The following is a 53,643-nucleotide window of genomic DNA, read 5'->3' as shown; positions in this document are numbered from 1 at the left end:
ACAATCCCTTGTCTGGTGGCGATAGCGAAGCGGCCACACCCGTTCCCATGCCGAACACGGAAGTTAAGCGCTTCAGCGCCGAAAGTAGTTGGGGGTCTCCCCCTGTGAGGATAGGACGTTGCCAGGCCATATGAAGGACGACCAAGCACATGCTTGGTCGTCTTTTCTTTTTAGCGACGACGCATTTGCGTCGTCGCTTTTCGTTTGCCTTTTTTTAAATCAGTGATAGAATAAAAACAAAAGTCAAAGATGGTCAGAGGGTGGTGGAGATGAGAAACATATCTGATGTAATCGAACAGTATTTGAAGCAAGTGCTGAAGGAAAGTCAGGCAGAAGCGATTGAAATCAAACGACAAGATATCGCGAAACGTTTTGAATGTGTTCCGTCTCAAATCAACTATGTCATCAATACACGTTTTACGGTCGAAAAAGGCTACCTTGTAGAAAGTAAGCGAGGCGGGGGCGGTTATATTCGAATTCGTCGCGTCATTCTTCATGAGAAACAAGACTTGCTGACGAGTTTAATGGATATTTTACAAGACCATCCTCGCCTGACGGAACAACTTGTTGAAAACATTTTGATCCGTTTATTTGAAGAAGGTATGTTGAGCGAGCGGGATGTCCGTTTACTGTACCACTTGTTGTCCGACGAAACGCTCGGCTTGAACGCCGACGACCGCTATCTGATTCGAAGACAGCAGCTACTCGCCCTGATGAAGTTACTTAGTTATCACTGACGGAGGCTTAAGACATGTTATGCGAACGGTGTAAACGGCGTCCTGCCGTCAATGAAGTCGTTATGTTGGAAAACGGGGTCCCAGTCGAACGAAAACTATGTCGGAACTGTACAGTCGAAGTGATGGCTGGTTACGTTCCTGTCGTGAAGCGGTGTCCAACTTGCCAGATGACACAGAACGAGGTGACGCACCTAAGAAAAGCGGGCTGCGCCTCATGCTACACAGTTTTCCGTGAAGAGTTGATTAAAATGACACGTCAGTACCAGCAAGGGCATGACCATCATGTCGGTTCGGTACCTGACGCGTTACGCACACCGGATGAGCGAATCGGCGAACGTCTTGTAAAGTTAGCAGGGGAGTTAGAACGGGCCGTCGAACAAGAAGATTATGAACGAGCGGCACGAATCAAAAAAGAAATGACGCAACTGAAAGGGCAAGGTGAGGCGTGATGGAGACATTCCTCAAACATCCACTCGGTCCAAAAATGAAAGAACGGGCCAAGCTTGATGATCTTGTCATCTCGACACGAATTCGTTTGGCACGCAATTTAAAAGACACCGTCTTTTCTCCTACATTGTCTCAAGAAGGACAGCGACAGCTATGCGAACGCATCGAGACGGCCTTGGGCGGCTTACAAGGCTTTGAATATCTGCATATGCGCGCCTATGATCAAGTGACGCGGCAAGCTCTCGTCGAAAAGCATTTGATCAGCCCGACGATTGCGGAAAAAGATGAGAGTGCTGTTTTCCTGAGTGAAGACGAGACGATTAGCGTGTTGATTAACGAAGAAGATCATTTGCGCATCCAAACGTTGCTTCCCGGCTATCAAGTCCAAGAAGCGTTCGAACTTGCGAAACGAGTCGACGCGCTCTGTGGTGAGTCGCTCCCATACGCTTTCGATGAAGAGCTTGGTTATTTGACGACGTGTCCGAGCAATATCGGTACCGGACTTCGCGCATCGGTCATGCTTCACCTGCCGGGTCTGACGTTAACGGGACGAATAACTCCTATATTAGTAGAACTTCGCAAACTCGGATACACGATTCGAGGACGTTACGGAGAAGGCAGTGACGCAGCCGGGCGTTTGTTCCAGTTATCGAATCAACGGACGCTTGGCAGCGATGAATCGCAGCTGTTATCTGATTTTATGGAAATTACAGAACAAATCGTCCACGCAGAACGTCAAGCCCGAGAACAGCTCCTAGCCAGTAACCAAGATGAATTGGAAGATCAGTTTTATCGTTCTTACGGGATTTTACGGTATTCCAAATTATTGTCGTCGACAGAGGCGATTGAACGGTTATCCGATTTACATTTAGCGAGTGACCTCGGTATTTTGTCCGACTGGAGTCCACCGCAGTTTCATGATTTGATCGTCCGCCTACAATCAGGTTTCCTACAAAAACATTTCGGGAAAACATTATCTACGAAAGAACGAGATCGCGAACGAGCGACTCTCGTACGTCGAACGTTAGATCATGGTTTAGTTTGATCCAACTTTAAGGAGGTTTTGTCAATGATGTTTGGTCGATTTACAGAACGAGCTCAGCGCGTATTAGCTTTAGCACAAGAGGAAGCGGTACGACTTGGCCATCATAATATTGGTACGGAACATATCTTGCTCGGACTTGTCCGTGAAGGTGAAGGGATTGCTGCCAAAGCGTTGTTCGCCCTCGGTCTAACTTCTGAGAAAATTCAACAAGAAGTCGAGGCGCTGATTGGCCGTGGTTCTGAGAACGGTTCGACAATCCACTACACGCCGCGTGCGAAAAAAGTAATCGAGCTCTCGATGGATGAAGCCCGTAAACTCGGTCATTCTTACGTCGGGACAGAGCATATTTTACTCGGATTGATTCGTGAAGGCGAAGGCGTCGCTGCCCGCGTCTTGAACAACCTCGGTATCAGCTTGACGAAAGCACGGCAACAAGTGCTTCAACTTCTCGGGAACACGGAATCGTCGTCAAACGCATCACAACCAGGCACGAGCGCAGCGACACCGACACTTGATGGCTTGGCCCGTGACTTGACGCAACAAGCGCGTGAGTCACGTCTCGACCCTGTTATCGGCCGTGCCGGTGAAATCCAACGGGTCATCGAAGTGTTGTCTCGCCGGACGAAGAACAACCCGGTATTGATTGGAGAGCCAGGTGTCGGTAAGACGGCAGTTGTCGAAGGACTCGCGCAACAGATCATCAACAATGAAGTGCCGGAGACGCTTCGCAACAAACGCGTCATGGTGCTTGACATGGGTACGCTCGTCGCGGGAACGAAATACCGCGGTGAGTTTGAAGACCGATTGAAAAAAGTCATGGACGAGATTCGCCAGGCCGGCAACGTCATTCTCTTCATCGACGAGTTACACACGTTGATTGGGGCGGGTGGAGCCGAAGGAGCGATCGATGCCTCGAACATCTTGAAACCGTCGCTCGCGCGAGGAGAGCTCCAGTGTATCGGTGCAACAACGCTTGACGAGTACCGGAAATACATTGAGAAGGATGCCGCACTCGAACGCCGCTTCCAACCGATTCAAGTGAATGAGCCGACGACGGACCAGGCTGAACAGATCTTGTTCGGTTTGCGTGACCGCTATGAGGCTCACCACCGTGTCACAATTACGGATGAGGCGATTCATGAAGCGGTTGTCTTATCTGACCGCTATATTTCGGACCGGTTCCTTCCAGATAAAGCGATCGACCTCGTCGACGAAGCGGCTTCGAAAGTTCGCCTCCGTTCATTCACGGCGCCGCCGAACTTAAAAGAGCTTGAAGCACGTCTCGAATCGATCCGTAAAGAAAAAGATGCGGCCGTCCAGAGCCAAGAGTTTGAAAAAGCGGCTTCGCTTCGTGATACAGAACAGAAGCTTCGCGATGAACTCGAGCATCTCAAATCAGAATGGCAGAACAAGCAAGGCAATGAAAAGCTTGAAGTGACGAAAGAAGACATCGCTCAAGTCGTCGCAAGCTGGACGGGTGTGCCGGTGACAAAAATTGCCGAAGAGGAGACAGACCGTCTCCTCAAGCTCGAGTCGATCTTACACGGTCGGGTCATCGGTCAAGATGAAGCCGTCAAATCAATCTCACGGGCAATCCGTCGGGCCCGGGCCGGACTGAAAGATCCGAAACGTCCGATCGGTTCATTCGTTTTCCTCGGACCGACCGGTGTCGGGAAAACGGAACTAGCGCGTGCTGTCGCTGAGGCGCTCTTCGGTGACGAGGATGCGATCATCCGAATCGACATGTCGGAGTATATGGAAAAACACGCGACGAGCCGTCTCGTCGGATCACCTCCAGGGTATGTCGGATACGAAGAAGGCGGTCAGTTGACGGAGAAAGTCCGTCGTAAGCCATACTCGGTTATCTTGCTTGATGAGATTGAGAAAGCTCACCCTGAAGTGTTCAACATCTTGCTCCAAGTGCTCGATGACGGGCGTCTGACCGACTCGAAAGGTCGTACGGTCGACTTCCGCAACACGGTCATCATCATGACGTCAAACGTCGGTGCGGCTGCACTTAAACGAAACAAATATGTCGGCTTCACCGTCGAAGATGACGTGAAACGTGAATATACGGAAATGAAAGATAAAGTCATGGAAGAATTGAAGAAAGCGTTCCGGCCTGAGTTCTTGAACCGGATCGACGAGATCACCGTCTTCCATTCGCTTCAAAAAGAGCATATCCAAGAAATCGTCAAACTTATGGCGAAGACGCTCACAGACCGACTTGGCGAGCAAGGCATCGATTTCACTTTGACAGAATCGGCGCTTGAGAAGATTGCCGTCGTCGGCTATGACCCTGAGTACGGGGCTCGTCCGCTCCGCCGTGCGCTCCAACGCGAGGTGGAAGACCGACTCTCAGAATCGATGCTCAGCGGGGAAATCACGAAAGGCAGTAAAGTGGCTCTCGATGTTCAAGACGGTGAATTCATCGTCCGCAACGAAGGTGTCGTCCAGTAAATACGGAGCTCCCTCTCTCTTGTGAGGGGGCTTTTTTAGACAGAAGGGAATAACATGGCAAAAATTAAAACGAAGTACGTATGTCAGTCTTGTGGATATGAATCCCCAAAATGGATGGGTCGTTGTCCGGGATGTAACGAGTGGAACACGCTCGTCGAAGAATTTGTTGAAGAAAAGAAAGCGAAACGGGGAGCTGCGTTCGTCCATAGCTCGTCGCGACAACTGAAGCCAGAGCGTCTCTCAGACGTCGTTTCCCAAGAAGAAACACGTGTGCATACGAACAGTCAAGAGTTCGACCGGGTGCTCGGGGGCGGAATTGTCCCGGGCTCGCTTGTCCTCGTCGGTGGGGACCCGGGGATCGGGAAGTCGACAATTCTCCTGCAAGTGAGTGCACATCTCGCCCATAGCGGTCGGAAAGTGCTATATATTTCTGGGGAAGAATCGTTGAAGCAGACAAAGCTGCGCGCAGAACGACTAGGGTTACCGACGCAGGATTTATACGTTCTCGCCGAGACGGACATGCTCATGATCGAACGGGTCATCGATGAAGAGGAACCTGGGTTCGTCATTATCGACTCGATTCAGACGGTATACATGGATGAAATCCAATCGGCGCCAGGCAGCGTCGCCCAAGTGCGTGAATGTACGGCTGCGCTCATGAAAATTGCCAAGACACGAGGGGTCGCCGTCTTTATCGTCGGCCACGTGACGAAGCAAGGATCGATTGCCGGACCGCGTCTGCTCGAGCATATGGTGGATGCTGTTCTGTATTTTGAAGGAGAACGTCACCACACGTTCCGGATTTTACGGGCCGTCAAAAACCGGTTCGGTTCGACGAACGAGATTGGAATATTCGAGATGAAAGAAGGCGGTCTTGAGGAAGTGCTCAACCCGTCAGAGATTTTCCTCGAAGAAAGGACGGCGGGCGTCTCAGGCTCGACGGTCGTCGCGTCGATGGAAGGGACACGGACGGTACTCGTTGAGCTGCAAGCACTCATTTCCCCAACGTCGTTCGGGAACCCGCGCCGGATGGCAACGGGAATCGACCAAAACCGGGTCGCCCTTCTCATGGCCGTGCTGGAGAAACGTTCGGGTCTCTTGCTTCAAACGCAAGATGCTTATTTGAAGGCGGCGGGCGGGGTCAAGCTCGATGAACCGGCAATCGATTTGGCGATTTGTATTTCCATCGCCTCGAGTTTCCGGGACCGTCCGACTCGTCCGACCGATGTCTGCATCGGCGAGGTCGGATTGACCGGGGAAGTGCGCCGTGTGTCACGGATTGAGCAACGTGTCGCGGAAGCGGCCAAGCTCGGTTTCACGCGTGCGATTATTCCGAAGAATAACCTAGGGGGCTGGACCGCCCCGCCTGGTATCGACGTGGTCGGTGTCAGTACTGTCGATGAAGCGCTCCAACTTGCCATCCCGTTCTGACGGGGCGCTTCCGGCAGTTTTTAACGCTTTGTAACGAACGGATTTAAAAGAACCGTGTTACAATATAAGTGTTATTTTTTTGAAATTTTAATTCAATAGAAGGAGGTGGAATGAGTGAAGATTGCAGTGCGACTCGGATTTATTTTGATTGGACTCGTCGTCGGATGGTTTGGCATGATCGAAGCGATGGTGCTTCTTGATGACCTCGGTGTCAGCGTGCCGGCATGGTTGACGATTCCTTACGTTGCTAGTTTGATTGGTGGACTTATCTTCTTCATTCTCAGTTTATTTTTGACCGATGTGATCGTCAAATTTATCCGTTTTGTCGAAGAACGGCTCGTCCGTTTACCGGTCGGCGATATTTTATTCGGCTCGATCGGATTGATCATCGGTTTATTGATTGCCTTTTTGATCAGTGTATCGCTTGAGGTCACAGGCATCTTCTTACTCAGTAAGATTGTACCGATTTTTGTGACTGCCCTGTTCGGTTACTTTGGATTTGCCGTTGGTTACCGGAAGCGGAACGAATGGATCAAGTTGTTCGTGAAAAGTGAACGGGACAAGCCGGAAGCGGAACCATTACGCCGCTCTAACGATAAAATATTAGATACAAGCGTAATCATCGATGGTCGGATCGCCGATATTTCGAAGACCGGATTCATCGAAGGGACACTCATCGTTCCTCAGTTCGTCATCGGAGAGTTGCAGTACATCGCCGACTCGTCGGATACGCTTAAACGGAATCGAGGCCGACGCGGTCTGGATATTTTAAAAGAGCTCCAAAACAACGATCGAATCGAGGTCGAGATTTACGATGGTGACTTTGAAGACGTGGCCGAAGTCGATATTAAATTGATCAAGCTCGCCGAGTTAAAAAAAGGCATCGTCGTGACGAACGATTACAACTTGAATAAAGTGTGTGAAGTCCGAAACGTACCGGTGCTCAACATTAATGATTTGGCCAACTCGGTCAAACAGATCGTCATTCCCGGAGAAGAGATGGTCGTGACGGTCATCAAAGAAGGGAAAGAACAGAACCAAGGGGTCGCTTACCTCGAAGACGGGACGATGGTCGTCGTCGAAGGCGGACGCAAGCTCATCTCGAAGACGCTCCCTGTCGTCGTGACGAGCGTACTCCAAACATCCGCGGGCCGAATGATTTTTGCTCGCCCTGAATAAGTATGGAAAAAGAGACGCATCAGCGCTCTCTTTTTTCACGAAGAGAGGTGAACGTGATGGTACGTTACACGGTAGTCATCCCGGCTGCCGGGAAAGGCAAACGTATGGGAGCCGATGAGAATAAGTTGATGTTGTCGCTCCAAGGAAAACCGATCATCGTCTGGACCGTCGAGGCGTTTGCGAGAGACACATGGTGTGAACAGATTGTTCTGGCGATTCGTCCGGAAGAAGAAGCCTGGTTCGCGCATGAGTTACGTCACGTCCCGACGCCGATTACGTACGTGGCAGGCGGGGAAGAACGGCAACAGAGCGTTCGAGCCGGTTTACAGACAATCGACACGGACGGAGTTGTGTTGATCCATGACGGGGCCCGGCCGTTCGTTCGAATCAGTCAGTTGCATCAAGTAGCGGAAGCGGCTCAGACGAAAGGGGCCATTTTAGCCGTTCCTGTGAAAGATACGGTGAAACAAGTGACCGCGGGGACGATTACGCAAACTGTTCCCCGTGAGACGCTTTGGCTCGCTCAGACACCGCAAGCGTTTCCTGTGGCTGACATCCGGGCGATTCATGACCAGGCAGAATCATCCCAATTCATCGGGACTGATGATGCGAGCTTGTTCGAGTGGTCAGGTAAAGAAGTCACCGTCATTCCAGGTGACTATCACAACATAAAAATGACGACCCCCGAGGATTTGTTGTTCGGGGAAGCGATCTTGACGAAGGAGGACTATCGATGAGAATCGGACAAGGTTTTGATGTACATGCGTTCGCAGAAGGGCGCCCGCTTATATTAGGAGGGATCGAGATTCCCCACGACCGCGGTTTGCTTGGACACTCGGATGCCGACGTGTTACTTCACACCATCGCAGATGCGGCGCTCGGTGCCATCGCGGCAGGGGATATCGGCAAACACTTCCCGGATACGGATCCCGAGTTTAAAGATGCAGACTCGAAAGTGTTGCTCCAACACGTATGGCAACTCGTCAAGGCAGAAGGGTATGTGCTCGGCAACGTAGACGCGACTGTTATGGCGGAACGGCCGAAGCTCCGGACGTATATCGATGACATGCGCGCGGTCATCGCCGAACTGCTTGAAGCTGATATTAGCCAAGTGAACGTGAAAGCGACGACGACGGAACGGTTAGGTTTCACGGGACGTGAAGAAGGAATCGCCGCCCAGGCGGTCATCTTGCTCAACCGTGCTTGAAAAAAGTGGTATACTATTTGGGCAGAAGAGAAGAAAGGTGGAAATATTATGAGTGAAGTGCGTGTACGCTATGCGCCAAGTCCGACGGGTCACCTTCATATCGGGAACGCCCGGACCGCGCTATTTAACTATTTATATGCTCGCCACGCAGGCGGGAAAATGATTCTTCGGATCGAGGACACGGATCAAAAACGAAACGTCGAGAACGGTGTCGAAAGTCAGATGAAGTACTTGGAATGGCTCGGTATCGAGTGGGATGAAGGTCCGGGTCGCGATGGCGATTACGGTCCATATTTCCAAATGGAACGACTCGACATCTACAACAAATACGTGAACGAGTTGATGGACAAAGGGCTCGCTTATAAATGCTACATGACGTCAGAAGAACTCGAAGCGGAGCGCGAGGCACAGATCGCACGCGGTGAAGCACCACGCTACTCGGGAGCACATCGCGACTTGAGCGACGCTGAGCGCTCGGCGTTCGAAGCCGAAGGACGAAAGCCGTCGATTCGGATTCGAGTGCCAGAACAGGTTACGTACAAATGGATAGACGTTGTCAAAGGCGACGTTTCGTTCGAGTCGAAAGACTTCGGAGACTGGGTCATCGTCAAGCAAGACGGGATCCCGACGTACAACTTTGCCGTCGTCGTCGATGACTACTTGATGAAAATCAGCCACGTGTTGCGCGGGGATGACCATATCGCGAACACACCGAAACAGATGATGGTATACGATGCACTCGGATGGGAGTGTCCGACGTTCGGTCACATGACATTGATCTATAACGAGAACCATAAGAAGCTCTCGAAACGTGATGAGTCGATCATCCAGTTCATCGAACAATATGCAGACCTCGGATATCTCCCTGGTGCGCTCTTCAACTTCATCTCGCTTCTCGGTTGGTCTCCAGTCGGTGAAGAGGAAATCTTCACGAAAGAAGCGTTCATCGACATGTTCGACGCGGGCCGTCTATCGAAGAGTCCGGCCGTATTCGACCAGCATAAGCTCGCTTGGATCAACAGTGTCTACATGAAGCAGGCTTCGCTTGACGAAGTGGTGGCACTCAGTTTACCATTCTTACAAGAAGCAGGACGATTGCCTGAAGCCTTGTCAATGGAAGAGGCGGACTGGGCCACAGCGCTCATCGCTCTTTATAAAGAACAAATGACACACGGTGCCGAAATTGTACCGTTGACAGACTTGTTCTTTAAAGACGAGGTCGAGTATGACGAGGCGGCGAACGCGGTGCTTGCCGGTGAAGCGGTGCCGGCTGTACTCGCCGAGTTCAAAACGCAGCTCGAGGCGATCGAAGACTTCACACCGGAAGCTGTCAAAGCGGCTACGAAGGCCACTCAAAAAGCGACTGGGCAAAAAGGAAAGAACTTGTTCATGCCAATCCGTGTCGCCACGACCGGACAAACACATGGACCAGAACTTCCAAACGCGATTGCGCTGATTGGCAAAGAGCGTGTGTTGGCACGTCTCACAACATTATTAGCTTAAAGGCAACGATGAGGAAAGTAAGCGGGTTGACACTTGTCAGAGACTAGAACCTAGGCTGGAAGTTCTAGAAGCGTCCCCCGTCGAAGTGCACCTCGGAGCCGTTCCGGCGATATGTAGTCGGGACCGCGACTCGGCGTTAACGAGACTTGAGAGGGGAACTTTCCCAAACAGAGTGGAACCGCGCTTACGGCGTCTCTGTGCCTTGGCACAGGGGCGTCTTTGTTTTTGATATGGAAAAGGAGAACAATTATGGGATTTTGGAAAAGTATGAGCGCCGACATCCGGAACGTGCTCGAACTCGATCCGGCTGCCCGCTCAAAAGCAGAAGTCGTATTGACGTATCCAGGCCTCCATGCCTTATGGTCGCATCGGATCGCGCATGGGTTGTGGACTCGCAATATTAAACTATTGGCTAAAATGATTGCCCAGACGAGTCGCTGGGTGACCGGGATTGAGATTCATCCGGGTGCCATCATCGGCGAAGGTGTCTTTATCGACCACGGATTCGGGATCGTCATCGGGGAGACGGCCATCATCGGCAACAACGTCACCATCTATCAAGGCGTGACGCTCGGCGGAACCGGCAAAGAAAAAGGGAAGCGGCATCCGACCATCGGGAACGATGTGCTCATCTCGGCCGGCGCGAAAGTGCTCGGTAATATCACGATAGGCGATTGCGTCAAAATCGGGGCCAGTTCGGTCGTCTTAAAAGATGTCCCGTCAGACTCGACCGTCGTCGGAATCCCTGGACGTGTCGTCATCCGCAACGGGGAGCGGGTCAAACAGCACGACCTCGACCATCGCTTACCGGACCCGGATCGTGAATGCCAAGAGCGGTTAGAGAACGCTGTAGCCGATCTGCAACGTCAGTTAGCATCACTCGAGAAACAGATGGAGGAGAAGTCACATGATTCAGTTTTACAACAGCCTCACGAATAAGAAAGAACCGTTCAACCCGATCGTTCCTGGGAAAGTGTCCATGTACGTATGCGGACCGACCGTCTATAATTATATTCACGTCGGAAACGCCCGTCCGGCCATCGCATTCGACACGGTACGCCGCTATTTGACATACCGAGGCTACGACGTGAAGTACGTCCTCAACTTTACCGATGTGGATGATAAGATCATCCGTACGGCGAATGAGCTCGGTGAGGACGTCGGAACGCTGACGAACCGCTATATCGACGCTTATTTGGCGGATACGGGCGCGTTGAACGTCTTGCCAGCGGACGTGCATCCACGTGTCACCGACACGATGGAGGAAATCATCGACTTTATCCGTAACTTAGAGGATGAAGGCTACGCCTACGCGTCAGAAGGCGATGTCTATTTCCGGACGCGTAAGTTTGAAGAGTATGGCAAGCTCAGCCAACAGTCGATCGAAGACCTTCGGGCCGGGTCACGTGTCGACGTCGGGGAGAAGAAGGAAGACCCGCTCGACTTCGTGCTCTGGAAAGCGGCTAAACCAGATGAGCCGGCTTGGGACAGCCCTTGGGGACAAGGACGCCCCGGCTGGCATATCGAATGCTCGGCGATGGCGAAGAAGCACCTCGGCAAAACGATCGACATTCACGCAGGCGGGCATGACCTCAAATTCCCGCACCACGAGAATGAGATTGCGCAGTCTGAGGCGTGCAACCATACGAAGTTTGCGAACTACTGGCTCCACAACGGCTTCATCAACATCGAGAACGAGAAGATGTCGAAATCACTCGGGAATTTCCTGCTCGTCCACGAGGCGTTAAAAGAAGTCGACGCGATGGTGCTCCGTTTCTTCATGTTATCGGTCCACTACCGTCATCCGATCAACTATAGCCGCGAGCTGATCAATCAGGCCGCGAACGGATGGGACCGGATCAAGGAAGCGTACCATAACGTCGAACACCGTCTGTCGGTCACGGCCGGTCTCGTTGAACCGAGCGAGGCGATGGAGCGAAAACTTGCGACGGTGAAAGCAGCATTTATCGAAGCGATGGATGATGATATCAACACGGCGAACGCCGTGACAGTCTTGTTTGATTTAGCAAAAGAGGCAAACATCTACGCCAAAGCAGACCATGTCTCGAAAGATACGCTCGAGCAAGTGCTCGACTTGTTCAAGGAATTGACGGGCGTGCTCGGGTTGACGATTGAAGTGGAAACAGAACTACTCGACGCCGAAATCGATCAGTTAATTCTCGAGCGGAATACGGCCCGAGCAGAGCGTAACTTTGCCCGTGCCGACGAGATCCGTGACTTGTTGAAACAACAGAACATCCAGCTCGAAGATACGGCGCAAGGCGTACGGTGGAAACGGTCATGACGAATGCGAATCAACTAAACGCGCTCGCCCTCGCTTATATGGGCGACGCAGTGTATGAGATGGCGGTACGAAAACGACTGCTCGGCAAAGGGTTGACGCGACCGAACGACCTCCATCGCGGGGCCGTCCGTTACGTGAACGCAACCGCGCAAGCGAGCGTCGTCACCCACTGGTTAGAGACGGGTATCTTGAGCGAGGACGAGACAGCGATCGTCCGGCGCGGTAAAAATGCGAAATCAGGGTCGATCCCGAAACGCACTGACGTCCACACGTACCGCTACTCGACAGCTTTTGAGGCATTGATCGGCTACACATATCTAATAGAAAGAAGGGATCGTCTTGAAGAACTCATCGAACAGGCACTCACATGGCTCGAAACCGAGCAACCCGAAACGACATGACGGAGGACGAGCGAACGACAAGCGTTCGTTCGACCGTCCAAGAGGCGAACGGGGCGACCGTCCGCACCGTCAAAAGCCGGAACGCCCGGACTATCAAGAAGTTGACGTCCTTGAAGAAGGCATCGATTTCTTATATGGACGTAATCCAGTAATCGAGGCGCTTCGGAGCGGACGGGATATGAATAAAGTCTTTATCATGGAAGGGCAGCACAAAGGGCCGCTCGCCCAAATTATCGGCATGGCCAATGAGGCCTCGGTACAGATCTCGTTCGTCCCGAAGACGAAGCTTGAAAAGATGGCGGGCAGTGAACACCATCAAGGCGTCGTCGCGGCCGTTGCGGCTTACGAGTATAAGACGCTTGACGATATGTTCGCGCTTGCCGAGTCTAAAGGGGAGACACCGCTCTTTATTTTGCTCGATGAGCTAGAGGACCCGCACAACTTGGGATCGATTTTACGGACAGCTGACGCGGTCGGCGCCCATGGAGTCATCATTCCGAAACGGCGCTCGGTCGGCTTGACGCAAACCGTCGCGAAAGCCTCGACGGGAGCAATTGAATATATCCCGGTCGCGCGTGTCACGAACTTGACGCGGACGCTCGAAGAATTGAAAGAAAAAGGGATGTGGATCGTCGGAACTGACGCGAGTGAGAGTCAAGACTATCGTCGGCTCGATGGGAACATGCCACTTGTCGTCGTCATCGGCAGCGAAGGGAAAGGGATGGGCCGTCTCGTGCGCGAGGCGTGTGACTTCCTCGTCCATATGCCGATGGTCGGTCATGTCACGTCGCTCAACGCTTCGGTCGCGGCCGCACTTCTTCTGTATGAGGTGCATCGCTCTCGTAATCCGTTATCATGAGCCTGAAAAAGCGAGAATTACTCCTCGTCGATGGCTATAACATCATTGGGGCGTGGCCGCATCTTCGAAAACTGCGAGACATCGACTTCGATCAAGCTCGAAATGACTTGATTGAAGCGATGGCCGAGTATCAGGCCGCCACAGGCCGCATAGTGACGGTCGTCTTTGATGCCCACATGCGCTATGGGCGCGAATCGATCCAGAAGCGGAGCCGGGTCGAGGTTGTCTATACGAAGGAGAACGAAACGGCGGATGAGTGGATCGAACGGCGGGCCCATGAACTCGTGGACGATCGTTTAGTGACGTTATTCGTCGCCACAAACGATTTTACCGAGCAATGGGTCATCTTCGGTCAAGGTGCCCTCCGTGTCCCTGCGACCGAACTATTAAAGGATTGGAAGCAAGCGAAAGTGGCGATTGAGCAAGAGCGTCAGACGCTCGCGAGCGACCGGTCCAATCGAAAAACAATCGATATCCCGCCTGACGTCATGGCCCGTTTTGAAGAAATGCGGCGCCGTAAGTCGAACGGTGAGGATTCTCACTGACGAGTTCATACAATGGACTCGTTTTTTGTTTTTAATTTGACATTTTTTTGGAAAGAAATGTTGTATACTATTAGTTGTATAAGTTACACCATATCTAATTGACGGAATTTTTTGAAATTTATTTGACGGTCGTTTTGTATGACGCCTATAATAAGAGCACTAACTTACATAGTTCATTATCAATAGCCGGGGGGTATGAAACATGAACGGATGGCCATACGAGCAGTTTGAAACGATGTCAGACGAAGAGCTCGTCTCTCTAGCGCGGAATGAAGGGGATAGTGATGCGCTCGAGTTTTTGATTGAACGTTACCGTTACTTCGTGCGGGCGAAGGCGCGGTCTTACTTTTTGATCGGCGCCGACCACGAGGATATCGTCCAAGAGGGAATGATCGGTCTGTATAAAGGCGTGCGTGACTATCGGGATGAACGCCTCGCGTCGTTTAAGAGTTTTGCCGAGATGTGTATCACCCGTCAGATGATCACGGCGATTAAGACGGCGACGCGTCAGAAGCATATTCCGCTCAACTCATACGTTTCGCTCGACAAGCCGATCTTTGACGATGAGTCTGACCGGACGTTGCTCGACGTGATTTTGCCCCCGCATCCGAACGACCCGCAAGACTTGCTCGTCACACGGGAAGAACAACTGTTCATGGAAGAGAAGATGGATGAGCTCCTCAGTGACTTGGAACGAAAAGTGCTTCGTCTTTATTTAGATGGCCGTTCGTATCAAGAAATCTCTGACGACCTTGACCGTCACGTGAAGTCGATCGATAACGCCTTGCAGCGCGTGAAGAAAAAATTCGAGCGGCATGTTGACGTTAAAATGCTGACGAGTTAACTCGTATTGACCGCACGCCTCCTATGTGATACTTTTAAGGCAGCGCCTTGTCCGTAGACGCCATTTACAGGAGGCGTTTTTTTTTCGCTCTTTTTTAATATGGAGCTGTCGAAAGGGGCGCTTATGGATGGCAAAGAAAGTAAGTCTCGAGTGCGCGGATTGCGGGTCAAGAGTTTACTCGACGACCAAGAAAGATGATGTGCAGACGCGGCTCGAGCTGAACAAGTTCTGCCGTCGTTGCAATGCGCACACAACACATCGAGAATCAAAGTAACGTAGATTGGCATTCAACGTAGGAGGAAGCTACCATGAACTTTTTGCGCGATGTATGGAAAGAGTTAAAGAAGACGAGTTGGCCGACTCGTAAAGAGCTCACAAAATATACCATCACAGTCATCGCGACGGTCGTCGTGATCGGCCTGTTCGTGTTCGGCGTAGATACTGGTGTCAGTTATCTCGTCAACCTATTGATTAACTAAGGAAAGAGGTGAAAGCCGTGGAGAAACAATGGTTTGTTGTCCAGACGTACTCTGGCTTTGAGAACAATGTCAAAGAAAACCTAGAACGTCGAATCGGTTCGATGAACATGGAAGATAAAATTTTCCGCGTCCTCGTTCCGACCGAAACAACGCAAGAAGAAGTCACGTTGAAGAGTGGCGAAAAGAAAATTAAAGAGCGTGAAGTGAAAAACTTCCCTGGATACGTCTTCGTCGAGATGATTATGACAGACGATTCATGGTATGTTGTTCGTAACACGCCAAACGTAACGGGCTTCCTCGGATCAACCGGGGGCGGCGCCAAGCCGATCCCGCTCCAGCCTGACGAAGTGACGAACGTCCTTTCGCAGATGGGTCTGATCGAGAAGAAAGACCGTTATAACTATGAGCTTGGCGATCTCGTTCGTGTCAAAGAAGGCGCGTTCGAGAACTTTGAAGGTACGATTGATGAGATCGAAACTGACAAAGAGAAGCTCAAAGTCGTCGTCGACATGTTCGGCCGCGAAACAAAAATTGAGCTTGATTTCGAACAAGTTCAGAAAATTAACTAAAACCCACTTGCCATTCTCGGAAACGGATGGTACAATCGGAAATGTTTGATGTTGTGCTATATTTCAGTACAAACTCGACCTAATAGATTGAGTGGGAGGGCGCACAACGTCCAAGAAACCACATTTTAGACTTAAGGAGGTGTGTCTCGTGGCGAAAAAAGTTACTAAACTCGTTAAACTTCAAATCCCTGCTGGTAAAGCTAACCCAGCACCACCAGTTGGTCCAGCACTTGGTCAAGCAGGTGTTAACATCATGGGATTCTGTAAAGAGTTCAACGCTCGTACACAAGACCAAGCCGGATTGATTATTCCTGTAGTCATTACGGTATACGAAGATCGTTCGTTTACATTCATTACGAAAACTCCACCAGCTGCAGTTCTTTTGAAAAAAGCTGCTGGTATCGAGAGCGGTTCAGGAGAACCGAACCGTAAGAAAGTAGCAACGGTTAAGCGTGATAAAGTTCGCGAAATCGCTGAACTTAAAATGCCTGACCTTAACGCAGCGTCTGTAGAAACAGCGATGCTTATGGTTGAAGGTACTGCGCGCAGTATGGGTATTGTAATCGAAGACTAATTTATTAGTCTCTGGGATTGTCGGTGCATATTTTGCTCACCTTCAATCCCTTCATTATGTGGGAGGAAATTCCGCTAACCACAAGGAGGAAAAGAATCATGGGTAAAAAACACCAAGAAGCAGCTAAGCTTGTTGATCGCACGAAGTCTTACGACCTCGCAGAAGCGGTTGAACTCGTTCAAAAAACTGCAACAGCTAAGTTCGATGAAACAATCGAAATTGCTGTCCGTCTCGGCGTAGATCCGAAGAAAGCGGACCAACAAATCCGCGGTGCCGTTGTACTTCCACACGGTACTGGTAAAACACAAAAAGTTCTCGTCTTTGCAAAAGGCGAAAAAGTTAAAGAAGCTGAAGCGGCTGGCGCTGACTTCGTCGGCGACGCTGAGTACATCACTAAAATCCAACAAGGATGGTTCGACTTCGATGTTATCGTTGCGACACCTGACATGATGGGTGAAGTTGGTAAACTCGGTCGCGTTCTCGGACCAAAAGGCCTCATGCCTAACCCGAAAACAGGCACAGTCACGTTCGACGTTGCGAAAGCAATCGCGGACATCAAAGCTGGTAAAGTCGAGTACCGTGTTGATAAAGCCGGTAACATCCACGTACCAGTTGGTAAGAAGTCATTTGAAGCAACAAAACTCTCTGAGAACATCGAGACTATCCTCGAGACACTCATGAAAGTTAAGCCTGCTACTGCAAAAGGAACTTACCTCAAAAACATCGCGCTTTCTTCGACAATGGGTCCTGGTATCCGTGTCGCAACTGCCGATTTCATCAAGTAATTCACTTGAAATAAACTGTTGACAACGTGTGATGCCGCTGTTAAAGTAAAACACGTTCAACCGAATATGTTGGATTACCGCAGACAGAAGGTGGACATCGGTCCGTAAACCCTTCCGAGGTGTCTTTGCTCGAACTTGAGCCTGTTGTCACAGGTTTACTTTCAAACAATTACGCCCTCGTATGTCTTCATACGAGGGATTTCTTTTTGGAGAGCAGCCTCTCGTCCGGTATAAGAATTGACTAGGAGGTGCACAAACATGGCAAGCGAAAAAATCGTAGCTCAGAAATCGGTACTCGTTGATGAAATCGCTGAGAAAATGCAAGCAAGCGTTGGAACGATCGTTGTTGACTACCGTGGACTTACAGTTGAAGAAGTGACTACACTCCGTAAAACACTTCGTGACGCTGGAATCGAGTTCAAAGTATACAAAAACGGTCTCCTTCGTCGCGCGGCGACTCAGTCTGGTTATGACGGTCTCGATGAAGTCTTCACAGGTCCTACTGCAATCGCGTTCTCGAAAGAAGACGTTATTGCTCCAGCGAAGATCTTGAACGACTTCTCAAAAGAGCACAAAGCGCTCGAACTTAAAGGCGGAATCATCGAAGGCAAAGTAACTTCACTCGAAGAAGTTAAAGCCCTTGCAGAACTTCCATCACGCGATGGTCTTCTCTCGATGCTTCTCAGCGTCCTTCAAGCTCCGATCCGCGGGCTCGCAATCGCAACAAACGCAATCGCAGAACAAAAAGAAGAGCAGTCTGCTTAATCTTTGTCGCGTAGCGTAAAAAACTTTTTACAACATCAAAGGAGGAAAACCATAATGGCTTTCAACAAAGAGCAATTCATCGAAGACCTCAAATCAATGACGGTTCTCGAACTTAACGAACTCGTAAAAACAATCGAAGAAGAATTCGGCGTATCAGCAGCAGCTCCAGTAGCAGCAGCAGGTGCAGGCGCAGCAGTAGCTGAAGAGCAAACTGAATTCGACGTAATCCTCACAAGCGCAGGTTCTGGTAAAATCAACGTAATCAAAGCAGTACGTGAACTTACTGGCCTCGGTCTTAAAGAAGCAAAAGCACTCGTTGACGGAACTCCGGCTCCAGTCAAAGAAGGCGTTTCTAAAGAAGATGCAGACGCAGTTAAAGCTAAGCTTGAAGAAGCTGGCGCATCTGTCGAAGTTAAGTAATCTAACTTTTACTTCACAACGTATAGAAGCTCGCTATGGCGAGCTTCTTTTATTTCCTTGAAGAGTGGGTTAGGAGGTTCAATGCATGGGAGATCATTACTATACGAACGATCCGAGTTCGAAAAGTGCCCCTGAGACGTGGACGTATGAGTTGCGAGGGAAGATGTATCGCTTCACCTCGGACCGCGGCGTGTTCTCGAAAGGATCGGTCGATTTTGGGTCACGTCTCTTAATCGAGTCATTTGAAGTGCCGGAAGTTGAAGGTCGCATTTTAGATGTAGGCTGCGGCTACGGTCCGATGGGGATCTCGCTTGCCGACGCCTCTGGGCGTGAAGCGCTTCTCGTCGACGTGAACGAACGAGCGCTTGCCTTGTCAGAGCAAAACGCCGCCCAAAACGGGGTGACGATCGAAACACGGCTTAGCCACGCATATGATGGAGTCGGAGGCGAGCAATTTGCCGCTATCGTGACCAATCCGCCGATTCGGGCCGGGAAGCAAGTGGTTCACACGATTTTAAGAGATGCGCACGCGCATCTCGTCATGGGCGGGGCACTCTACGTCGTCATTCAAAAGAAACAAGGAGCACCTTCTGCTAAGAAGTTGCTTGAAGATGTGTTCGGTCAGGTCGAGACGGTTGCCAAAGACAAAGGCTATTTTATTTTCCGGGCAATTCGCTCTTGACAAACGGTTGAGTCTTGTTGACTCGCTATAACGTATATGCTAACATTATAAAATGCCATTGGAATGGAATTCGCCTTGAATTGCCGCGTTTGCCGCTTTTTAGACGCGGAAAAAGGGCGACATTCAATGACAATGTTCGATTATTACGCCCGAAAAATTCGATAGAGAATTGGGGGTCTGAGAGGTGAATCAGTTGACTGGTCAACTTGTTCAGTACGGTCGTCACCGTCAGAGAAGAAGCTTTGCCCGTATCAGTGAGGTATTAGAGCTTCCGAATTTGATTGAAATTCAAACTGCTTCTTATGAGTGGTTCTTACGTGAAGGATTGAAAGAGATGTTTACAGACATTTCGCCAATCTCCGACTTCACTGGAAACCTCGTGCTTGAGTTCATCGATTACTCGCTTAGCGAGCCGAAATATTCGATTGATGACTCGAAGGAGCGCGACGTCACTTATTCTGCGCCATTGCGCGTGAAAGTACGTCTGCAAAACAAAGAGACAGGTGAGCTTAAAGAACAAGAAGTATTCATGGGTGATTTCCCGATTATGACAGAGTCGGGAACGTTTATTATTAACGGCGCAGAACGCGTCATCGTTTCCCAGCTTGTTCGTTCGCCGAGCGTCTATTACAATTCTAAACTCGATAAAAACGGTAAACGTGGTTTCGGTGCAACAGTCATCCCGAACCGTGGAGCATGGCTCGAACTTGAGACAGATGCTAAGGATATCGTTTATGTTCGTATCGACCGTACCCGTAAGATCCCGGTAACGGTGTTGTTGCGTGCTCTCGGATTTGGTACGGACCAAGAAATTATCGACCTTCTCGGGGATGATGAATATCTTCGGAACACCCTTGAAAAAGATAATACCGAGTCGACAGAGAAAGCGTTGATCGAGATTTACGAGCGTCTCCGCCCTGGTGAACCACCAACGGTTGAAAACGCGAAATCACTTCTCGTCTCACGTTTCTTTGACCCGAAACGCTACGACCTCGCAAACGTTGGTCGTTATAAGATGAACAAAAAACTTCATCTTAAAAACCGTCTCTTCGGTCAGAAATTGGCCGAGACGCTCGTTGACCCAGAGACAGGCGAAGTGATCGCCGAAGCTGGAACAATCCTCGACCGTCGCAACTTAGACCGCGTCCTTCCGCATTTGGAAAACGGTCTCGGTTACATGGACGCTGAGCCAACTGGCGGCGTTGCTGAAGGTGAGCCGTTTGGTCTCCAATCGATTAAAGTCATCTCACCGGATGACCCGGATGGAGAGCGTGTCTTGAACATTATCGGTAATGGCAACATCGACCGTAGCATCAAGCACGTCACACCAGCGGATATCATTGCATCGATCAACTACTTCTTCAACTTACTTCACGAAGTCGGAACAACAGATGACATCGACCACTTAGGAAACCGTCGTCTTCGTTCAGTCGGAGAACTTCTCCAAAACCAATTCCGTATCGGTCTTTCTCGTATGGAACGTGTCGTAAAAGAACGGATGTCGATTCAAGATCAAAATGCGATCACACCACAGGCGCTGATTAACATCCGCCCGGTAATCGCATCGCTGAAAGAGTTCTTCGGTAGCTCGCAGTTGTCACAGTTCATGGACCAAACAAACCCGCTCGCAGAGCTCACGCACAAGCGTCGTCTCTCTGCACTCGGACCGGGTGGTTTGACACGTGAGCGTGCCGGCTTCGAAGTTCGAGATGTTCACTATTCGCACTACGGTCGGATGTGTCCAATCGAAACACCTGAAGGACCGAACATCGGTCTCATCAACTCGCTTTCATCTTTTGCGAAAGTAAACGAGTACGGTTTCATTGAGACACCGTACCGCCGAGTCGACCCAGAAACAGGTCTCGTCACGAGCGAGATTCAATATATGACGGCGGATGAAGAAGATCTCTACGTCGTCGCCCAGGCGAACATGCCGCTCACTGAAGACAGTTACTTTGCAAACGAGCAAGTCCTTTGCCGCTTCCGCGGACAAAACTTGTCAGTTGAGCCAAGTCGAGTCGACTACATGGACGTTTCGCCGAAACAGGTTGTTTCTGCGGCAACAGCATGTATCCCGTTCCTTGAGAACGATGACTCGAACCGTGCCCTCATGGGAGCGAACATGCAACGTCAAGCTGTACCACTCCTTCAACCGGACTCGCCGATTATCGGTACTGGTATGGAGTACGTGTCAGCGAAAGACTCTGGGGCCGCGATTATCGCGAAATACCCAGGTGTCGTCGAGCGTGTCACAGCGCGTGAAATCTTGGTCCGCCGCACGTCTGACGTGAATGGAACAACGGTTTCAGGTGACCTTGACCGCTACAAACTTCAAAAGTACGTTCGTTCGAACCAAGGAACGTGCTATAACCAAAAGCCGATCATCGCTGCTGGTGACCAAGTCGAAAAAGGAGAAATCCTTGCTGACGGTCCATCGATGGATATGGGTGAGCTCGCGCTCGGTCGTAACGTCGTTGTCGCCTTCATGACTTGGGACGGTTACAACTATGAGGATGCGATCATCATGAGTGAGCGCCTCGTGAAAGATGACGTCTACACTTCGATTCACATCGAGGAGTATGAGTCAGAGTCACGAGACACGAAACTCGGACCTGAGGAAATCACACGTGATATTCCGAACGTCGGTGATGACGCGCTTCGCAACTTGGACGATCGTGGGATCATCCGCATTGGTGCGGAAGTGAAAGATGGCGATATCCTCGTCGGGAAAGTCACGCCTAAAGGTGTAACTGAACTGACGGCGGAAGAGCGTCTCTTGCATGCGATCTTCGGTGAGAAAGCCCGTGAAGTCCGTGATACGTCACTCCGTGTACCAAACGGCGGCGACGGCATCATCTTGGACGTCAAGGTGTTCGACCGTGAGAACGGCGACGAACTTTCACCGGGTGTGAACCAAATGGTTCGTGTCTACATCGTTCAAAAACGTAAGATTCACGAAGGGGATAAGATGGCGGGACGTCACGGTAACAAAGGTGTTATCTCGCGAATCCTCCCTGAAGAAGACATGCCATATATGCCAGACGGCACACCGATTGACATCATGCTTAACCCACTCGGTGTACCATCGCGGATGAACATCGGTCAGGTACTTGAACTCCACCTTGGAATGGCGGCTAAAAAGCTCGGCATCAAAGTGGCGACACCTGTATTCGATGGCGCACGTGAAGAAGACGTATGGGCAACGATTGAAGAAGCTGGAATGGACAAAGATGCCAAGACTCGTCTCTATGACGGTCGTACTGGTGAACCGTTCGATAACCGCGTCTCGGTCGGTGTCATGTATATGATCAAACTTGCGCACATGGTTGATGATAAACTTCACGCTCGTTCGACAGGACCATACTCGCTCGTTACGCAACAACCGCTCGGTGGTAAAGCACAGTTCGGTGGACAGCGCTTCGGTGAGATGGAAGTTTGGGCACTTGAAGCGTACGGCGCAGCCTACACGCTCCAAGAAATCCTTACAATCAAGTCGGATGACACGGTTGGTCGTGTGAAAGCATACGAAGCAATCGTGAAAGGCGAGAGCGTTCCGAAAGCGGGCGTTCCTGAATCGTTCCGCGTCTTGATCAAAGAGCTTCAAGCGCTCGGTATGGAAGTCAAGATGATGTCTGTGGACGACGAAGAAGTTGAAATGAAAGATGAAGATGACGACAACATCCCGAACGCAACATCGGCGTTAGAACAAGTCGTTCAACCGACTGTTACGGAAGAGGAATAAGGCGAAAAGGGAGGTCGGCCCCTTGGTAGATGTTAATCGATTTGAATATATGAAAATCGGCTTGGCTTCACCCGAAAAGATCCGTTCGTGGTCTTACGGGGAAGTCAAAAAGCCGGAAACAATCAACTATCGTACACTCAAACCAGAGAAGGACGGACTGTTCTGTGAACGAATCTTCGGTCCTACGAAAGACTGGGAATGTTACTGCGGGAAATACAAACGAATCCGATATAAAGGAGTCATTTGTGACCGCTGTGGCGTTGAAGTGACGAAAGCGAAAGTGCGTCGCGAACGTATGGGCCACATCGAGCTCGCGGCTCCGGTTTCGCACATCTGGTACTTCAAAGGGATTCCAAGTCGAATGGGGCTTGTTCTCGATATGTCACCGCGTGCGCTCGAAGAAGTAATCTACTTCGCGTCGTACGTCGTGACAGAACCAGGTGACACTCCGCTCGAGAAGAAACAACTTCTCTCGGAAAAAGAATTCCGTCTCTACCGTGAGAAGTACGGTAGTGACTTTAAAGCAGACATGGGTGCGGAAGCGATCCGGACACTCCTTCAAGACGTACAACTCGAGAAGGAAGTCGGAGAACTCCGCGAAGAATTGAAGACAGTTCAAGGCCAACGTCGTACACGTGCGATCAAACGTCTTGAAGTGCTCGATGCGTTCTTCACGTCGGGGAATGATCCAGATTGGATGATCCTCGAAGTACTTCCTGTCATTCCACCTGAGCTTCGCCCGATGGTGCAGCTCGACGGTGGGCGCTTTGCGACTTCTGACTTGAACGATTTATATCGTCGAGTCATCAACCGTAACAACCGTCTCAAACGTTTGCTCGATCTCGGCGCGCCGAACATCATCGTGCAAAACGAGAAGCGTATGCTTCAAGAAGCGGTTGACGCCCTCATCGACAACGGTCGTCGTGGTCGTCCGGTAACAGGTCCAGGTAACCGTCCACTTAAGTCGCTTTCACATATGTTGAAAGGGAAACAAGGTCGTTTCCGTCAAAACCTTCTTGGTAAACGGGTCGACTACTCAGGACGTTCGGTTATCGTCGTTGGACCGAACTTGAAGATGTTCCAATGTGGTCTCCCGAAAGAGATGGCCCTTGAACTCTTCAAACCGTTCGTGATGAAAGAACTTGTCGGTCGCGGAATCGCGTCGAACATCAAGAACGCCAAACGCAAAATTGAGAAGATGCAACCAGAAATCTGGGGCGTCCTCGAAGAAGTCATTCGTGAGCATCCGGTTCTCTTGAACCGTGCCCCTACACTTCACCGTCTAGGGATTCAAGCTTTCGAACCGATTCTCGTCGAGGGCCGTGCGATTCGTCTACACCCACTCGTATGTACGGCTTACAACGCCGACTTTGATGGTGACCAAATGGCGGTCCACGTACCACTTTCAGCCGAAGCGCAAGCAGAAGCTCGTCTCCTCATGCTCGCTGCACAGAACATCTTGAACCCGAAAGATGGTAAACCAGTTGTTACACCATCGCAGGATATGGTCCTCGGTAACTACTACATCTCGCTTGAACGCGACGATGCCATCGGACAAGGGAAAATTTTGTCGAACGTCAACGAAGCGCTCATCGCGTATCAAAATGGATACGTCCACTTGCATACACGTGTCGCCCTTCCAGCACGTACGCTCAACAACCCGACGTTCACAGCGGAGCAAAATGAGAAAATGTTAATCACGACAGTCGGTAAGATGATCTTTAACGAGATCTTGCCGAACACGTTCCCATACTTGAACGAACCGACGATGGAAAACTTGCAGGAAGCAACGCCTGATAAGTACTTCATCGAAAAAGGTGCCAACGTCGCGGAAGAAATTGCCGCACGTCCACTCATCGAACCGTTCAAAAAAGGATTCCTTGGTAAAGTCATCGCGGAAGTGTTCCAGAAGTTTGAAACGACTGAAACGAGCCGCATGCTTGACCGGATGAAAGATCTCGGCTTCAAACACTCGACTAAAGCGGGTGTGACGGTCGGAATCGCCGATATCATCGTTCTTCCGGACAAACAAGAAATCCTTGATGAAGCGCAAACTCAAGTCGACCAAATCATGAAGTCGTTCCGTCGTGGTCTCATCACTGAAGATGAGCGTTACGAGCGCGTTGTACGCTCTTGGAACGAAGCGAAGGACGAGATTCAATCGCGATTGATGAAATCCCTCAACCGCTTGAACCCGATCTTCATGATGTCTGACTCAGGTGCCCGTGGTAACGCGTCCAACTTCACGCAGCTCGCAGGGATGCGTGGTTTGATGGCCGCTCCATCTGGCCGCATCATCGAACTTCCAATCAAATCGTCGTTCCGTGAGGGACTGACGGTTCAAGAATACTTCATCTCGACGCACGGTGCGCGTAAAGGTCTTGCCGATACAGCCCTTAAAACGGCTGACTCAGGTTACTTGACGCGTCGTCTCGTCGACGTTGCCCAAGATGTCATCATCCGTGAAGAAGATTGTGGAACGGACCGCGGAATCCGCGTTGCCGCTCTCCGCGAAGGCACGGAAGAAATCGAAAACTTGTATGACCGCCTCGTCGGCCGTACAGCGTTCGAGACAGTGGCACATCCGGAAACGGGTGAAGTCATGATTGAGAAGAACCAATTGATCACAGAAGATATCGCCCGCGACATCGTCGACGCTGGTATCGAACGAGTTGAAATCCGTACAGCCTTCACATGTAACACGTCACACGGCGTATGTAAGAAGTGCTACGGCCGCAACTTGGCGACCGGCTCGAACGTTGAAGTTGGCGAAGCAGTCGGAATCATCGCCGCGCAATCAATCGGTGAGCCAGGAACGCAGCTTACAATGCGTACCTTCCACACAGGTGGGGTAGCCGGAGATGATATCACGCAAGGTCTTCCACGTATCCAAGAGGTATTCGAGGCTCGTAACCCGAAAGGGCAAGCGGTCATCTCGGAAATTCCTGGTACGGTCATCGACTTTACCGAGTCGCGTGACAAGCGGGAACTCACGGTCGAAGGACTCAGTGAGACTCGTACGTACACGATTCCGTTCGGAGCGCGTTTACGCGTTCAGATCGGCGACACGGTAGATGCCGGGGAAGTCTTCACGGAAGGTTCGATCGATCCGAAAGAATTGCTCACCGTCCGTGGTGTGTCTGGTGTCCAAAACTATCTTCTTCAAGAAGTTCAAAAAGTATACCGGATGCAAGGGGTAGAAATCGGCGACAAACACGTCGAAGTCATGGTTCGCCAAATGCTTCGTCGCGTCAAAGTCATCGAGTCAGGTGACACGCCACTTCTCCCTGGTTCACTCGTCGATATCGGCGTCTTCAAAGAAGCGTGTAAAGACGTACTTCGCGTAGGTAAGAGCCCAGCAACGGCGAAACCGGTCCTTCTCGGAATCACGAAAGCGTCGCTTGAGACAGATTCGTTCCTCTCGGCCGCTTCGTTCCAAGAAACGACTCGCGTGTTGACAGACGCTGCCATCAAAGGCAAACGCGACTATCTTCTCGGACTCAAAGAGAACGTCATCATCGGTAAACTCGTGCCAGCTGGTACAGGGATGCCGGTATACCGTGACGTTAAACTTAAAGAAGATGCGTCGAAAGCCGTCCTCGAAGACGCGAACGTCGAGTAAAAACGTCTTGACAGCACTCTTTGGCGGTGCTACTATGATTTAGTGCCGCCAATCGGTTGTTGTCGATGACAATGGTGTCCAGCAGTCGGCAAGCTACTTGGACGTTAACCGATCTTTCTACGGAAAGGTTTGGCTGCTATTATTGCCACTTTCAAGGTATAACTCACGTTTTTGCGAGGTCATGGAATGCCTACGCCTCGTAAAAGCGTTTCGTTATGACCTTAAATGAACCACCCGGGTCGGTGGGTCTAGAAAATAGCATAATTCAGGAAGGGAGGATCTTCAAAGATGCCTACTATCAACCAGTTAGTCCGTAAAGGACGCAAATCGAAAGTCGTTAAATCTGACTCTCCAGCACTTAACAAAGGTTACAACAGTTTCATCAAGTCACAAACAAACGTGAGCTCACCACAAAAACGTGGTGTTTGTACACGTGTTGGTACAATGACTCCGAAGAAACCGAACTCGGCTTTACGTAAGTATGCCCGTGTTCGTTTGACTAACCAAATCGAAGTGACTGCGTACATTCCAGGTATTGGCCACAACCTTCAAGAGCACAGCGTTGTTCTTATCCGCGGAGGACGTGTAAAAGACTTACCAGGAGTACGTTACCACATCGTTCGTGGTGCACTTGACACTGCAGGTGTGGACGGACGTATGCAAGGCCGTTCTAAATACGGTACGAAACGTCCGAAAGCTGCGAAGAAGTAATTCTCGCAAACTAAACTACTGAAATTTTGAAAGGAGGGTACTCGGATGCGTAAAAACCGTGCAGAACGTCGTGACGTTATCGCAGATCCGATCTACAACTCGAAATTGGTAACTCGCCTCATTAACCGTGTCATGTTAGACGGTAAAAAAGGTACAGCTCAAACTATCATTTACAACGCATTTGGTCTCATCGCTGAACGCTCAGGCAAAGAGCCTATGGAAGTGTTCGAAGAAGCAATGACAAACATCATGCCTGTACTTGAAGTTAAAGCTCGCCGTGTAGGTGGAGCAAACTACCAAGTTCCTGTTGAAGTTCGTCCAGAACGCCGTACGACACTTGGTCTTCGTTACCTCGTGAACTACGCTCGTCTCCGCAACGAGAAGACGATGGAGCAACGTATCGCGAATGAAATCATGGATGCAGCCAATAACACTGGTGCTTCTGTTAAGAGACGCGAAGACATGCATAAGATGGCAGAAGCGAACAAAGCGTTTGCTCACTATCGTTGGTAAGTTAAACGTAAAGACCACTCCACGTCACCAAGCGGTGGCTTAATGGAGTGGCTTTCGGGTATAATCATATCGTGTGCCAGCACACGAAAAACACATGCGGAAGGAGAATACCCAGTATGGCAAGAGAATTCTCCCTAAAGAATACTCGTAACATCGGGATCATGGCTCACATCGATGCCGGTAAAACGACTACAACTGAACGTATTCTTTATTACACAGGTCGTATCCACAAGATTGGTGAAACTCATGAAGGAGCTTCACAAATGGACTGGATGGAGCAGGAGCAAGAGCGTGGAATCACGATCACTTCTGCAGCGACGACTGCACAGTGGAATGGCCACCGTGTAAACATCATCGATACACCTGGACACGTAGACTTCACAGTTGAAGTTGAACGTTCACTCCGTGTACTTGATGGCGCAGTTGCTGTACTTGACGCTCAGTCAGGTGTTGAACCACAAACAGAAACTGTATGGCGTCAAGCGACAACATACGGTGTTCCACGTGTCGTATTCGTCAACAAGATGGATAAGATTGGTGCGGACTTCATGTACTCGGTGAAAACACTTCACGAACGTTTACACGCTAACGCACACCCAATCCAACTTCCAATCGGCGCAGAAGATGAATTCAAAGGAATCATCGACCTCGTCGAAAGAAAGACATACATGTACTCGAACGACCTCGGTACTGACATCGAAGTAACAGAAGGCTTCCCAGCTGATATGGCTGACCAAGCTGAAGAACTTCGTGGTCGCTTGATCGAAGGCGTTGCGGATTACAACGAAGATTTGATGATGAAATACCTCGAAGGCGAAGAAATCTCAATCGAAGAACTCAAAGCTGGTATTCGTCAAGCAACACTTAGCGTTGAATTCTACCCTGTACTTGTAGGTTCGGCCTTTAAAAACAAAGGTGTTCAATTGATGTTGGACGCTGTTGTTGATTACCTCCCATCACCAGTTGATGTCGAGTCAATCAAAGGAATCAACCTCGATACAGAAGAAGAAATCACGCGTGAACCTTCTGACGAAGCGCCGTTCTCGGCACTTGCGTTCAAAGTCATGACTGACCCTTACGTCGGTAAATTGACATTCTTCCGTGTGTACTCTGGTACAGCACAAGCTGGTTCGTATGTGAAGAACTCGACTAAAGGGAAGCGCGAGCGTCTCGGTCGTATCCTTCAAATGCATGCAAACAGCCGTGAAGAAATTCCAATGGTATTTTCTGGTGACATCGCCGCTGCTGTTGGTCTTAAAGATACAACGACTGGTGACACACTTTGCTCAGAGAAAGACAACGTCGTTCTCGAGTCAATGACATTCCCAGAACCGGTTATCTCGGTCGCAATCGAGCCTAAATCGAAAGCAGACCAAGACAAGATGGGTCAAGCCCTCGCGAAACTCGCAGAAGAGGATCCAACTTTCCGCACTGAAACAAACCAAGAGACTGGTCAAACGATCATCTCTGGTATGGGTGAGCTTCACCTTGATATCCTCGTTGACCGTATGCGTCGCGAATTCAAAGTCGAAGCAAACGTCGGTGCACCACAAGTTGCTTACCGTGAGACAATCCGTAGCGCTGCGAAGATCGATTCGAAATTCGTACGTCAATCGGGTGGACGCGGTCAGTACGGTCACGTTGTCGTTGAATTCGAACCTAACGTAGAAGGTGCTGGATTCGAATTTGAGAACAAGATCGTCGGTGGTGTTGTTCCACGTGAATACGTACCAGCTGTTCAAAACGGTATTCAAGAAGCTCTCGAAAACGGTATCCTCGCTGGTTACCCAGTAGTTGACGTTAAAGCTGCCCTCGTCTTCGGATCGTACCACGATGTCGACTCGAACGAGATGGCGTTTAAAGTTGCTGCTTCGATGGCGGTAAAACAACTTAAGGAACAAGCGAAAGCTGTCATCCTTGAGCCAATGATGCGTGTTGAAGTTGTCATCCCAGAAGAATACTTGGGAGACATCATGGGTGACGTCACGTCACGCCGTGGACGCGTAGAAGGTATGGAAGCTCGCGGTAACGCACAAGTCGTTAAAGCGATGATTCCACTTTCGGAAATGTTCGGATATGCAACGTCACTCCGTTCACGTACGCAAGGACGTGGAACGTACTCGATGCACTTCGACCACTACGAAGAAGTACCGAAGTCAATTGCAGAAGAAATCATCAAAAAAGCGAACGGCTAATAACGGTTGTAACGCTGAAATGATTGTTGTAAGCTAAGGAGGACGTATGTTAAAAGTAGCCTACGTCTTCCTAGTTAAATAAAAAATTAATTGTCTATAGAGGAGGAATCTAGAATGGGTAAAGAAAAATTCGACCGTTCTAAACCGCACGTTAACGTTGGTACAATTGGCCACGTCGACCACGGTAAAACAACTTTGACTGCAGCGATTTCAGCTGTACTTTCAAAAGCACAAGGGAAAACAGCTACAAAGTTTGACGCAATCGATGGTGCTCCAGAAGAGCGCGAGCGCGGTATCACAATCGCAACAGCTCACATCGAGTACGAAACTGAAAAACGCCACTACGCACACGTTGACTGCCCAGGTCACGCTGACTATGTTAAAAACATGATCACTGGTGCTGCACAAATGGACGGCGCGATCCTCGTTGTTTCGGCAACAGATGGCCCAATGCCACAAACACGTGAGCACATTCTTCTTTCACGTCAAGTAGGTGTTCCTTTCATCGTAGTATTCATGAACAAAGTTGACATGGTTGACGACGAAGAGCTTCTCGAACTCGTTGAGATGGAAATCCGTGAACTTCTTTCTGAATATGACTTCCCAGGCGACGACCTCCCTGTAATCAAAGGTTCAGCACTTGGCGCGCTTAACGGCGAACCACAATGGGAAGAAAAAATCATGGAACTCATGAACGCAGTTGATGAGTACATCCCTGAGCCTGTTCGTGACACGGACAAAGACTTCATGATGCCAGTTGAGGACGTATTCTCAATCACTGGTCGCGGTACTGTAGCGACTGGTCGTGTTGAGCGTGGTATTCTCCGCGTCAACGACGAAGTTGAAATCGTTGGTCTTACAGAAGAAACTAAGAAAACTGTATGTACTGGTGTAGAGATGTTCCGTAAGCTTCTTGACTATGCAGAAGCTGGCGACAACATCGGTGCTCTTCTCCGTGGTGTATCACGTGAAGACATCGAGCGTGGACAAGTACTTGCTAAACCAGGTACAATCACTCCGCACTCTAAATTCAAAGCTTCAATCTACGTTCTTTCTAAAGAAGAGGGTGGCCGTCACACGCCATTCTTCGCGAACTACCGTCCGCAGTTCTACTTCCGTACAACTGACGTAACAGGTATCGTTCACCTTCCAGAAGGTACTGAAATGGTAATGCCAGGAGACAACATCGAGTTGACGATCGAATTGATTTCTACAATCGCGATCGAAGACGGAACACGTTTCTCAATCCGTGAGGGTGGCCGTACTGTAGGTGCTGGTTCGGTAACAGAAATCGTCGAGTAATCGATGTCTTAAGCAGTCCGCATTTGCGGGCTGCTTTTTTGTTTTTTGAAACGAAGTGATAGGATAGGAGATAGGATTGTAGGAAGGAGAATCGATGATGGAAAAGCAAGTGGAGACGCTTTGCCGGTTGAACGGCGTTGCCTGCCGCTTTGGCGGGTCAAGTCTACTCAAGCATCACGGAATCGTCGAGATGGCGCGTGACTTAGATCTATTCGTTGAGCCTGACCAGTTCGAGACGATTGACCGTGTGCTCAGCCGTGCCGGAAAAAAAGAAGAGTCTGGTCCGCACGACGAGTATATGACGACGTACTTTGGCGAATATACGTTTGAAGGCCAGGACATCGACGTGATGGCTAGTTTTCGGATGCGTTGCACGGACGGGATTTATACGCATCCTTACATTGAACCGGACGAGAGTTGGATGCATCTTGAAGAGTGGGTCGTCCTCTATTCAGTGATGGGGCGGGAAGAGAAAGTCGACAAGCTGCACGAATACTTTATGACGCACCCGTTCAACAACTCGATTGTGCAAACGTGTTTGAAACGAGCTCCGGCATCGGTCGTCGAAGCCGTCACTGAGCAGTTTAAAGAGTATATGAAACGCTAGGAAGAGTTGGCATGGGCCTTCTTTTGAAAAATAGTTCAACAAAAGAAGGAAAAGAACTTGCAAAAGGATTCGAATCTTGTTACATTAGTGAACGTTGAACAACTCATCAGACATCCGGCACGATCGAAAAAAATCAAATCTTGCATTTGTTTTGCAGATTCGATATAATGATTAAGTGTTTGTGCGAGTGGTGAGAGACTTTACAGCAGAAAATGGGTCCTATCGTTGATTTGCAATGATCGGATGCCTCTGCTGACACAAGCACGCTGCGATGAAGCGGGAGGTTATGACACGCCAGGCAGCTTTGCCATGGCCGGTGTGGAAATTTCCGCTGAGAACTGTCTATTTTTAAAAGTAGGCGACAAAGGAGGGAAACTTACATGGCAAATGAAAAAATCCGTATTCGCTTAAAAGCATACGACCATCGCGTTCTCGATCAATCAGCTGAGAAAATCGTTGAAACTGCGAAACGTTCAGGTGCGAAGGTCTCGGGCCCAATCCCGCTTCCAACTGACAAATCGATCTACACGATCCTTCGTGCGGTCCACAAGTATAAAGATGCTCGTGAACAGTTCGAAATGCGTACACACAAACGCTTGATCGACATCGTTAACCCAACACCAAAAACGGTTGATGCGCTTATGCGTCTCGAATTACCATCAGGTGTTGACATCGAAATCAAACTTTAATTCTTCATATAGTAGATACTAGCCAGAAGAGACAATAATTATTAAACAGGAGGTGTATCTCATGGCTAAAGGAATCTTAGGAACAAAACTTGGTATGACTCAAATCTTCAACGAAGCAGGCGAAGTCGTACCGGTAACAGTAGTTGCTGTCGAAGGAAACGTCGTGCTTCAAGTTAAAACACTTGAAACAGACGGTTACGAAGCAGTTCAACTCGGTTTTGGAGACATCAAAGAATCACGTCAAAACAAACCGGCAAAAGGTCACGCTGCGAAAGCAAGCGCGACACCTAAGCGCTTCATGAAAGAAATTCGTACTTCAGTAGAAGGATACGAAATCGGTCAAGAGATCAAGGCGGACATTTTCGCTGCAGGTGAATTAGTGGACGTAACAGGTACTTCAAAAGGTAAAGGATTCCAAGGTGCGATTAAGCGTCACGGACAATCACGTGGACCAATGTCCCACGGTTCGCGTTACCACCGTCGCCCTGGTTCAATGGGTCCTGTAGCGCCTAACCGCGTATTTAAAGGGAAGCTTCTTCCTGGTCAAATGGGTGGCGAGCGTAAAACGATTCAAAACCTTGAAATTGTCAAAGTTGACGTGGAACGCGGCCTTGTACTCGTTAAAGGCGCAATCCCAGGCGCTCGTAAATCGAACGTCATCATCAAGACAGCTGTCAAAGGTAACTAATTAACTGCACGGAAAGGAGGAATTACGAATGCCTAAAGTAGCTTTGCTAAACCAAACAGGTTCACAAGTTGGCGAAATCGAATTGGCTGAAGCCATCTTCGGTATCGAGCCAAACGAATCAGTACTTTATGACGCGATCGTCATGCAACAAGCATCACGCCGTCAAGGTACTCACGATACGAAAGGTCGCTCGGAAGTACGCGGTGGCGGCCGTAAACCATGGAAACAAAAGGGAACTGGTCGTGCGCGCCAAGGTTCGATCCGCTCACCACAATGGGTTGGTGGTGGAACAGTCTTCGGTCCAACTCCACGTTCATACTCTTACAAGCTTCCTAAAAAAGTTCGTCGTCTTGCACTTCTCTCGGCTTTGTCGTCGAAAGTACAAAACAACGAAATGATCGTCCTCGAAGGCCTTGCTTTCGATGCACCAAAAACAAAAGATATGGTCGCAGTACTTCTTGGCCTATCAGTAGAACGTAAGGCTCTTGTAGTCACAGCGGACTACAATGAGACTATCGCTCTCGCAGCTCGTAACATCCCAGGAGTGACTGTAATCGAGGCAGCGGGCGTTAACGTTCTTGACCTCATTGCTAACGATAAAGTCATCTTCACTAAAGATGCGGTTGCGAAGGTAGAGGAGGTGCTTGCATAATGGCTCAAGCATACGATATCATCAAACGTCCGATCATCACTGAGCGTTCAGTTAGCCTCATGGAAGCTAACAAATACGTTTTCGAGATCGAAGTTAAAGCGACTAAATCACAAGTGAAGCACGCTATCGAAACAATTTTCAACGTGAAAGTTGCTTCGGTAAACACAATGAACATGAAACCGAAAGCGAAACGTGTCGGTCGTCACTCTGGTTACACATCGCGTCGTAAAAAAGCGATCGTAACTCTTGCTGAAGGCAACACAATCGACTTCCTCGGTTAATTTACTACCTTAGAAGAAAAGGAGGGAATCCTCGATGGCAATTAAAAAGTTTAAGCCGACCACTAACGGTCGCCGTAACATGACATCTCTCGACTTTGCAGAGATCACAACGAACCGTCCTGAGAAATCGTTAACTGAAAAGCTTTCGAAAAAAGGCGGTCGTAACAACCAAGGTCGTTTGACTGTACGTCACCAAGGTGGCGGGCACAAACGTAAATACCGTATCATCGATTTCAAACGTAACAAAGATGCTATCATCGGACGCGTTGCTACGATCGAATACGATCCAAACCGTTCAGCTAACATCGCCCTCATCAACTATGCAGATGGTGAGAAACGTTACATCCTCGCTCCTAAGGGCATCAAAGTAGGCATGGAAATCATGTCTGGTCCTGAAGCGGATATCAAAGTGGGGAACGCTCTTCCACTCGTAAACATCCCTGTCGGTACTACTATCCACAACATCGAGCTTAAGCCTGGTAAAGGCGGTCAGCTTGTTCGTGCGGCTGGTGCATCGGCACAAATCCAAGGACGTGACGGCAAGTACGTCATCGTTCGTCTTCAATCAGGTGAATCACGTTTGTTCCTCGGCACTTGCCGCGCGACAATCGGTTCAGTTGGTAACGAAGAACACGAACTTGTAAACATCGGTAAAGCAGGACGTTCACGTTGGTTAGGCAAACGCCCAACAGTACGTGGTTCTGTAATGAACCCGGTTGATCACCCACACGGTGGTGGTGAAGGTCGTGCGCCAATCGGTCGTTCGGGCCCACTTACTCCTTGGGGTAAACCAGCTCTTGGTTACAAAACTCGTAAGAAAAACAAATCGAGCGACATGTACATCCTTCGTCGTCGTAAGAAATAATTATTACATGATTCTTGGGCGGTTCGAAAGAGCCGTTCCCGAATCATTCCAAAGGGAGGTTCTATCATGGGTCGCAGCTTGAAAAAAGGTCCATTCGCAGATCACCATTTGCTCGCTAAAGTTGACAAACTTAACGAATCTGGTGAGAAGCAAGTCATCAAAACTTGGTCACGTCGCTCGACAATCTTCCCAGAATTCATGGGTCACACGTTCGGTGTACACGATGGTCGTAAACACGTACCAGTATTCGTGACAGAAGACATGGTCGGTCACAAACTTGGTGAATTCGCTCCAACACGCACGTACAAAGGTCACGGATCAGACAAGAAAACGAAACGGTAATCTGAGGGGAGGTCAAATCCATGCAAGCTAAAGCATCAGCTAATATGGTCCGTCTTGCTCCTCGCAAAGCACGTCTCGTTGTAGACTTAATTCGCGGGAAACAAGTCGGCGAAGCGCTCTCTGTCCTTGCTCACACGAACAAGGCAGCGTCGCCAATCGTTGAAAAAGTATTGAAATCAGCGATCGCTAACGCAGAGCACAACTACGATATGAACATTGAGAACCTTGTTGTATCTGAAATTTTCGTCAACGAAGGTCCAACACTCAAACGCTTCCGCCCACGTGCGATGGGTCGCGCAAGTCGTATTAACAAACGCACAAGCCACATTCACATCGTGGTAACTGAGAAATAAGGAGGGATATGTAGTGGGTCAAAAGGTAAATCCGCACGGTTTTCGCGTTGGTGTTATCAAAGACTGGGATTCGCGTTGGTACGCTGAGAAAGACTACGCAGATCTCCTTCATGAAGACTACGTTATTCGTGAATACATCGAAAACAAAATGAAGGATGCTAGTGTGGCTAAAGTTGAAATCGAACGCGCTGCAAACCGCGTAAACATTTCGCTTCACACTGCGAAACCAGGTATGGTCATCGGTAAAGGTGGTTCGGAAATCGAGTCACTCCGTAAAAATATCACAAAGCTTGCTGAAGGCAAACGTGTTCACATCAACGTTGTTGAAGTGAAAAACGCGGATGCAGTCGCTAAGCTTGTTGCTGAAAACATCGCTCGTCAATTGGAAGGCCGTGTGTCATTCCGTCGTGCAATGAAACAGTCAATTCAACGTTCGATGCGCACTGGCATCAAAGGGATCAAAACAGAAGTTTCTGGTCGTCTTGGTGGCGCTGATATCGCTCGTTCAGAGAAGTACTCAGAAGGATCAGTTCCGCTTCATACAATCCGTGCCGACATCGACTACGGAACAGCTGAAGCTGACACAACTTATGGTAAAATCGGAATTAAAGTATGGCTTTACCACGGAGAAGTTCTTCCAACAAAAAACACTAAATAATAAACACTCTTTCAGGAAGGAGGCAACACACTATGTTGTTACCTAAACGCGTGAAATATCGTCGTGTACACCGTGGTAAAATGCGCGGAAATGCAAAACGCGGCACAACAGTACATTTCGGTGAATTCGGTCTCCAATCGCTCGAAGCGAGCTGGATCACAAACCGTCAAATCGAATCAGCACGTATCGCAATGACACGTTATATGAAACGTGGCGGTAAAGTGTGGATCAAGATCTTCCCACACAAGCCGTACACTAAAAAGCCTCTCGAAGTTCGAATGGGTTCGGGTAAAGGTGCTCCAGAAGGCTGGGTAGCTGTAGTTAAGCCTGGTAAAGTAATGTTCGAAATCGCGGGTGTATCTGAGGAAGTCGCACGTGAGGCACTTCGCCTTGCAGCGCACAAACTTCCAGTGAAATGTAAGTTCGTGAAACGTGAAGAAAATGGTGGTGATACGAATGAAAGCAACTGATCTCCGTCAATCAACAAATGAAGAGCTCAACGGTAAAGTAGGCGAGTGGAAAGAAGAACTCTTTAACCTTCGTTTCCAATTAGCTACAGGTCAGCTTGAGAATCCTGCTCGTATCCGTGAAGTACGCAAGTCGATTGCGCGTGCTAAAACGATTCTTCGTGAACGCGAACTCGGCATCAACAACGGCTAATCTAATCGGATTATTGAAGAGGAGGTAACACTCATGGAACGCAATAAGCGTAAAGTACTCACTGGACGCGTCGTGTCTGACAAAATGGACAAAACGATCGTCGTTGCAGTTGAAACAAAAGTACGTCATAAGCTTTATGGAAAACGTGTAAACTACACGAAGAAATTTAAAGCGCACGATGAGAACAATGTCGCTAAAGTAGGCGATGTGGTCCGCATCGCGGAAACACGTCCGCTTTCTAAAGACAAACGTTTCCGTCTCGTAACAGTAGTAGAAGAATCAGTAATCATCTAATAACAGTTCGGATCTATAAACATCCGGAGGGAGGTACACTCGCATGATTCAACAAGAATCTCGCTTGAAAGTAGCAGACAACTCTGGCGCGCGTGAACTGTTGACAATTAAAGTCCTCGGTGGTTCAGGTCGTAAGACTGCAAACATCGGTGACATCATCGTCGCGACGGTAAAACAAGCAACACCAGGTGGCGTTGTTAAAAAAGGTGACGTTGTCAGAGCAGTTGTCGTTCGTACAAAACGCGGCGCTCGTCGTAAAGATGGTTCGTACATCCGTTTCGATGAGAACGCAGCAGTCATCATCAAAGATGACAAGAGCCCACGCGGCACTCGGATCTTCGGGCCAGTTGCACGTGAACTTCGTGAAAAAGAATTCATGAAGATCGTTTCGTTGGCACCGGAAGTACTTTAATTTCCAATTTCAATCCTATAAGGAGGTGCGCAAAACGATGCATGTTAAAAAAGGCGATACAGTCCAGGTAATGTCTGGTAAAGATAAAGGCAAGCAAGGGGTTATCCTCAAAGCTATGCCAAGCAAGAACCGCGTAGTCGTTGAAGGGGTTAACGTGATGAAAAAACACGCTAAACCATCACAAGCGAATCCACAAGGCGGTATCCTTGAAATCGAAGCACCAATTCACGTCTCGAACGTCATGCCAATCGACCCTAAAACGGGCAAACCAACTCGCGTTGGTTTCCAAGTAGTCGATGGTAAAAAAGTTCGTGTCGCGAAATCGGGCGAAGTACTCGATAAATAAGAACAACGTGACGAAAGGAGGTCCATTCGACTATGAACCGTTTGCAAGAGAAGTATAAAAGCGACATCGTGAAAGCGATGATGGATAAATTCAACTATGACTCGGTTATGCAAGTGCCACAAGTCGACAAGATCGTCATCAACATGGGTGTAGGTGACGCTGTTTCGAACTCGAAAGCTCTTGACATGGCAGTGGAAGAATTATCAATTCTTTCAGGTCAAAAACCACTCGTAACGAAGGCTAAGAAATCAATCGCTGGTTTCAAACTTCGTGAGGGCATGCCGATCGGTGCGAAAGTAACACTTCGTGGCGAGCGCATGTACGATTTCCTCGACAAATTAGTAACTGTTTCACTTCCACGTGTACGTGACTTCCGCGGTGTATCGAAGAAAGCATTCGACGGACGCGGTAACTACACGCTTGGTGTGAAAGAGCAGCTTATTTTCCCTGAAATCGATTACGATAAAGTAACTAAAGTACGCGGTATGGATATCGTTGTTGTTACAACAGCGAACACAGACGAAGAAGCACGTGAATTGCTCACACTTCTCGGAATGCCATTCCAAAAATAATAAAGGGAGGTCGACAACATGGCTAAAAAGTCAATGGTGAATCGCGAGCAAAAACGCGAGAAACTCGTTGCCCAGTACGCTGAGAGACGCGCGCAATTAAAAGCTGAAGGCGACTACATCGGACTCAGCAAATTGCCACGTAACTCGTCACCTGTACGTCTTCATAACCGTTGCCGTATCACAGGTCGTCCACATGGTTACATGGGTAAATTCGGGATCAGCCGTATCAAGTTCCGTGATCTTGCATACAAAGGTCAAATCCCTGGTGTTAAAAAAGCAAGTTGGTAATCCACTAACAGTGTGAAAGGAGGTACATCGCATGGTAATGACAGACCCTATTGCAGATATGCTTACACGTATCCGTAACGCTAACATGGTTCGCCATGAAAAATTGGAGCTTCCAGCTTCTAATATCAAACGTGAGGTTGCAGAGATCCTCAAGCGTGAAGGTTTCATTCGCGATGTTGAATATATCGAGGACGCTAAACAAGGTACACTTCGTCTTTTCCTTAAATATGGAGCAAGCAACGAACGTGTTATCACTGGTCTCAAACGTATTTCGAAACCAGGTCTTCGTGTATATGCAAAAGCAGATGAAGTACCAAAAGTACTCGGAGGACTCGGTATCGCAGTTCTTTCGACATCAAAAGGTCTTATGACTGATAAAGAAGCTCGCCAACAACAAGTCGGCGGCGAAGTGCTCGCCTACATCTGGTAAGTCACTTTTCTAACAAGAACGGAGGTGTAATCAATGTCACGTATTGGTAAAAAACCAGTTACGATTCCAGCTGGCGTTACTGTAACGGTTGCAGAAGGCAACATTGTCACAGTAAAAGGTGCTAAAGGTGAACTTTCGCTTTCAGCTAACCCAGCCTTGGAAGTCAAAATTGAAGAAAACGAACTAACTGTTGTTCGTCCGGATGACTCGAAAGAGAACCGTACGATCCACGGTACGACACGTGCCCTCATCGCCAACATGGTGGAAGGTGTGTCTAACGGGTTCCAGAAAACACTTGAGATCTCAGGGGTTGGTTACCGTGCTGCTAAGCAAGGTAACAAACTCGTCCTCAGCCTCGGTTACTCGCATCCGATCGAGTACGTTGCTGAAGAAGGTATCGAGATCGAAGTTCCTTCAAACACGCAAATCATCGTAAAAGGTATTAGCAAAGAGCGCGTCGGTCACGTTGCAGCTCAAATCCGCTCGTACCGTGCTCCAGAACCTTACAAAGGTAAAGGTGTTCGTTACTCTGATGAACGTATTCGCCGTAAAGAAGGTAAGACTGGTAAGTAATTCGTCACGAAATGAACGGAAAGGAGTGGCATAAATGATCACAAAAGCAGATAAAAATGCAGTTCGTAAGAAACGTCATGCTCGTGTACGTCGTACGATCACCGGGACGGCAGCTCGTCCACGTTTGAACGTATTCCGTTCGAGCAAGAACATCTACGTACAACTTATCGATGACGCGTCACAAACAACGCTTGTGTCAGCATCTTCGAAAGATAAAGCACTCGATCTTACAAACGGCGGCAACGTTGAAGCAGCGAAAGCTGTTGGTAAACTTGCAGCTGAACGTGCACTCGAGAAAGGTATCGACACTGTTGTGTTCGACCGTGGTGGATACCTCTATCATGGCCGCGTCAAAGCTGTTGCAGAAGCAGCTCGTGAAGCGGGTCTTAAATTCTAACAAAAAGGAGGGGACACTCGATGCGCCAGTTAGACGTTAACATGGAACAACTTGAAGAACGCGTTGTTACCGTAAACCGCGTCGCGAAAGTTGTGAAAGGTGGCCGTCGCTTCCGTTTCGCCGCTCTCGTAGTCGTAGGTGACAAAAATGGTCACGTCGGTTTCGGTACAGGTAAGGCACAAGAGGTGCCAGAAGCGATCCGCAAGGCTATTGAAGCCGCTAAGAAAAACATGGTTCAAGTACCAATGGTTGGTACAACAATTCCACACGAAATCACAGGAGTATACGGAGCAGGTCGTGTATTCATGAAACCTGCTTCTGAAGGTACTGGGGTTATCGCCGGTGGTCCAGTTCGTGCAGTGCTCGAACTTGCAGGTGTAGGTGACATCCTTTCGAAATCGCTTGGATCAAACACACCGATCAACATCGTCCGTGCGACGGTCAAAGGCTTGACAGAGCTTAAAAAAGCAGAGGAAGTTGCTAAACTACGCGGTAAAAGCGTAGAAGAACTTCTTAAATAAGGGAGGGAACTAGACATGGCGAAACTCGCAATCACCCTCACACGCAGCACAATCGGTCGTCCCGAGGATCAGCGTGTAACAGTACGTACACTTGGTCTTCGCAAAATGCATCAAACCGTCGTTGTCCCTGACAACGTCGCGATGCGTGGTATGATCAAAAAAGTGTCGCACCTTGTGACTGTAGAAGAAATTAACGAATAATATCGATTTTAATAATAAGGAGGTGCCACTATGAAACTCCATGAATTGAAGCCAACTCCAGGTTCGCGTCACGAACGCAACCGTGTCGGTCGCGGTATGGCGACTGGTAACGGTAAAACTTCTGGCCGTGGACATAAAGGTCAAAAAGCTCGTTCAGGCGGTGGCGTTCGTCCAGGGTTCGAAGGTGGACAAAACCCACTTTACCGTCGTCTTCCAAAACGCGGTTTCAACAACCCTACTCGTAAAGAGTATGCAGTTGTTTCCCTAGACACGCTTAACCGTTTCGAAGCAGGTACTGAAGTCACTCCAGAACTCTTAATCGAGACTGGTGTCGTCAGCTCTGCTAAAGACGGAATCAAAGTACTTGCTAACGGCAAGCTTGAAACAAAATTAACTGTTAAAGCCAACAAATTCTCGGGTGCAGCGAAAGAAGCGATCGAAGCAGCTGGCGGTTCAGTTGAGGTGATCTGATGTTTCAGACGATCTCCAATATGTGGCGCGTGAAAGATATTCGACAGCGTATTCTCTTCACACTCGCAATCATCATCATTTTCCGCATCGGGGCCCATATCCCGGTGCCGATGGTGAATACGGATGTGTTGCGTTTTGACTCAGGAGGTCTACTCGACTTCTTGAACTTGTTTGGAGGAAATGCTTTACAGAACTTCTCCCTGTTCGCAATGGGGATCATGCCGTACATCACGGCATCGATCGTTGTACAACTTTTACAAATGGACGTCGTTCCGAAGTTTGCCGAATGGGCAAAACAAGGCGAGTCCGGGCGTAAGAAGCTAGCGACGGTCACGCGCTATGGGACGATCATGTTAGGGTTTGTCCAAGCGACATCACTGTCGTTCGGATTTAACCGCCTCTACCCAGGTCTCGTCAATGAGACGTGGGGAACGGCAACCTATTTCGTGATCGCGATTGTACTTACTGCAGGTACGGCGTTCTTGATGTTCCTCGGTGAGATGACAACGGAGAAAGGTGTCGGGAATGGTATTTCCGTCATCATCTTCGCGGGTATCATCGCTGGGTTCCCAAGAATCTTCACGCAGATTTACGAGACGAAGCTCCAAAATGCTGGAGACGCGTTATTCATTAACATCGTTTACTTGGCTGTGCTATTGCTCGTTATTCTTGCTGTGACGGTTGGGATCATTTATGTTCAACAAGCGGCACGTAAGATTCCGATTCAATACGCGAAGCGCACGGCGAACCGTACCCCTGTGGGCGGTCAGTCGACGCACTTGCCAATCAAGCTAAACGCTGCTGGTGTCATCCCGGTTATCTTCGCGATTTCCTTCATGGTGACACCGCCAACTGTTGCAAGCTTCATTGCTTCTCCGGAAACGACGCAGAAGTTGCAGACTTACTTCGATACGACATCTCCAATCGGAATGTCAATCTACGTAGCGCTCATCATCGCGTTCGCTTACTTCTATACATTTATTCAGGTCAACCCAGAACAAATGGCAGAAAATCTGCAGAAGCAAGGTGGCTATATTCCTGGGATTCGTCCTGGGGCGCAAACAGAACAGTACATCACGAAGTTGCTCTATCGATTGACTTTCTTCGGAGCGATTTTCCTATCGCTCGTTGCGATCATGCCGACAATCTTCATTAAGCTTGCCGGTCTCCCAACTTCGGTGCAAATCGGAGGGACGAGCTTGTTGATCGTAATCGGGGTAGCCCTCGAAACGATGAAACAAATCGAAAGTCAACTCGTAAAACGACACTACAAAGGCTTTATCCGTTAAAGCGGAAGGAAGGGCTCTCCCTTCCTTCCTGTCGTGTTTACGATGTGTTGTGAAAATCAAAACTGGAGGCTAACTGAGATGAATCTAGTACTCATGGGCTTACCGGGTGCAGGGAAAGGGACTCAAGCGGCTAAAATCGTCGAAGAGTACCAAATCCCACACATTTCGACAGGCGACATGTTTCGTGCGGCAATCAAAGGCGGAACGCCACTTGGTAAAGAAGCTAAATCGTTCATGGATAAAGGGGAACTCGTACCGGATGAGGTAACAATCGGAATCGTACGTGAACGCTTGAGTCAAGATGATACGAAAAACGGCTTTTTACTCGATGGATTCCCGCGTACTGTTGCTCAAGCAGAGGCACTCGAAAGTTTGCTTAAAGATTTGGGGAAACAGATCGACCACGTCGTCAACATTGATGTGGCTGCGGAAATTCTCGTTCCGCGTTTGACAGGTCGTTGGATCTGCCCGACGTGTGGAGCGACATATCATGTGATCTTCAATCCACCAAAAGTGGAAGGCATCTGTGATGTGGATGGGTCGGCACTCATGCAACGTGAAGACGATAAAGAGGAAACGGTTCGCCGTCGCCTTGACGTCAACATCGAGCAATCGAAACCACTTATTGACTTTTATGCAGAAAAAGGGTATCTTCGTACATTGGATGGAGATCGTCCAATCGATGTCGTTTATGCCGATGTTAAAGCGTTACTCGGTGATACTGAATGATCATCACGAAGACGCCTCGAGAAATTGCGATTATGCGTGAGGCTGGGCAAATTGTTGCTCGAACGCACCAGGTGCTCAAAGAGCACATCAAACCAGGTATTACGACGCTAGAGCTCGACCGGATTGCGGAAGATTACATTCGCAGCCAAGGTGCGACACCGTCGTTCAAAGGCTACAACGGTTTTACCGGTAGTGTTTGCGCTTCAGTGAACGAAGAACTTGTTCATGGAATTCCCGGAGAACGGGTATTGAACGATGGAGATATCATCTCGATCGACATCGGTGCCCACTATAACGGATACCATGGAGATTCCGCTTGGACTTATCCAGTGGGAACAATCTCAGAAGAGACACAGCGGTTGCTTGACGTAACCGAAGAAAGTCTGTATAAAGGATTGGAGCACGCCAAGGCTGGACTGCGATTGACAGACATTTCGCATGCGATTCAAGCGTATGTTGAATCTCATGAGTTTTCTGTCGTCCGTGAGTATGTCGGTCATGGTGTCGGTCAAAATTTGCATGAAGAACCGCAAATTCCGCACTATGGTCCACCGGGGAAAGGGCCGCGCCTAAAGACTGGGATGACGTTAGCCATTGAACCAATGGTCAACGCTGGTCAACGCTATGTTCGAACGCTGGCTGACAACTGGACAGTTGTGACAGTGGACGGTAGCATGTGCGCCCACTTTGAGCACACCATCGCCATCACAGACGATGGATACGAGATTTTAACGAAACTCGATTCCGGTGAATGAGGCTCTATTGTTGCGTGCTGATCCGTTATGGATCCTTCTCTCACAGTACTGTACAATAGATCGTCTGTGCTCCTAAATATCTTCATATAGAAAGGGGAATAAATGATGGCGAAACAAGATGTCATTGAAGTGGAAGGCACTGTTATCGAACCACTTCCAAACGCAATGTTTAAAGTGGAGTTAGAAAACGGCCACACGGTGCTCGCGCACGTCTCAGGGAAAATTCGGATGCACTACATTCGAATCCTTCCAGGCGACCGCGTAACTGTCGAGTTGTCTCCGTACGACTTGACTCGCGGGCGAATCACGTACCGTTATAAGTAACTCCGATTTTTCCAGGAGGAGGGTATAATCATGAAAGTAAGACCGTCGGTAAAACCGATTTGCGAAAAATGTAAAGTTATTCGCCGTAAAGGAAAAGTAATGGTAATTTGCGAAAACCCGAAACACAAACAAAAACAAGGTTAATCTAAGAGGAGGTGCACACATGGCACGTATTGCTGGTGTAGATATTCCGCGCGAAAAACGTATCGTTATTTCGCTCACATACATCTTTGGTATTGGTAAAACAAAAGCACAAGAAATCTTGAAGACTGCAAACGTATCTGAAGATTCACGCACACGTGATCTTACAGAAGACGAAATCAACCGCATCCGTGAAGCAATTGACGGAATTAAAGTTGAAGGTGACCTTCGTCGTGAAGTTTCACTCAACATTAAGCGTTTGATCGAAATCGGCGCCTACCGCGGTGTCCGTCATCGCCGTAGTCTCCCTGTTCGCGGACAAAACACGAAGAACAACTCGCGTACTCGTAAAGGCCCACGCCGTACAGTAGCGAACAAGAAGAAGTAAAGGAGGGAATTGAACAATGGCGAAACGTAAGCAAAATGTACGTTCAAAACGTAAAGTCAAAAAGCATATTGAAGTCGGTGTGGTACACATCCGTTCTACATTTAACAACACAATCATCACAATCACTGACACGCAAGGTAACGCGATCTCATGGGCTACTTCTGGTAACCTTGGATTTAGAGGATCACGTAAATCGACACCGTTCGCAGCACAATTGGCTGCTGAAACTGCAGCGAAAGTTGCAATGGACAACGGTATGCGTACAGTAGAAGTTAACGTTAAAGGTCCTGGTGCTGGACGTGAAGCGGCAATCCGTGCCCTCCAAGCTACTGGTCTTGAAGTAACTGCAATCCGTGACGTAACACCTGTTCCGCACAACGGTTGCCGCCCTCCAAAACGTCGCCGCGTATAATCGTTTGTGCGTGTGATGGGCTTACCTAGCACGAACAACATATACAATGCAGCGCAAGCTGCGTGGCAGGATACACTCAAGGAGGGGTTCAGATGATCGAGATTGAAAAACCAAAGATCGAAACGGTCGAAATCAGCGAGGATGCTACGTTTGGTAAATTCGTGGTGGAACCGCTTGAACGTGGATATGGCACTACTCTCGGCAACTCACTGCGTCGAATTTTATTGTCATCGCTTCCTGGTGCAGCGATTACGGCGGTTCAAATCGATGGCGTACTTCACGAGTTCTCAACGATTGACGGAGTCGTCGAAGACGTCACCCAAATTGTTTTAAACCTCAAGAAGTTAGCGCTCAAAGTGTACTCGGAAGAAGAGAAAACGCTTGAGATTAACGTTTCAAGTGCCGGTGCTGTCACTGCGGCAGACATTACCCATGATAGCGACGTTGAAATCTTGAATCCTGAGCTCCACATCGCGACTCTCGCTGACAATGCGACGCTTCGCATGCGTTTGACTGCTCGCCGTGGTCGTGGTTACGTCCAGGCAGAAGATAACAAACGTGATGATATGCCGATTGGTGTCATTCCAATCGATTCGATCTATACACCGATTCAACGCGTGAACTACGAAGTAGACAAAACACGTGTCGGTCAAGATGCTAGCTTCGATAAGCTTCTATTAGACGTGTGGACAGATGGTTCAATCCGTCCGGAAGAAGCAGTATCGCTTGGAGCGAAAATTTTGACAGAACACTTGAATATCTTTGTTGGTTTGACTGACGAAGCTCTCAACGCAGAAATTATGGTCGAGAAAGAAGAAGACCAAAAAGAAAAAGTACTTGAAATGACGATCGAAGAACTCGATCTCTCAGTTCGTTCGTACAACTGCTTGAAGCGCGCCGGCATCAACACTGTTCAAGAACTCGCAAACAAATCAGAGGAAGAGATGATGAAAGTCCGTAACCTCGGACGTAAATCACTCGAAGAAGTTCAACTCAAGTTGGACGAGCTCGGTTTGGGCTTGCGTAAAGAAGACTAAGTTCAACCGAAGGAGGGAAATGTAATGGCTTATTCGAAACTTGGCCGTACAAGCTCGCAACGCAAGGCTCTTTTGCGTGATCTTGCAACTGACCTTATTATCAACGAGCGCATTCAAACAACTGAACAAAAAGCGAAAGAACTTCGCCCAGTCGTTGAAAAATTAATCACTCTTGGAAAACGTGGCGATCTTCATGCCCGTCGTCAAGTAGCTTCATTCGTTCGCAAAGAGAGCGCTGGAGAGAAAAACGCAATCCAAAAATTGTTCGAAGACGTGGCACCACGCTACGCTGAACGTCAAGGTGGATACACACGCATCATGAAAGTCGGCCCACGCCGCGGTGACGGTGCGGAAGTCGTAATCATCGAACTCGTCTAATTCATTAGGCAGTCAACAGGGCATGCGGTCACGTATTGCCCTGTTTCCACATCGGAAAGGAGTCGACAGATGGAATCTCAAATTATGGTACGTGATGTCGTGTTTCGTTACCCGGGACAAACCGAGCCAGCCTTAGACGGGTTGTCACTCGATGTATACAAAGGGGAATGGCTCGCCATCGTTGGCCATAATGGTTCCGGCAAGTCGACTTTGACGAAGTTGTGGAACGGGCTTTTGCTTCCTCAGGAAGGAGAGGTCCGGGTTGAGACGCTCGATCCGACGGACGCCACAGACGTGTGGGACGTTCGTAAACGGATCGGTGTCGTCTTCCAAAATCCCGACAATCAGTTTGTCGGGGCGACCGTGCGCGATGATGTGGCGTTCTCTCTCGAAAACATGGGACTTCCACGTCAAGAAATGGTTCGTCGAATTGATGACAGTCTAGCGCGCGTTGGATTATCGGAACTAGCGGACCGTGAACCGCATCAGTTATCCGGTGGACAAAAGCAGCGTGTTGCGATTGCTTCGGCTCTCGCAATGCGCCCGCATGTCCTCGTGCTCGATGAAGCTACCTCGATGCTCGACCCGATTGGGCGTAAAGAGGTGTTACAAACGGTACAACAGCTCGTCTCAGAAGGGATGACCGTTGTCGCCATTACACACGAGCTCGACGAAGTGTTGTTTGCCGACCGTATCATTGCCTTGTCTAAAGGGAAAATTGCAATGACCGGTACACCAGAAGACGTGTTTAGAAATCCGGAAGCGTTACGTGCCATCCAATTGGATGTGCCGTTTATCGTACGGATGCAACTCGAACTGAAGGAACGGGGCATACCACTCGATCGTCTGATGCTACAACATTCGGAGTTGGTGAACCATCTATGCCGATTAGCATTGAAGAAGTGACTTACCAATATCAATTGAATACTCCGTTTGAACGAACCGCGCTGCGCGATGTGAATGTATTTATTCCGTCGGGGGCGCTTGTTGCGTTTCTTGGCCATACCGGCTCTGGGAAATCGACACTCGTTCAGCACATGAACGGCTTACTGCGACCGACAAAAGGTCGTGTCGTCGTGGATGACATTACAGTACGTGCGATTACGAAGCGTCGCGATAAAAAGCAAAGTTTGCTTCCGCTTCGACGCCGCGTTGGGCTCGTCTTTCAGTATCCCGAGCATCAACTGTTTGAAGAGACGGTCGAACGCGACGTGATGTTTGGTCCCCGCAACTTCGGTGCGACGGAGGCCGAGTCGAAAGAACGGGCTCATGCGGCCCTGCGCCTTGTCGGTCTCGATGAAACGTTATGGGACCGTTCCCCGTTCGATTTGTCGGGCGGACAGATGCGACGTGTCGCGATTGCGGGCGTGCTCGCGAGCCGTCCGGACGTCTTAGTCGTCGATGAACCGACGGCAGGACTCGACCCGCTCGGCCGTCAAGACATGCTGGCGCTGTTTAAACGTTTAAAAGAAGAACTCGACTTGACGCTCATCCTCGTCTCGCATGACATGGATGACGTGTTGACGTATGCGGAACGTGTCGTCGTCATGGAACAAGGACAAGTCGCCTTCGATGGTGACCCGTTCGAACTGTTCAAGGACGAGTCACTCGTTCGCTCGTTGCAACTCGACGTCCCGAACGTGCTTCGGCTCGCGCTTGAACTCGCACCGACGTTCGGGGTCGAGCCTCCATCCCTTCGGACGGAAGTCGAACTGGCGGACTGGATTGCGGCCGAGTTGAGAAAGGGGGGAGCCATATGATTATCGGGCAATACATTCCCGGTCATTCATGGCTGCACACACTTGACGCTCGGGCCAAAACGCTGTTCATCCTCGGGTTTATTCCAGTCGTCTTCTTGGCCGACAATTTGTGGACGAACGTGTTTTTACTCGCGTTCACGTTATTCGCGGTCAAATTGTCTCAGTTGTCATGGCGCTATTTATGGAACGGGTTGAAAATGATTTTATTTTTGATCGTGTTCACACTCCTGTTGCAACTGTTCTTCAATCGGGAAGGGACGTTGCTCGTTTCACTCGGTCCGTTCTCGATTTATTCGGAAGGGGTGAGAATGGGCTTGATCGTCTCGCTCCGTTTCTTCTATCTCGTCATGTTGACGACGCTCGTCACCTTGACGACGACGCCGATGGAACTGACCGATTCGATTGAAGCTGGTCTTCGTCCCCTCGAACGCATACGAGTGCCGGCACACGAGATCGCCCTGATGCTGTCCATCTCGCTTCGTTTCTTGCCGACGCTAGCCGACGAGACGGATCGCATCATGAAGGCGCAACAGGCGCGAGGCGTCGATTTAAAGAGTGGTCCGATTAAAGATCGGTTAAAAGCGGTCGTCCCGCTCATGATCCCATTGTTCGTGTCCGCGTTTAAGCGGGCTGAGGACCTTGCCACGGCGATGGAAGCCCGCGGGTACCGTGGGGGTGAAGGGCGGACGAGGTGGCGTGAGATGACGTGGGAACGACGCGACACAGGATTGTTGATCGTATTTGTCTGCTTGACACTCATTTTGATTGGATTGCGAGGGATAGGATGAGACGGGTTAAATTGACGATTGCTTATGATGGGACGAATTATGCGGGTTATCAAGTCCAGCCAAACGGCAATACGGTTCAGGCCGAAGTCGAGACGGTTCTTGCGAAGATGCATGGTCAAGCGATGAAAGTTGTCGCTTCTGGGCGGACGGATGCCCGTGTTCACGCGAAAGGTCAGGTCATCCACTTCGATACGCATTTATCGATGCCGGCAGATCGCTTCGTCAAAGCGTTGAACGCGATGTTGCCAGATGATATCCTTGTTTGTTCGGCCGAAGAAGTAGATGCTTCTTTCCATGCCCGCTACGGTGCGAAACGGAAAGAGTATCGTTACTTCATTCGCACTGACGTCGATCCGTTCCGCCGCCATCATGCCGTGACGGTGACGTATGCGCTTGACCGGGAACGGATGCGTCAAGCGCTCCGGTCACTCGTCGGGACACATGATTTCACTTCGTTTTCGGTGACGAAGTCAGAAGTGGTGGACCGTGTCCGCACGATTTATGAAGCGGAACTCGTTGAGGTGGGAGACGAAATGTACTTTCGGTTCGTCGGATCCGGCTTTCTGTACAACCAAGTCCGGATTATGGTCGGTACGTTAATGGAGGTTGGCAGAGGGAAGTATGAGCCGGCCGATGTGAGTCGAATGCTCGCGGCGAAAGACCGCCGCAGTGCTGGGATTACGGCTCCACCGCACGGTCTATATTTATGGAATGTGAATTATAAAAAAGTAGATTGACATTCCCCTTGTAAAAACGTATCATATTCATTGGCATTTCATTTTCACATTGAGAGATGAACCACAATCTTAGCCCCGTAAACTAGGATTATGATAAAGCATCAAACAAGCATTAAAAAATTCAAATGAACAGACATTTTAGGAGGTATTCCACATGCGCACGACATTCATGGCTAAAGCATCTGAAGTAGAACGCAAATGGCACCTTATCGATGCAGAAGGCAAAACACTCGGTCGTATGACTAGTGAAGTAGCATCACTTCTTCGCGGTAAGCACAAGCCAACTTTCACACCACACGTTGATTGCGGAGACCACGTCATCATCATCAACGCTGAGAAAGTCAAATTGACTGGTAACAAACTGAACGACAAGATGTACTACCGTCATTCAGGTCATCCAGGCGGCTTGAAATCACAAACTGCAAAAGAGCTTCTTGCAAAACGCCCAGAGCGTATGCTTGAACTCGCGATCAAAGGGATGCTTCCAAAAGGATCACTCGGTCGTCAACAATTCACTAAACTCCACGTTTACGCTGGAGCTGAGCACAACCACGAAGCACAAAAACCAGAAGTTTACGAACTTCGCGGTTAATCGGGACACAAGGAGGAACTAAACGATGGCAGATGTACGTTACTACGGAACTGGCCGCCGCAAGCACTCGGTGGCTCGTGTTCACCTCGTTGCAGGTGACGGCAAAGTTGTTGTAAATGGCCGTGATATTTCAGAATACTTCGGTCATGAGACTTTGATCATGATGGCAAAATCACCACTCGTATTGACTGAAACAGAAGGTAAATACGATATCATCGTTAACGTTAACGGTGGTGGATTCACTGGACAAGCTGGAGCGATTCGCCACGGCGTATCACGTGCGCTTCTTCAAGCGGACCCAGAATTCCGTCCAAGCCTCAAAGAAAAAGGCTTCTTGACTCGTGACGCACGTATGAAAGAGCGTAAAAAATACGGTCTTAAAGCAGCACGTCGCGCACCACAGTTCTCGAAGCGTTAATCTTCGAACAGTTTGGTCTAAACTCTCCGCCCTTTATGGGCGGAGAGTTTTTTTGTTGCTCGAGAAATAGTTGGTTTTCGTTCCCTCAAGAAAACGCTTTTTTTGATATACTGTTATCGAGACAGAAATTAGGGGGAAATGACATGCTTACAGTAGAACAAGTTCGTGAAGAATTAGCAGGGTTGGTCGATCCGACGATCAATCGTACGCTTGGAGATACAGCTGGCGTGAAAGACGTCCGAATTAAAGAAGACTATGTCAGCGTGAAAGTGGCACTCGGTCAGACCGGGAGCGGAGAGCAGCTTCAGCTGCAACAAGAGATCGTCACATTGTTGAAAGGAAAAGGCTTTAAGACGGTCGGCCTTCGTTTCGAAGCGCTAAATGACGAAAGTTTACAAGAAGCGACAAAACCGGCTATCCTTCGTGAAAACTCAGGAACGACGTTCATAGCAATCGCTTCAGGAAAAGGCGGCGTCGGGAAGTCGACGGTGTCGGTCAACTTGGCGGTCGCGTTAGCACGTGCCGGTAAAAAGGTCGGCTTGATCGATGCCGATATTTACGGGTTCAGCGTCCCGGACATGCTCGGGATTGAAGAACGTCCCGTCGTCCGAGGTGAAAAAATCATCCCGGTCGAGCGGTTCGGGGTAAAAGTCATCTCGATGGGCTTCTTCGTCGAAGACAATGCGCCGGTCATCTGGCGCGGACCGATGCTCGGGAAGATGCTCAACAACTTCTTCAATGATGTGGAGTGGGGCGACCTCGACTACTTGTTGCTCGATTTACCGCCAGGGACAGGTGACGTCGCGCTTGATATCCACTCGATGCTCCCGTCATGCCAGGAGTTGATTGTAACGACACCTCACGCGACCGCTGCTTTCGTCGCGGCTCGAGCGGGTGCGATGGCAATCAAGACGAACCATAAAGTGCTCGGAATCATTGAGAATATGGCGTACTTCGAGAGTAAGGTAACGGGCGAGAAAGAATACGTCTTCGGTTACGGCGGCGGCGAAAAATTATCAGAAGCGCTCAAGAGTAAACTGCTCGCGCAAATCCCGCTCGGTCAGCCGTATGACAACGAAGACGACTTTGCGCCTTCGGTCTACCGGGATGGGCATCCGTTTGAGACAACATATGATGAATTGGCGCAATCGGTCATTCAACAAATAGAAGGGTGAATGGTTAGCAGATGAAAGTACAAGGTTTTTTACGTTTGTTTTGGACGACGCTCGTTTTCGGGACGCTATTTGGGTTCCTGATGAATATACTCGCCAATCCGGGTTATTTGGTCAGTCAGTCGTGGGAAGCGATCGTGACGGCACTCAGTTACTCGAGCACGTGGACGGGAATCAGTATGATGGGCTTTTTTGCCTACTTGATCGTCCACCGAGTCGGCTTGGATTTATTCCGCGGAGCGAAACTGTGGAATCGAGTTCAAGTGCTCTTGATTGTATTCGCGTTATTTGACGCGGTCTATCTACGCATGCTCGCATTTGGAAATGATCACATGTGGCGTTATATCGGAGAGATGCTCGTCCTAGTCGTCGTGTCGTGGATCGTAGCGACGAGCAAGGCGAGACAGACGAATGCGAGTGCATTTATCCCCGCGCTCTTCTTGATGATCGTCATTACGTTGATTGAGTGGATTCCGGCACTGCAAGCGACAGATGAGATCGCTCTTCTATGGCCGGCACTTGCGACGCTCGTGTTCGCCAACGCTTACCAAGTGTTGATGCTTCATCGCTTCCAAGCGCCAGCGCACGGTGAAGCAGTGTCAAAATCGAATAGTGGTCCTAAAGAGTCATTAAAGACGAAGAAACGCGTCTCGTCCAAATCGTCGTAATGTTCTCTTGCCAGTGATGAGCTCAGGTGATTTCGCCTGAGCTTTTCCATTGGTTAAGAAGGGAGTCCACGGCCAATTTAAGCGTATCGAAATAATTTTTGAAGCAATCAAAGTTTTTTTAGAAAAACAGTTGACGAATAGTGCAGGCATTGATATATTAATAAACGTCGCTGCTGTTCAAATTTGAGCAACAGAAAAAAAGTGAAAAAATAATAAAAAACGGTTGACTTTAAAAAGTGAACTCGCTATTATTAAAAAGTCGCTAACACGACAACATTTGGTCTTTGAAAACTGAACGATGAGGCAAAAAAAGTTTTACAAGTTTTGATTGAAGCGCAAGCTTCGTCATTTTCAAGAGCTATATCAAATTCTTTGGAGAGTTTGATCCTGGCTCAGGACGAACGCTGGCGGCGTGCCTAATACATGCAAGTCG

At 49.2% G+C, this 53,643-nt stretch carries 68 protein-coding genes, 2 rRNA genes and 2 other annotated features; all 70 genes read left to right on the top strand.

Annotation, left to right across the window (positions count from 1 at the left end; translation table 11 throughout):
- Positions 1-11: 11 nt before the first annotated feature.
- A 5S ribosomal RNA gene (rrf, locus tag EVJ29_RS14450) occupies positions 12-127 on the top strand.
- Positions 128-269: 142 nt separating this feature from the next.
- Positions 270-737, top strand: a complete 468-nt coding sequence (locus EVJ29_RS14445) for a CtsR family transcriptional regulator (protein ID WP_070329265.1) — start codon at positions 270-272, stop codon at positions 735-737.
- Positions 738-751: 14 nt separating this feature from the next.
- On the top strand, positions 752-1,186 hold the full coding sequence (locus EVJ29_RS14440) for a UvrB/UvrC motif-containing protein (RefSeq protein WP_131466506.1): 435 nt from the start codon (positions 752-754) through the stop codon (positions 1,184-1,186).
- On the top strand, positions 1,186-2,229 hold the full coding sequence (locus EVJ29_RS14435) for a protein arginine kinase (RefSeq protein WP_070329263.1): 1,044 nt from the start codon (positions 1,186-1,188) through the stop codon (positions 2,227-2,229). Before EVJ29_RS14440 ends, EVJ29_RS14435 begins: the two co-directional genes overlap by 1 nt.
- Positions 2,230-2,253: 24 nt before the next feature.
- Entirely contained in the window at positions 2,254-4,689 is a 2,436-nt protein-coding gene (gene clpC, locus EVJ29_RS14430) for an ATP-dependent protease ATP-binding subunit ClpC (RefSeq protein ID WP_070329262.1), read from the top strand.
- Between the two features lie 54 nt (positions 4,690-4,743).
- Positions 4,744-6,120, top strand: coding sequence for a DNA repair protein RadA (gene radA / locus EVJ29_RS14425; RefSeq protein ID WP_131441626.1), 1,377 nt, complete (start codon positions 4,744-4,746; stop codon positions 6,118-6,120).
- Positions 6,121-6,234: 114 nt separating this feature from the next.
- Positions 6,235-7,299: a PIN/TRAM domain-containing protein gene (locus EVJ29_RS14420; RefSeq protein ID WP_070329260.1), complete on the top strand. Its 1,065-nt coding sequence runs from the start codon at positions 6,235-6,237 to the stop codon at positions 7,297-7,299.
- A gap of 56 nt (positions 7,300-7,355) precedes the next feature.
- Positions 7,356-8,036 (top strand): 2-C-methyl-D-erythritol 4-phosphate cytidylyltransferase, encoded by a 681-nt coding sequence (ispD, locus tag EVJ29_RS14415; protein ID WP_201739024.1) that lies wholly within the window; start codon positions 7,356-7,358, stop codon positions 8,034-8,036.
- Positions 8,033-8,506, top strand: a complete 474-nt coding sequence (ispF, locus tag EVJ29_RS14410; protein ID WP_131466502.1) for a 2-C-methyl-D-erythritol 2,4-cyclodiphosphate synthase — start codon at positions 8,033-8,035, stop codon at positions 8,504-8,506. The genes ispD and ispF overlap by 4 nt, the downstream gene beginning before the upstream one ends.
- A gap of 45 nt (positions 8,507-8,551) precedes the next feature.
- Complete coding sequence (gene gltX / locus EVJ29_RS14405) at positions 8,552-10,009, top strand: glutamate--tRNA ligase (protein ID WP_201739025.1); 1,458 nt, start codon at positions 8,552-8,554, stop codon at positions 10,007-10,009.
- Positions 10,006-10,209: a binding site (T-box leader), on the top strand. (Overlaps the previous gene by 4 nt.)
- 49 nt (positions 10,210-10,258) lie before the next feature.
- Positions 10,259-10,948: a serine O-acetyltransferase gene (gene cysE, locus EVJ29_RS14400; protein ID WP_131505311.1), complete on the top strand. Its 690-nt coding sequence runs from the start codon at positions 10,259-10,261 to the stop codon at positions 10,946-10,948.
- Positions 10,917-12,314, top strand: a complete 1,398-nt coding sequence (cysS, locus tag EVJ29_RS14395; RefSeq protein ID WP_071398667.1) for a cysteine--tRNA ligase — start codon at positions 10,917-10,919, stop codon at positions 12,312-12,314. Before cysE ends, cysS begins: the two co-directional genes overlap by 32 nt.
- Positions 12,311-12,715, top strand: coding sequence for a Mini-ribonuclease 3 (locus tag EVJ29_RS14390; protein WP_035386102.1), 405 nt, complete (start codon positions 12,311-12,313; stop codon positions 12,713-12,715). Before cysS ends, EVJ29_RS14390 begins: the two co-directional genes overlap by 4 nt.
- Before the next feature lie 121 nt (positions 12,716-12,836).
- On the top strand, positions 12,837-13,574 hold the full coding sequence (gene rlmB, locus EVJ29_RS14385) for a 23S rRNA (guanosine(2251)-2'-O)-methyltransferase RlmB (RefSeq protein ID WP_035386115.1): 738 nt from the start codon (positions 12,837-12,839) through the stop codon (positions 13,572-13,574).
- Positions 13,571-14,119 (top strand): YacP-like NYN domain-containing protein, encoded by a 549-nt coding sequence (locus tag EVJ29_RS14380; protein WP_131441632.1) that lies wholly within the window; start codon positions 13,571-13,573, stop codon positions 14,117-14,119. The genes rlmB and EVJ29_RS14380 overlap by 4 nt, the downstream gene beginning before the upstream one ends.
- A 202-nt stretch (positions 14,120-14,321) precedes the next feature.
- Positions 14,322-14,963: an RNA polymerase sporulation sigma factor SigH gene (gene sigH, locus EVJ29_RS14375; protein WP_070329253.1), complete on the top strand. Its 642-nt coding sequence runs from the start codon at positions 14,322-14,324 to the stop codon at positions 14,961-14,963.
- A 127-nt stretch (positions 14,964-15,090) separates the two neighbouring features.
- Positions 15,091-15,237, top strand: a complete 147-nt coding sequence (gene rpmG / locus EVJ29_RS14370) for a 50S ribosomal protein L33 (protein ID WP_083274150.1) — start codon at positions 15,091-15,093, stop codon at positions 15,235-15,237.
- Between the two features lie 34 nt (positions 15,238-15,271).
- Positions 15,272-15,442, top strand: coding sequence for a preprotein translocase subunit SecE (secE, locus tag EVJ29_RS14365; protein ID WP_012727692.1), 171 nt, complete (start codon positions 15,272-15,274; stop codon positions 15,440-15,442).
- 17 nt (positions 15,443-15,459) lie between these two features.
- Positions 15,460-16,011 carry a transcription termination/antitermination protein NusG gene (gene nusG, locus EVJ29_RS14360; protein WP_016508920.1) on the top strand — a complete coding sequence of 184 codons (552 nt, stop codon included), beginning with the start codon at positions 15,460-15,462 and terminating at the stop codon, positions 16,009-16,011.
- 148 nt (positions 16,012-16,159) lie between these two features.
- A complete protein-coding gene (gene rplK / locus EVJ29_RS14355) occupies positions 16,160-16,585 on the top strand; it encodes a 50S ribosomal protein L11 (protein WP_070329252.1) in 426 nt (141 codons plus the stop codon).
- Between the two features lie 98 nt (positions 16,586-16,683).
- Positions 16,684-17,370: a 50S ribosomal protein L1 gene (rplA, locus tag EVJ29_RS14350; protein WP_083274148.1), complete on the top strand. Its 687-nt coding sequence runs from the start codon at positions 16,684-16,686 to the stop codon at positions 17,368-17,370.
- 59 nt (positions 17,371-17,429) lie between these two features.
- Positions 17,430-17,583: a sequence feature (ribosomal protein L10 leader region), on the top strand.
- A gap of 45 nt (positions 17,584-17,628) precedes the next feature.
- Positions 17,629-18,135, top strand: coding sequence for a 50S ribosomal protein L10 (gene rplJ / locus EVJ29_RS14345; RefSeq protein WP_070329251.1), 507 nt, complete (start codon positions 17,629-17,631; stop codon positions 18,133-18,135).
- Between the two features lie 54 nt (positions 18,136-18,189).
- A complete protein-coding gene (gene rplL / locus EVJ29_RS14340) occupies positions 18,190-18,555 on the top strand; it encodes a 50S ribosomal protein L7/L12 (protein ID WP_070329250.1) in 366 nt (121 codons plus the stop codon).
- Positions 18,556-18,640: 85 nt separating this feature from the next.
- Positions 18,641-19,237: a class I SAM-dependent methyltransferase gene (locus EVJ29_RS14335; RefSeq protein WP_131466494.1), complete on the top strand. Its 597-nt coding sequence runs from the start codon at positions 18,641-18,643 to the stop codon at positions 19,235-19,237.
- A 193-nt stretch (positions 19,238-19,430) separates the two neighbouring features.
- Positions 19,431-22,979: a DNA-directed RNA polymerase subunit beta gene (gene rpoB, locus EVJ29_RS14330; protein ID WP_070329266.1), complete on the top strand. Its 3,549-nt coding sequence runs from the start codon at positions 19,431-19,433 to the stop codon at positions 22,977-22,979.
- 22 nt (positions 22,980-23,001) lie between these two features.
- Positions 23,002-26,601 carry a DNA-directed RNA polymerase subunit beta' gene (gene rpoC, locus EVJ29_RS14325; protein WP_070329248.1) on the top strand — a complete coding sequence of 1,200 codons (3,600 nt, stop codon included), beginning with the start codon at positions 23,002-23,004 and terminating at the stop codon, positions 26,599-26,601.
- Between the two features lie 288 nt (positions 26,602-26,889).
- Entirely contained in the window at positions 26,890-27,312 is a 423-nt protein-coding gene (rpsL, locus tag EVJ29_RS14320; protein WP_012727683.1) for a 30S ribosomal protein S12, read from the top strand.
- Between the two features lie 45 nt (positions 27,313-27,357).
- Entirely contained in the window at positions 27,358-27,825 is a 468-nt protein-coding gene (gene rpsG, locus EVJ29_RS14315) for a 30S ribosomal protein S7 (RefSeq protein ID WP_016508928.1), read from the top strand.
- A gap of 116 nt (positions 27,826-27,941) precedes the next feature.
- Complete coding sequence (fusA, locus tag EVJ29_RS14310; RefSeq protein ID WP_070329247.1) at positions 27,942-30,020, top strand: elongation factor G; 2,079 nt, start codon at positions 27,942-27,944, stop codon at positions 30,018-30,020.
- A gap of 114 nt (positions 30,021-30,134) precedes the next feature.
- Positions 30,135-31,322, top strand: coding sequence for an elongation factor Tu (gene tuf, locus EVJ29_RS14305; protein WP_070329246.1), 1,188 nt, complete (start codon positions 30,135-30,137; stop codon positions 31,320-31,322).
- 97 nt (positions 31,323-31,419) lie between these two features.
- Positions 31,420-31,929, top strand: a complete 510-nt coding sequence (locus tag EVJ29_RS14300; RefSeq protein ID WP_131505310.1) for a hypothetical protein — start codon at positions 31,420-31,422, stop codon at positions 31,927-31,929.
- Positions 31,930-32,309: 380 nt separating this feature from the next.
- Positions 32,310-32,618 carry a 30S ribosomal protein S10 gene (gene rpsJ, locus EVJ29_RS14295; protein ID WP_016508894.1) on the top strand — a complete coding sequence of 103 codons (309 nt, stop codon included), beginning with the start codon at positions 32,310-32,312 and terminating at the stop codon, positions 32,616-32,618.
- A 61-nt stretch (positions 32,619-32,679) separates the two neighbouring features.
- The gene (rplC, locus tag EVJ29_RS14290) at positions 32,680-33,306 is read left to right on the top strand and encodes a 50S ribosomal protein L3 (RefSeq protein WP_016508913.1); all 627 of its coding nucleotides are present in this window, start codon (positions 32,680-32,682) and stop codon (positions 33,304-33,306) included.
- Positions 33,307-33,334: 28 nt separating this feature from the next.
- Complete coding sequence (gene rplD, locus EVJ29_RS14285; protein WP_070329244.1) at positions 33,335-33,958, top strand: 50S ribosomal protein L4; 624 nt, start codon at positions 33,335-33,337, stop codon at positions 33,956-33,958.
- Positions 33,958-34,239 carry a 50S ribosomal protein L23 gene (gene rplW / locus EVJ29_RS14280; RefSeq protein ID WP_024372184.1) on the top strand — a complete coding sequence of 94 codons (282 nt, stop codon included), beginning with the start codon at positions 33,958-33,960 and terminating at the stop codon, positions 34,237-34,239. Before rplD ends, rplW begins: the two co-directional genes overlap by 1 nt.
- Before the next feature lie 34 nt (positions 34,240-34,273).
- The gene (gene rplB / locus EVJ29_RS14275; protein ID WP_070329243.1) at positions 34,274-35,104 is read left to right on the top strand and encodes a 50S ribosomal protein L2; all 831 of its coding nucleotides are present in this window, start codon (positions 34,274-34,276) and stop codon (positions 35,102-35,104) included.
- A gap of 66 nt (positions 35,105-35,170) precedes the next feature.
- Positions 35,171-35,446: a 30S ribosomal protein S19 gene (rpsS, locus tag EVJ29_RS14270; RefSeq protein ID WP_012727673.1), complete on the top strand. Its 276-nt coding sequence runs from the start codon at positions 35,171-35,173 to the stop codon at positions 35,444-35,446.
- Positions 35,447-35,466: 20 nt separating this feature from the next.
- A complete protein-coding gene (gene rplV / locus EVJ29_RS14265; RefSeq protein WP_021066609.1) occupies positions 35,467-35,799 on the top strand; it encodes a 50S ribosomal protein L22 in 333 nt (110 codons plus the stop codon).
- Between the two features lie 13 nt (positions 35,800-35,812).
- Entirely contained in the window at positions 35,813-36,457 is a 645-nt protein-coding gene (gene rpsC / locus EVJ29_RS14260) for a 30S ribosomal protein S3 (protein ID WP_035386108.1), read from the top strand.
- A gap of 32 nt (positions 36,458-36,489) precedes the next feature.
- Complete coding sequence (rplP, locus tag EVJ29_RS14255) at positions 36,490-36,927, top strand: 50S ribosomal protein L16 (RefSeq protein ID WP_016508922.1); 438 nt, start codon at positions 36,490-36,492, stop codon at positions 36,925-36,927.
- Positions 36,914-37,117, top strand: a complete 204-nt coding sequence (gene rpmC / locus EVJ29_RS14250) for a 50S ribosomal protein L29 (protein WP_016508900.1) — start codon at positions 36,914-36,916, stop codon at positions 37,115-37,117. The genes rplP and rpmC overlap by 14 nt, the downstream gene beginning before the upstream one ends.
- Positions 37,118-37,150: 33 nt before the next feature.
- A complete protein-coding gene (gene rpsQ / locus EVJ29_RS14245) occupies positions 37,151-37,411 on the top strand; it encodes a 30S ribosomal protein S17 (RefSeq protein WP_016508930.1) in 261 nt (86 codons plus the stop codon).
- Positions 37,412-37,454: 43 nt separating this feature from the next.
- Positions 37,455-37,823 (top strand): 50S ribosomal protein L14, encoded by a 369-nt coding sequence (rplN, locus tag EVJ29_RS14240; protein ID WP_012727667.1) that lies wholly within the window; start codon positions 37,455-37,457, stop codon positions 37,821-37,823.
- A 37-nt stretch (positions 37,824-37,860) separates the two neighbouring features.
- Entirely contained in the window at positions 37,861-38,169 is a 309-nt protein-coding gene (rplX, locus tag EVJ29_RS14235; protein WP_070329242.1) for a 50S ribosomal protein L24, read from the top strand.
- A gap of 32 nt (positions 38,170-38,201) precedes the next feature.
- Positions 38,202-38,741: a 50S ribosomal protein L5 gene (rplE, locus tag EVJ29_RS14230; RefSeq protein WP_016508927.1), complete on the top strand. Its 540-nt coding sequence runs from the start codon at positions 38,202-38,204 to the stop codon at positions 38,739-38,741.
- Between the two features lie 18 nt (positions 38,742-38,759).
- Positions 38,760-39,029, top strand: coding sequence for a 30S ribosomal protein S14 (rpsN, locus tag EVJ29_RS14225; protein WP_035386110.1), 270 nt, complete (start codon positions 38,760-38,762; stop codon positions 39,027-39,029).
- A gap of 31 nt (positions 39,030-39,060) precedes the next feature.
- A complete protein-coding gene (gene rpsH / locus EVJ29_RS14220; protein WP_021066614.1) occupies positions 39,061-39,459 on the top strand; it encodes a 30S ribosomal protein S8 in 399 nt (132 codons plus the stop codon).
- Positions 39,460-39,492: 33 nt separating this feature from the next.
- Positions 39,493-40,032 (top strand): 50S ribosomal protein L6, encoded by a 540-nt coding sequence (gene rplF / locus EVJ29_RS14215; protein WP_016508938.1) that lies wholly within the window; start codon positions 39,493-39,495, stop codon positions 40,030-40,032.
- A gap of 34 nt (positions 40,033-40,066) precedes the next feature.
- A complete protein-coding gene (gene rplR, locus EVJ29_RS14210; RefSeq protein ID WP_070329241.1) occupies positions 40,067-40,429 on the top strand; it encodes a 50S ribosomal protein L18 in 363 nt (120 codons plus the stop codon).
- Positions 40,430-40,449: 20 nt separating this feature from the next.
- Positions 40,450-40,950 (top strand): 30S ribosomal protein S5, encoded by a 501-nt coding sequence (gene rpsE, locus EVJ29_RS14205; RefSeq protein WP_016508948.1) that lies wholly within the window; start codon positions 40,450-40,452, stop codon positions 40,948-40,950.
- 15 nt (positions 40,951-40,965) lie between these two features.
- Entirely contained in the window at positions 40,966-41,151 is a 186-nt protein-coding gene (gene rpmD / locus EVJ29_RS14200; RefSeq protein WP_016508937.1) for a 50S ribosomal protein L30, read from the top strand.
- Positions 41,152-41,181: 30 nt separating this feature from the next.
- The gene (gene rplO / locus EVJ29_RS14195) at positions 41,182-41,622 is read left to right on the top strand and encodes a 50S ribosomal protein L15 (protein WP_021066618.1); all 441 of its coding nucleotides are present in this window, start codon (positions 41,182-41,184) and stop codon (positions 41,620-41,622) included.
- Positions 41,622-42,911, top strand: a complete 1,290-nt coding sequence (gene secY, locus EVJ29_RS14190; RefSeq protein ID WP_070329240.1) for a preprotein translocase subunit SecY — start codon at positions 41,622-41,624, stop codon at positions 42,909-42,911. Before rplO ends, secY begins: the two co-directional genes overlap by 1 nt.
- Positions 42,912-42,989: 78 nt before the next feature.
- Positions 42,990-43,640 carry an adenylate kinase gene (locus tag EVJ29_RS14185; RefSeq protein ID WP_070329239.1) on the top strand — a complete coding sequence of 217 codons (651 nt, stop codon included), beginning with the start codon at positions 42,990-42,992 and terminating at the stop codon, positions 43,638-43,640.
- Positions 43,637-44,395 carry a type I methionyl aminopeptidase gene (gene map / locus EVJ29_RS14180; RefSeq protein ID WP_016508902.1) on the top strand — a complete coding sequence of 253 codons (759 nt, stop codon included), beginning with the start codon at positions 43,637-43,639 and terminating at the stop codon, positions 44,393-44,395. The genes EVJ29_RS14185 and map overlap by 4 nt, the downstream gene beginning before the upstream one ends.
- Before the next feature lie 105 nt (positions 44,396-44,500).
- Entirely contained in the window at positions 44,501-44,719 is a 219-nt protein-coding gene (gene infA, locus EVJ29_RS14175) for a translation initiation factor IF-1 (protein WP_035386112.1), read from the top strand.
- A 30-nt stretch (positions 44,720-44,749) separates the two neighbouring features.
- Positions 44,750-44,863: a 50S ribosomal protein L36 gene (gene rpmJ / locus EVJ29_RS14170; protein ID WP_003156543.1), complete on the top strand. Its 114-nt coding sequence runs from the start codon at positions 44,750-44,752 to the stop codon at positions 44,861-44,863.
- Between the two features lie 19 nt (positions 44,864-44,882).
- On the top strand, positions 44,883-45,248 hold the full coding sequence (gene rpsM, locus EVJ29_RS14165) for a 30S ribosomal protein S13 (RefSeq protein WP_035386113.1): 366 nt from the start codon (positions 44,883-44,885) through the stop codon (positions 45,246-45,248).
- A 16-nt stretch (positions 45,249-45,264) separates the two neighbouring features.
- On the top strand, positions 45,265-45,660 hold the full coding sequence (gene rpsK, locus EVJ29_RS14160; protein ID WP_070329238.1) for a 30S ribosomal protein S11: 396 nt from the start codon (positions 45,265-45,267) through the stop codon (positions 45,658-45,660).
- A gap of 92 nt (positions 45,661-45,752) precedes the next feature.
- Complete coding sequence (locus EVJ29_RS14155; protein WP_070329237.1) at positions 45,753-46,697, top strand: DNA-directed RNA polymerase subunit alpha; 945 nt, start codon at positions 45,753-45,755, stop codon at positions 46,695-46,697.
- A 24-nt stretch (positions 46,698-46,721) separates the two neighbouring features.
- Complete coding sequence (gene rplQ, locus EVJ29_RS14150; protein WP_016510776.1) at positions 46,722-47,075, top strand: 50S ribosomal protein L17; 354 nt, start codon at positions 46,722-46,724, stop codon at positions 47,073-47,075.
- A gap of 69 nt (positions 47,076-47,144) precedes the next feature.
- Positions 47,145-47,981 carry an energy-coupling factor transporter ATPase gene (locus EVJ29_RS14145; RefSeq protein WP_070329236.1) on the top strand — a complete coding sequence of 279 codons (837 nt, stop codon included), beginning with the start codon at positions 47,145-47,147 and terminating at the stop codon, positions 47,979-47,981.
- On the top strand, positions 47,957-48,835 hold the full coding sequence (locus tag EVJ29_RS14140; RefSeq protein ID WP_016510779.1) for an energy-coupling factor transporter ATPase: 879 nt from the start codon (positions 47,957-47,959) through the stop codon (positions 48,833-48,835). Before EVJ29_RS14145 ends, EVJ29_RS14140 begins: the two co-directional genes overlap by 25 nt.
- Positions 48,832-49,623, top strand: coding sequence for an energy-coupling factor transporter transmembrane component T family protein (locus EVJ29_RS14135; protein ID WP_070329234.1), 792 nt, complete (start codon positions 48,832-48,834; stop codon positions 49,621-49,623). The genes EVJ29_RS14140 and EVJ29_RS14135 overlap by 4 nt, the downstream gene beginning before the upstream one ends.
- Positions 49,620-50,360, top strand: a complete 741-nt coding sequence (gene truA, locus EVJ29_RS14130; RefSeq protein WP_131466492.1) for a tRNA pseudouridine(38-40) synthase TruA — start codon at positions 49,620-49,622, stop codon at positions 50,358-50,360. Before EVJ29_RS14135 ends, truA begins: the two co-directional genes overlap by 4 nt.
- Before the next feature lie 154 nt (positions 50,361-50,514).
- Positions 50,515-50,952, top strand: coding sequence for a 50S ribosomal protein L13 (rplM, locus tag EVJ29_RS14125; RefSeq protein WP_016510784.1), 438 nt, complete (start codon positions 50,515-50,517; stop codon positions 50,950-50,952).
- Positions 50,953-50,977: 25 nt separating this feature from the next.
- A complete protein-coding gene (gene rpsI, locus EVJ29_RS14120; protein ID WP_070329232.1) occupies positions 50,978-51,370 on the top strand; it encodes a 30S ribosomal protein S9 in 393 nt (130 codons plus the stop codon).
- A gap of 143 nt (positions 51,371-51,513) precedes the next feature.
- Positions 51,514-52,545 carry a P-loop NTPase gene (locus EVJ29_RS14115; protein ID WP_071398652.1) on the top strand — a complete coding sequence of 344 codons (1,032 nt, stop codon included), beginning with the start codon at positions 51,514-51,516 and terminating at the stop codon, positions 52,543-52,545.
- Between the two features lie 11 nt (positions 52,546-52,556).
- Complete coding sequence (locus EVJ29_RS14110) at positions 52,557-53,210, top strand: KinB-signaling pathway activation protein (RefSeq protein ID WP_071398651.1); 654 nt, start codon at positions 52,557-52,559, stop codon at positions 53,208-53,210.
- Between the two features lie 369 nt (positions 53,211-53,579).
- Positions 53,580-53,643, top strand: a 16S ribosomal RNA gene (locus tag EVJ29_RS14105); the annotation flags it as partial.

Origin of the sequence: Exiguobacterium sp. SH4S7, from assembly GCF_004336795.1 — a bacterium.
Classification (GTDB): Bacteria; Bacillota; Bacilli; order Exiguobacteriales; family Exiguobacteriaceae; genus Exiguobacterium; species Exiguobacterium aurantiacum_A.
The sequence above is the reverse complement of the archived record's forward strand: the minus strand, read 5'-3'. Positions and strand labels throughout refer to the sequence as shown.

Coding starts and splice junctions, on each gene's coding strand:
- rplX (WP_070329242.1), top strand. CDS start 37,861: ATGCATGTTAAAAAAGGCGATACAGTCCAGGTAATGTCTGGTAAAGAT.
- infA (WP_035386112.1), top strand. CDS start 44,501: ATGGCGAAACAAGATGTCATTGAAGTGGAAGGCACTGTTATCGAACCA.
- rpsK (WP_070329238.1), top strand. CDS start 45,265: ATGGCGAAACGTAAGCAAAATGTACGTTCAAAACGTAAAGTCAAAAAG.
- EVJ29_RS14300 (WP_131505310.1), top strand. CDS start 31,420: ATGGAAAAGCAAGTGGAGACGCTTTGCCGGTTGAACGGCGTTGCCTGC.
- EVJ29_RS14110 (WP_071398651.1), top strand. CDS start 52,557: ATGAAAGTACAAGGTTTTTTACGTTTGTTTTGGACGACGCTCGTTTTC.
- rpmJ (WP_003156543.1), top strand. CDS start 44,750: ATGAAAGTAAGACCGTCGGTAAAACCGATTTGCGAAAAATGTAAAGTT.
- fusA (WP_070329247.1), top strand. CDS start 27,942: ATGGCAAGAGAATTCTCCCTAAAGAATACTCGTAACATCGGGATCATG.
- rpmD (WP_016508937.1), top strand. CDS start 40,966: ATGGCGAAACTCGCAATCACCCTCACACGCAGCACAATCGGTCGTCCC.
- ispF (WP_131466502.1), top strand. CDS start 8,033: ATGAGAATCGGACAAGGTTTTGATGTACATGCGTTCGCAGAAGGGCGC.
- rpsJ (WP_016508894.1), top strand. CDS start 32,310: ATGGCAAATGAAAAAATCCGTATTCGCTTAAAAGCATACGACCATCGC.
- EVJ29_RS14390 (WP_035386102.1), top strand. CDS start 12,311: ATGACGAATGCGAATCAACTAAACGCGCTCGCCCTCGCTTATATGGGC.
- rplN (WP_012727667.1), top strand. CDS start 37,455: ATGATTCAACAAGAATCTCGCTTGAAAGTAGCAGACAACTCTGGCGCG.
- rpsG (WP_016508928.1), top strand. CDS start 27,358: ATGCGTAAAAACCGTGCAGAACGTCGTGACGTTATCGCAGATCCGATC.
- rplL (WP_070329250.1), top strand. CDS start 18,190: ATGGCTTTCAACAAAGAGCAATTCATCGAAGACCTCAAATCAATGACG.
- clpC (WP_070329262.1), top strand. CDS start 2,254: ATGATGTTTGGTCGATTTACAGAACGAGCTCAGCGCGTATTAGCTTTA.
- rplJ (WP_070329251.1), top strand. CDS start 17,629: ATGGCAAGCGAAAAAATCGTAGCTCAGAAATCGGTACTCGTTGATGAA.
- EVJ29_RS14185 (WP_070329239.1), top strand. CDS start 42,990: ATGAATCTAGTACTCATGGGCTTACCGGGTGCAGGGAAAGGGACTCAA.
- cysE (WP_131505311.1), top strand. CDS start 10,259: ATGGGATTTTGGAAAAGTATGAGCGCCGACATCCGGAACGTGCTCGAA.
- rplQ (WP_016510776.1), top strand. CDS start 46,722: ATGGCTTATTCGAAACTTGGCCGTACAAGCTCGCAACGCAAGGCTCTT.
- rplC (WP_016508913.1), top strand. CDS start 32,680: ATGGCTAAAGGAATCTTAGGAACAAAACTTGGTATGACTCAAATCTTC.
- sigH (WP_070329253.1), top strand. CDS start 14,322: ATGAACGGATGGCCATACGAGCAGTTTGAAACGATGTCAGACGAAGAG.
- EVJ29_RS14155 (WP_070329237.1), top strand. CDS start 45,753: ATGATCGAGATTGAAAAACCAAAGATCGAAACGGTCGAAATCAGCGAG.
- rplA (WP_083274148.1), top strand. CDS start 16,684: ATGGGTAAAAAACACCAAGAAGCAGCTAAGCTTGTTGATCGCACGAAG.
- rpsH (WP_021066614.1), top strand. CDS start 39,061: ATGGTAATGACAGACCCTATTGCAGATATGCTTACACGTATCCGTAAC.
- EVJ29_RS14335 (WP_131466494.1), top strand. CDS start 18,641: ATGGGAGATCATTACTATACGAACGATCCGAGTTCGAAAAGTGCCCCT.
- rpsN (WP_035386110.1), top strand. CDS start 38,760: ATGGCTAAAAAGTCAATGGTGAATCGCGAGCAAAAACGCGAGAAACTC.
- rpsI (WP_070329232.1), top strand. CDS start 50,978: ATGGCAGATGTACGTTACTACGGAACTGGCCGCCGCAAGCACTCGGTG.
- EVJ29_RS14145 (WP_070329236.1), top strand. CDS start 47,145: ATGGAATCTCAAATTATGGTACGTGATGTCGTGTTTCGTTACCCGGGA.
- rpmC (WP_016508900.1), top strand. CDS start 36,914: ATGAAAGCAACTGATCTCCGTCAATCAACAAATGAAGAGCTCAACGGT.
- rpmG (WP_083274150.1), top strand. CDS start 15,091: ATGGCAAAGAAAGTAAGTCTCGAGTGCGCGGATTGCGGGTCAAGAGTT.
- rpsM (WP_035386113.1), top strand. CDS start 44,883: ATGGCACGTATTGCTGGTGTAGATATTCCGCGCGAAAAACGTATCGTT.
- EVJ29_RS14440 (WP_131466506.1), top strand. CDS start 752: ATGTTATGCGAACGGTGTAAACGGCGTCCTGCCGTCAATGAAGTCGTT.
- rplP (WP_016508922.1), top strand. CDS start 36,490: ATGTTGTTACCTAAACGCGTGAAATATCGTCGTGTACACCGTGGTAAA.
- rplD (WP_070329244.1), top strand. CDS start 33,335: ATGCCTAAAGTAGCTTTGCTAAACCAAACAGGTTCACAAGTTGGCGAA.
- rplM (WP_016510784.1), top strand. CDS start 50,515: ATGCGCACGACATTCATGGCTAAAGCATCTGAAGTAGAACGCAAATGG.
- rpsS (WP_012727673.1), top strand. CDS start 35,171: ATGGGTCGCAGCTTGAAAAAAGGTCCATTCGCAGATCACCATTTGCTC.
- rplO (WP_021066618.1), top strand. CDS start 41,182: ATGAAACTCCATGAATTGAAGCCAACTCCAGGTTCGCGTCACGAACGC.
- cysS (WP_071398667.1), top strand. CDS start 10,917: ATGATTCAGTTTTACAACAGCCTCACGAATAAGAAAGAACCGTTCAAC.
- map (WP_016508902.1), top strand. CDS start 43,637: ATGATCATCACGAAGACGCCTCGAGAAATTGCGATTATGCGTGAGGCT.
- truA (WP_131466492.1), top strand. CDS start 49,620: ATGAGACGGGTTAAATTGACGATTGCTTATGATGGGACGAATTATGCG.
- rpsE (WP_016508948.1), top strand. CDS start 40,450: ATGCGCCAGTTAGACGTTAACATGGAACAACTTGAAGAACGCGTTGTT.
- EVJ29_RS14140 (WP_016510779.1), top strand. CDS start 47,957: ATGCCGATTAGCATTGAAGAAGTGACTTACCAATATCAATTGAATACT.
- EVJ29_RS14380 (WP_131441632.1), top strand. CDS start 13,571: ATGAGCCTGAAAAAGCGAGAATTACTCCTCGTCGATGGCTATAACATC.
- rplF (WP_016508938.1), top strand. CDS start 39,493: ATGTCACGTATTGGTAAAAAACCAGTTACGATTCCAGCTGGCGTTACT.
- EVJ29_RS14435 (WP_070329263.1), top strand. CDS start 1,186: ATGGAGACATTCCTCAAACATCCACTCGGTCCAAAAATGAAAGAACGG.
- rplR (WP_070329241.1), top strand. CDS start 40,067: ATGATCACAAAAGCAGATAAAAATGCAGTTCGTAAGAAACGTCATGCT.
- rplE (WP_016508927.1), top strand. CDS start 38,202: ATGAACCGTTTGCAAGAGAAGTATAAAAGCGACATCGTGAAAGCGATG.
- rplB (WP_070329243.1), top strand. CDS start 34,274: ATGGCAATTAAAAAGTTTAAGCCGACCACTAACGGTCGCCGTAACATG.
- EVJ29_RS14135 (WP_070329234.1), top strand. CDS start 48,832: ATGATTATCGGGCAATACATTCCCGGTCATTCATGGCTGCACACACTT.
- secE (WP_012727692.1), top strand. CDS start 15,272: ATGAACTTTTTGCGCGATGTATGGAAAGAGTTAAAGAAGACGAGTTGG.
- radA (WP_131441626.1), top strand. CDS start 4,744: ATGGCAAAAATTAAAACGAAGTACGTATGTCAGTCTTGTGGATATGAA.
- secY (WP_070329240.1), top strand. CDS start 41,622: ATGTTTCAGACGATCTCCAATATGTGGCGCGTGAAAGATATTCGACAG.
- rpsL (WP_012727683.1), top strand. CDS start 26,890: ATGCCTACTATCAACCAGTTAGTCCGTAAAGGACGCAAATCGAAAGTC.
- rplW (WP_024372184.1), top strand. CDS start 33,958: ATGGCTCAAGCATACGATATCATCAAACGTCCGATCATCACTGAGCGT.
- EVJ29_RS14115 (WP_071398652.1), top strand. CDS start 51,514: ATGCTTACAGTAGAACAAGTTCGTGAAGAATTAGCAGGGTTGGTCGAT.
- rplV (WP_021066609.1), top strand. CDS start 35,467: ATGCAAGCTAAAGCATCAGCTAATATGGTCCGTCTTGCTCCTCGCAAA.
- rpsQ (WP_016508930.1), top strand. CDS start 37,151: ATGGAACGCAATAAGCGTAAAGTACTCACTGGACGCGTCGTGTCTGAC.
- tuf (WP_070329246.1), top strand. CDS start 30,135: ATGGGTAAAGAAAAATTCGACCGTTCTAAACCGCACGTTAACGTTGGT.
- ispD (WP_201739024.1), top strand. CDS start 7,356: ATGGTACGTTACACGGTAGTCATCCCGGCTGCCGGGAAAGGCAAACGT.
- EVJ29_RS14445 (WP_070329265.1), top strand. CDS start 270: ATGAGAAACATATCTGATGTAATCGAACAGTATTTGAAGCAAGTGCTG.